Source organism: Commensalibacter nepenthis (assembly GCF_029953305.1).
Classification (GTDB): Bacteria; Pseudomonadota; Alphaproteobacteria; order Acetobacterales; family Acetobacteraceae; genus Commensalibacter; species Commensalibacter nepenthis.
Window position 1 is genome coordinate 1,520,172 of sequence record NZ_JASBAN010000001.1, and the last position, 55,854, is coordinate 1,576,025.

Below are 55,854 nucleotides of genomic sequence, written 5' to 3' on the forward strand. Positions count from 1 at the left end.
AATTATGATGAATCAGTCTGCACAACAGCGTCAACAACAACGCCCGCAACATCATAATAATAACGCTGGGTATTCTGAAAATTCTGATGAAAATACGCCTGTAGCTGCATTAGTTGAGGACGCACCACAACCCGAAGTTGTTGAGGAAACAGTGGAAGTGGTTGTAGAGCAACCCGCCGAAACTCCATCTGTGGCTGAAGAAAATGCTGAGCCAGCGCCAGTTCGTCCAGCCCGTCGTGGTAGACCAGCGCGCTCTGTTGCTGCTAAAAAGAAATTGCAGGAGGAAAGCAATTAAAAATAATTTTAAAGACGAGCGAAAAAGACTTGACTTTCTGTATGAAATAAGAGTAATTAGACCTCGTCTTTAGATTACATAAGGCGGCGTAGCTCAGTGGTAGAGCAGGGGAATCATAATCCCTTGGTCGGTGGTTCAAATCCGCCCGTCGCTACCATAATTTAATATATTAGTGAGATATTAAATTATTTATTCATTAGAAAATTTTATATTGCATGTTTTAATTAACAGAAATAATCCGCAAATTATAACTTAGTTTCGTTCATACGTAATTTTGTAAAAGCTGAATTACTTTTCGTATTGATTACTTAAAATAATTATTATTAAATCAGAAATAATAAAGCCGACACATCCCCATAAAATCAACTTCGTTTCGATAAATATACTCATAGTGATTCCTCTTATTGATCATAGAAAAATATCCTGTGCATATAATTAGGTATCACTTTTATTATAATGTATTTGCTCTTTAATCTTTTGCCAAAAAATGTTGTTTGGAATTTTTAAAGTTTGATTTAAGGATTCGTAGAGCATGATTATTTGCTTAAAATACGCTTCTGATTGTTCGTTAAGCTCTAACCCATTGGTACGGAGTAATATATTGAGAATATTTTTCGGATATCATTTGTTCAAAAAAATCGTAAAACTGTTCTAGTTTGTATCCAAAATACTGCAATTTTTTTATGTTTGCGTGGATTTTTCAGAGTGACTTTTTTGCTTATAATAAAATATGGATAGGTTTAAAGGGTAAGCGTAATTCGATAGATAAAAAGATTAGGCACCTGATCTATACTTTCCTAAGAGGATATAGAATCAGGTGTCTATGGAGTATTATATCAATGTAACAACAAGGCTTCAAAAGAATGAGTAAAGAGATTATATGTCTTTCTGATATTCATTGTTACAAGTTGGTTTTAGAAAGCAGCTTGGAATCTTGCGGCTACAACATCCATATTTCTGCCTCTGATATTCAAAGAATTATTCGGAGTAGAGCTTGTCATTACGTGGTCATAATTCAAAGAAACTCTGAAATGTGGATTTGGATACCAGTTGACACCACCGGTCCAGACGGTCTGTTTACCACCTTGCACACCGTCAGAAGAGTTTTTATGACTATTTAGATCTAGGACACTCCAACGGCCGCTGACCTCCAAAGCACCCCAATGATTTTGTTTGGGATCAAAATTATATTCCACTGCGGGCGCACGGAATGCCGCAGAACGAATATCGTAAGCTCTTGGTTTTCCTAAGATAGTATATGTTAAAGATGTATAATATCCATCGAAATTCAGGCTTCTTTCCCCGCCTGAACGATTAATCCCATATTGAATATATTCACCTTTGGCTAGGAATCGATTCCAACGGAATGCCAGTTCGGGACCTGCTTCCCAAACATTGCTTACCTTATCCAAAACGCCTGTTTTGATTAATGTTTCTTGGGTTAACCTGAAGCCAGGAGAGCCAGAAAAATTATATTGCTTACCCTTGTTGGTTTGTGCAACGTTGAAAGCACTCGATGCAGATAAACCTAAATGTAAATCCATATCTTTGCTGGCATAGGGGCGTCCTGCAACGCGTAACATGCCACCTGTTTGGTCTTTGATAATATCGGGATTATCTTTGGTTGCAGTGTAAGTATGCCCTGTGAAATAACTGCCGACATACCAGCGTTTTCCATAAGTCACACCACCAATACTAAAGCGAGAATCCCCCGCCGCGATACCACGGGCAAGTTCGACCGCAGCAGGGCGTTCCATTAATGCGCCTTCGTTTGAGCTTTCGGAGCCTTCTAAGGTCACGCGAGGTTCAAAGAAACCGAAAGTTAGGATTGTATTTTTTAAGCCACCATATTGCATGTTGCCTTCATACAATCCAGCACTTCCGCCACCAAAATCGGGTGTAATATTGACTGCGAAATCCGTATATCGGAAAGTGAGCGGAATACGAGCACGGCGTAAAGTTTCTCTAAACTGAGAGAATCGCCCTTTTGCTTCACCTCTTCTGGTACCAGAATTAATATAACTGCCAATATCTTCTTGTAATGCAAGACCAATAGAGAAGCTATATCGACCATCGTCTGTGGCGATTGTTGGTCTTCCACTTGGGAAGCCGATACGAATACCACCCACATATACGGTTTCATCATGCTTAGTGGCTGAGGAAAATAAAGGCATATTTGGTGACCAGAAAGAAGCACCACGATCGGGTGGGGGTAAACCATCATTATGTAATAATTCAATGACTGATTTTTCATTGCGACGTTCATCGTCAGATTGGTCTGCAACGTTGATCATTTTAGGATCTGGTTGTCCGGATGGTGTCGTTGTATGAGAAATTAGGGGGGTAGGCTCTGTTTCAGGAGCACGTTGGGCAACCATTCTTTTGCTTTTTGTGCTACGGCTAGCTGTTTGGCTTGCTTTTAGACTTTTTTGTTGAGAACGTAAGGTAACGACCTCTTTCTTAAGTGCCATGATCTGTTTATTCATTTCGATCATTTGTTTATTCATAGCTTTTAAAGTTGCTTCTTGACTTGTATCAGCATGTGCGGAAAAAGATGGGATTAATGCTGTACTGACAATCGTTGTCAGCAAAAGCGTAAGCTGCAATGGAGTATAGATAGCCATATTGAAACCCTAATTCATAAAGATATTTTAAGGGTTTTTTAAATGATTTGTATTGAATATGGGTTTCATTTTCATAATAGTTTTATGAACTTTATATGACAAATTTTAACGGTTATGATTTAATTTTCATAAAATATTCACACGTTTTTTGGGTTTTTTTATGTAAAGTTTTTGACAGGATAATTTATGTAACTAAGGAAATATTAATGTCTTTTTTCCAAAATAAAAATCTTCGTGTTGTTTCTGTTCTTGGGCTTTCTTTTGCTTTTTTTGCTGCAGTCTTACCAAATGTTAAAGCGCAAGATGTCGTAACCATAACAGGTGTAGGTTCCAGCTTTGCAGCACCTTTATATCAAAATTGGGCAGCAAGTGCTGTAAAAGATATTAACATTAAAGTTAATTATCAACCTTTGGGGTCGAGCGCAGGGAAGAATCAGATTATTGCAAAGACCGTTAATTTTGGTGCTTTGGATATGCCAACATCGATTGAACAATTAACACAGGAAAATTTAGTGCAATTTCCAACGGCAATCGGTGGTGTGGCTGTTGTTGTCAATGTACCTGGTGTGAAAGAAGGTCAATTACGTTTGACTGGGGATATTATCGCTGATATTTATGCTGGTAAAATCACCAAATGGAACGATCCCCGTATTGTTGCGATTAATAGTGGGGTTACTCTGCCGGCTACGGGTATTGCGGCTGTGTATCGTGCTGATGGTTCTGGAACAACACAAGTCTTTACGTCTTATTTATCAAAAGAATCCGCAAATTGGAAAAAGGCTTATGGATCCAATACCTCTATTGCTTGGGCTGTTGGTATGGGTGGACGCGGCAATGGAGCGGTTGCTTCTATGGTGAAGAATATTCAAGGTGGGATTGGCTATGTTGAATATGCTTATGCGTTACAGAATCATTTAAATACAGCTCAGTTAAAAAATGTTGCGGGTAATTTCGTAGCAATCAGCGAAGATTCCATTAAAGCTGCTGCAAAAGCTGCAGATTGGATTCATGCAAAAAATTATAGTGTTGATTTGATTGACACCAAAGGTGCAGATTCTTGGCCGATTGTTTCCACAACTTATGTATTGGTTCATGCGGAAAATAAAACTTCTCAAGAAGTTACAAAATTCTTTAGATGGGGATTCGAGCACGGGGATGCGATTGCGACCCAGCTGCATTATATTCCTTTGCCTGTTGTTGTTAAAGAAAAAATCGAAAAAACTTGGGAATATGCTGGTGTTGCTGGGAAAGAAGCAAAGGCAAAATAATGTTGCTGAAACAATCAGGATATAGAAAAGATAAAAAAATCATACCCTTTCTGTTTACGTCATCGATGTGGTGTGGGGGTGCGTTGATTTTTTTGATTTTTCTTGGTTTGATTTTTGAATTATTTTGGCAAGGGAAACAGGCGTTTTCTGTATTTGGTTTTCATTTTATAACCTCTACAGATTGGAATCCTGGGGAACAGCAATTCAGTGCTGGGGCTGCTTTGATTGGAACGTTGGTGAGTTCCTGTATCGGGGTTGTTCTGGCGCTACCCTTATCCTTTGGTTGTGCATATTGTCTAAATGAGTTAATGCCACAACGGTTTTCTAAATATATCACAGCAACCATACAATTATTGGCTGCTATTCCTTCGATTATTTTAGGAATGTGGGGATTTTTTATTTTAGTTCCATTGATGTCTCAATATGTTCAACCTTTTTTACAAAATCTTTTTGGTAATGTGCCTTATATAGAGCTTCTTTTTTCAGGGGGAACTTATGGTATTGGTATTTTAACAGCTGGATTAATTTTGGCTATTATGATTACGCCGTTTATTACCGCAATTATGCAAGAATCTTTTTCTAATACCCCTGTGATGCTTAAGGAAAGTGCCTATAGTTTAGGTGCGACAAGATGGGAAGTGATGCATCAAGTGATTGTGCCATGGGTACAAAAAGGTGTTGTCGGTGGGGTCGTTCTGGGATGGGGACGGGCTTTGGGGGAAACAATGGCGGTTACTTTTGTGATTGGAAATGCCCATCATGCCAGTTGGTCTTTGTTTATGCCAAGCAATACGATTGCATCTTTGATCGCATTGGAATTTTCGGAAAGTGCCGTAGGCAGCCTAAAGATGTCCTCTTTGATGGCATTAGGTGCGGTATTGATGGTGATTTCCTTTGTTGTTTTGTTTTGTTCTCAGCTCTTGTTAAAGCAAGTCTTAAAATCTCGATAGGATTGAGTGAAAATGGCACAAGATGTCAAAAAACTACAAGGGCGTAAAAATAATTTAATTACGTGGCGGTTTATAAAGAATCGTTTAATGACGGTTTTTGCTTTTGGCACGATTCTGGTTATGCTTTGTATTTTAATTTCAGTTTTAATTACATTATTTGTTAATGGCTTATCCGGTTTATCTTTTTTTACATTGACGCATATGACGGCACCTCAGGGTTTGCCTGGGGGGTTATTAAATCCTATTTTAGGCAGTATAATTCAAGTCGGAATTGCCATTATTATTGTTGTTCCAACAGGAATATTAGGGGGTATTTTTCTGGCTGAATGTAGCAATAAAAAGTTGAGTACGATCATCCGCTTTATTGCAGATATTATGATGTCAGTTCCGTCGATTTTAATTGGTTTATTTGTATATATTCTGTTGGTGATGACCATGGGATATTCAGCATTAGCAGGCTCTGTGGCGTTGGCATTATTGGCGTTGCCGGTGATTGCGCGTACGACTGAAGAATCATTGAATATGGTTCCGTCTGCTATCCATGAAGCCGGTTTTGCGCTGGGTGCACCGAAGTGGAAAGTGATTTTGTTTATCTGTTTGCCTGCTGCCAAAGGGGGTATTATTACAGGTATATTACTTTCTATATCAAGAATGGCTGGCGAAACGGCGCCGTTACTTTTTACCTCTTTAGGCAACTCGGATTGGAGTTGGAATATCTTAAAACCGATGGCAAGCCTGCCGTTAACAATTTATCAATATGCAGATTCTGCAGATGACACATGGATTAAACTTGCATGGACAGCGGCATTATTAATTACTCTTTTTGTCTTATGTTTAAATCTAATTGCACGAATATATGTGGATAGGCATCGGAAAAAGGATTAATTTGGAATGATAAGTAATATGGATAATATGGATAGCAATGTTGCTATTTCAATTCAAAAGGTGAATTTTTATTATGGTGCATATCATGCACTAAGAGATATTAACTTTGATATTGCCGCGAAAAAAGTCACAGCGATGATTGGACCTTCTGGCTGTGGGAAATCAACATTGTTAAGAATGTTGAACAGGATGTATGATTTATATCCAAACCAATATGCCAAAGGGGATATTTTGTTTGATGGTGTGAATATTTTGGACAAAGACATTGATTTGAATGTTTTGAGATCGCGCATTGGAATGGTTTTTCAAAAACCAACGCCTTTTAGTATGTCGGTTTATGAAAATATTGCGTTTGGGATTAAATTGTACGAACGTCCTTCGTCTGCGCGGATACAGGAAAAAATTGAGACTGCATTGCGCCAGGTTGCGTTGTGGGATGAAGTCAAAGACCGTTTACATCGTTCAGCTTTGGGATTATCAGGTGGGCAGCAACAAAGGTTATGTATTGCCAGAGCGTTGGCAGTTGAGCCAGAAGTGTTATTACTCGATGAGCCCACATCTGCACTAGATCCTATTTCAACGGCTAAGATCGAAGAGTTGTTGGATATTTTAAAAGAAAAATATACAATTGTTTTAGTGACTCATAATTTACAACAAGCAGCACGTTGTGCAGATAATGTTGCTTTTTTCTATTCTGGTGAACTCGTTGAAATTAACGATGCTGCAACATTATTTACAAAGCCAGCTCAGCCCAAAACGCATGATTATATTACTGGACGTTTTGGATAAAAAGGAATGATATAAAAATGGTAGATAAACTTCCAGAACATACAGTCAGCCGTTATGAGCAAGAGCTGGAACAATTACGCAGTATGATTTTACGCATGTTTGGTATGGTTGAAAATCAGCTGGCACAAACGTTGGTTGTCTTACGTGATCGAAAAATTGATACGGCGTATGAAATTGCGCTGCATGATATTGAAATTGATGCCTATGAGAAAATGGTCAGTGCCTTTTCTATTCAGATATTGGCATTACGATCACCGATGGCGATTGATTTACGTGAGATTGTTTCTGCGTTTAAGGTCAGTGTTGATTTGGAACGTATTGGTGATTTAATTGCGGGTATGTGTCGTCGTATCGTTCAAATTAAAACGATCAACGAGAATATTCCATTATCAGGGTTGTTGACAATGGGACGACAAGTGCAAGAAAATTTACGCCAAGTGGTGATTGCAATTTCTACGCAAGATCAAAAATTGATGTTACATCTATGGAGTGTGGATGACATTGTAGATGATTTATATTTGTCTGTTTTCACAGAATTAACCAACTTAATGGAAAAAGATTCTCAATATATTTGGGTATGCTCTCATTTGCTATTTATGGTAAAAAACCTAGAGAGAATAGGGGATCATATCATTAATATTATCGAGAGTTATTATTACGTCTTTACAGGAGATACGCTCCCTTATCAACGTGTGGGTCCTGTGGATGTTATAGAGGATACGATAGAATCGTGATGAATGCCTTGGTAAATATTTTGATTGTTGAAGATGATACGTCCATTGCCTTATTGCTACAGTATAATCTCGAGAAAAAAGGATATAAGGTGGATGTGGCTGGGAACTATGCTGATGCGTTGACTTATATTCAAAATAATAGCTATTCTGCATTAATATTAGATTGGAATTTGCCGGGCGGCACGGGGCTGGATATTTGTCGTTACATTCGTAGCAAAGAAGGGATCTCTGCTTTAGCGGTTATTATGTTAACGGCGCGAGGAGAAGAGCTGGATGAAATCTCAGCCTTTGATGTGGGTGTAGATGATTTTATTACTAAGCCTTTTAGTATTGATACATTATTATTAAGATTAAAAGCGGTGTTGAGGCGTTCAAGTTTTACTTCGAAGGTTAAAAATGAAGTTTTACGGTTCGAAGATATTGTCTTTAATATGTTAGAGCACCGCGTATATCGTAATGAACGTTTGCTTAATTTGGGTCCAACAGAATATAAAATGTTAGAATATTTTCTACGTAATCCTAAAAAAGTTTTTTCACGTGAAGAGCTATTAAATGCGGTTTGGGGTGAGAATATGAATGTTGAAATTAGAACGGTTGATGTTCATATCTTACGATTAAGAAAAGAGCTAAATGCAGGTGGAGAGCGGGATATCATTCGCACGATTCGATCTGCAGGATATGCTCTTGATGTTCAATAATATAGAATTTGACGTTTTATTTGTGTTTATATTGGGTGCTATTATCGGTTTAAGCATCCGTTTCATTTTTCAACAAATTTCGAGAAATATTATATCTGTTAAAGAGCATTCGATTGTTCAGGATTCTAGTAAAGGTTTTTTTACAACCTTAGATGATCTTAAAGTTATTATAGATCATATTTCCTTGCCTATTTTGGTAATCTCTCATCAAAAAACGCCCATTTCTGCATCATTAAGAAATGAATACAAAGAACATTTCAAGTATTTTACCAATAACATTGCTTATGATTTCAACATCTATGCGTATAATCATTATAATGATGTGTTTTTAGATATTTTTCGACATCCATTATTCATACAAACTTTGGAAACTCAATCAAAAGACTCTGTTGTTGAGATAGAGATACAGTTTGAACTTCCTAAATTTTATTATTTTAAACTTGTTTTTAATTCTTTTGATCGTCCAGTACATTTAGAGAATATTGTTCTTGTTAGTATTATCGATCAAAGCCAATCTATTTCTTTTAATCAAATGCGTACTGACTTTATCGCACACGCCAGTCACGAGTTACGCACCCCTTTGACATCGTTAGACGGGTTCGTGCAAACATTATTAAAAATGGATGATGCTGACCCTGAGATGCAAAAGAAGTTTTTGGATATTATGCAGATGCAAGTTGGGCGTATGATTCGTTTAACTAATGGATTATTGGCATTATCGAGAGTGGAACGCGACGAATATAAACTGATCAAAGAACATGTTAATTTAAAGGATGTGTTACAACAAATACTAGAAGAAGCACGATTTAAAATGAAAGATCGAGGAATTATTCTAGAATATAAAGATCATGCCGAAGCGCAGGAAATAGAAATCTATGCAGAAAAAGATCAACTTTTTCAAATTTTTCATAATCTTTTAGAAAATGCCATGCGATATGCACCTTTGGGCAATCATCAAGAGGCAACAGTGATTTGTGAACTTTCTTTTTCTGAGGATCGGATCAAGTGGCCTGGCTTAGGGTGGGTGGTTTCCATCAAGGATAATGGACCAGGAATAGAAAAAAATCATATTCCACGGTTAACGGAACGTTTTTACCGTGCTGATGATAAAAACGGTGGCACGGGGCTGGGGTTGGCTATTGTCAAACATCTTGTTACCCGCCACAAAGGGGCTTTGATTATAGAAAGTCAATTAGGGAAGGGAAGTTGTTTTTCAATATGGTTTCCCATGAATTATACATAATTTATAATAAATTAGGGAAATGGTGCTGTTAGAGAGCATTTTCAACCTATTGATTTTATTATATTTTATTAAATTTCAACTACTTATATGCCTTATTTTTTAGCAAAATCACCCTATTTTTCCCCATTTTATAATCTATTTTACACCAAACTACACCATGATATAATGACAAAATAGGCTCGTATTGAAAGATGTATCATGGCAACTATTATTAAAAGAAATGGATCGTTTCGGGTGCAGATAAATCGCAAAGGTAAACGTTTATCCGCAACCTTTGATACTAAAGCTCAAGCTGAAGTATGGGCTTATCAAATGGAAGCTATGATTTTAAATGACGAAAATCTTGAACAAGAAATAATTGTCAATGAGGCTTTAAGCGTTATTGATGTTTTTGAAAAGTATAAAAATACGGTTTCGCCTAAAAAAAGAGGGTTCGTTAAAGAAAAAATTCGAATCGAAAAACTCTGTCGAGATCCTGCTTTTGCAATCCCTATTGAAAGATTGACTAATAAGGCATTAGCTGTTTGGCGTGACAAAAGATTAACTCAAGTTCAACCATTGACTGTCAAGCGAGAGTTAATTCTAATATCAGCAATCTTAAATACGGCGATTAAAGAATGGGGAGTAGATTTATCTCACAACCCCGTCCAGATGATTCAACAACCCAAAAATCCTAGACCACGCAATCAACGAATATCAGAGGAAAATAAATTAAAGATTATTGAACAGCTCAATTGGGATATGAAAACACCACCTGTAACGACAAGCCAATGGGTAGCTTTTGCTTTTTGTTTGGCTTTGGCAACAGCAATGCGTAGGGGCGAGATATGTTCATTCACATGGGGAGATTTGTATCTTGAGGAATCCTATATTCATCTTGATATGACCAAGAACGGAGATGAAAGAAATGTTCCTTTGTCTACCAAAGCGAAATCTTTGTTAAAATTATTAATTCCTCAAAGCAAAAATGTCAGGGTCGTTGCGGTTACCCCAGATGTGCTAAGTTCTACATTCAGAAAGGCTAAGATTGCGGTGGGACTAGAAAATATAAGATTTCATGACGCAAGACGAGAGGCTACTACGCAATTTGCTGAGAAACTTTCTAATCCCTTAGAACTATCTGCTGTAACAGGTCACAAAGATATTAATCTGTTGCGTAGCACTTATTATAATCCGGACGCAAGTAAAATAGCAAAAAAATTAGATTAGAAGACATTATGTTCTTTCCTCTTCCGCCCTCTGGCTGGTTTGTTGTTTTTATCGTCTTTAAGCCAGTCATTCACGATATCCACATGCCATTTTGTTTTTGAAGTCCTAATTGGTGGTGGTAATCTTTCAGGATGTTTGCTTTTTAGTGTGGCTACATATTTTTTTGAATATCCTAACAAACATGCCAACCCTTCATAACCAACTACCTTCGATTGCGTTTTCATTCCCCACATCCATTTATAAAATCGTTAATTGCGTATCCCAGCCAAAAGCTGGAGATCATTATGAGTATTATTGCGATGAGCATGAGTTAAATACCTCGATATTGTTTGTATTTTTGTCTGAAACTATCATTAAGCGTTCGGCATCTTGAGGTAAAATATAAGAAATTTCTCCGTCTGCATTATAACCACACCAAGCATAGCTCTTGTTCAGGCTTGCGTTAAATAGCCACATTTCTGGTTGTTCTTGCCAACCGTGTCTATCTTCATCGTAGATTGATGTCGTTCCATAGATATTGACAATTTGGTCATGCCTTAGATTTTTTCCTCTTACCTCTTTCTCAACATTACAATCATAACGGTAAAGTGTATTTTCTTTGAGGTTACACATCTGCTTGTGCCTCCTCGTTATCAAATTCACGGAGCGCTTGTTCAATGAGGTCATCTATGATGCCAGCCCATATTGGCTCTTTTTCTACTAATTCTTTGCGAAGGTTGATGGTTGCTTTGTGACCCGTAATTTTCTCTAATTGAGTGCGATCTTTAACTTGTGATAACGTATTTGCAAGACGTTCATAGTTTTGCTCAAGTTGTGATTTCTTGGGTTCAATATCGCAACCGCTTTCAGACCACTCTTTCAATCTCTTTCCATGTTCAACGCTAATTAGCTGACCATTTTGGAAAATTACTTGCATATCTCTATTAAGTTTTTTGTCTAACTCATAATTAGGCTTTCCAGGGTTTGTTGGCTCTAAGGTTAAAGATGCTGTCATTTCAAACATAAAGCCTTTTTCGCAAATAGGTTGAAATCCTTGATTAACAACCTCAGTAAACCCTTTATGATTTTTAATAGGTTTAACTTTTTCTTCAGCACGTAAGCAAAAAATAATATGACTTCTAACTTGTGTTAGTTTAGCCATCATCTTCTTATGTTGTTTTTTAGGTTCAGCCCAAGAGAGCATTTTAACAGCTTCTAGTTTTTTAAAATTAATTTCGCCAGTTTGATTGTCTGTTGCTTTTCTTAGAGCTATTCCATCAGACATCTCAACAATACCACCTTCACCATTCCATTCATGAGATGCGCTGTCGATAACAATTACAGATGCGCCAGCTTGCTCACAGGTTTGAATTGCTTCTATATAACGTTCTGGTGTAAAAGGAGGAACAAAATCCAAATGAAGAAAATTAAATGTTCCTTTGTTATGGTCTGCTTGTTCACCGTTTTTTGGTGCATATTGCAAAGAGCGTCCAGCTTCGGTATCAATAACGGCAATCTTTCCGTTGTCACCAGCAATCCCTTGTGCCAATAAAAGGGCTGAATATGTTTTCCCAGAGCCAGAGGCTCCAGCAATAGCAAAAAGTAAATTGATTTTTTGACGAACAGCAGGTTGTAAAGTGAAACTCATAATTAAACCCCCATTGCTTCATAGTAATAATTTTGTTCTTCAATTTGACGAATTACCCAAGGTTTAGGTTCAACACACACGATTTGATCGGTATATCCATCAAGATCATCTTTTTGAATTGTTGCTTCCCATAGTTTAATGGCTCGTTCTATTTCTTGTTCAGCAAGTTCTTGTAGTTGATTATCAATCGTGAAAACGGAAACTTCAAAAGGTTCAAACATTTCTATAACGACAAAATGAGTAGGTGGTCTTTTTTGTCCTGTTAATTTTTTTAGACCTCTTTCATAAAAAACGCCTTGCGTTCTATATGTAGTCATGAGTTTATTTTGCCATTCAAAAGGCGACCCAGACCAGTTTGTTCCTTTGATATCAAAGATTGGATATGTAGGGTTCTTTGGTAGTTTATCGATCATGGATCGACACCAAATATTACCTTCCTGCCATGACATAACGACTTCATTATCACTTTTGGAAAAGAAAGCATCGCTGATGACATGAAGTTTTAACTTACTTAACGCCGTTTTTGCACATTCATAAATATTATCAAAGCATTTTTCTAAGATTGGTGTTTTGTTTGCAGAAAATGCTTCTTGCTTTAATTCCTTAGCTTTTGGATTTCTATAATCATCATAACGTATGATCCAAATATCGTTCCCTTTGTTTAAAATAAGATTATGAAGCACTGTTCCCATTATCATATCTTTAGTAGGTTCTTTTTCCTTCTTGTTAGGTGTGATGAACCTTGGATGTTTCCATGCTGCGTGATAAGGGCTTTTATCCAATAAATCCCGAATGAGGCTGTTGGACAGGCTGGGGGTAGGGCATGGATCATTATGATAGATTGACGCTGGCATATCGTAATAGATGTCAGGTTCAGTAATTTCAAAGTTTGAAGGGTAATTAACCATTGCCCCCTCCATTGTGTTGGGGGAACATATTTTCGTTTATATGAAATATTTGTGAATCGATATTGGTTAGGTGATCGGTTGAAAAAACAGTTTCCCATTCTCTTAATTGACTAAGAAGCATTTCGATTTTTTTGTCTTTAATGTCGTTATCGATATGTAGTTTTTTATTCTCTTCGATTAAGGCATTGATGAAATCTGAGAGTTTATTTTCCATGGCTCATTCTCCATGTGTTATTGTTGGCTAGTTTATCGAGTTTCCATTGTAGTTTTTGGGCTATTTGGCGGCATTCTTTGGCATGTTTGGGATGTCGTTGATTGTAAATATCAGCGTGACGATTGCGGTATTTGATTTGATCTTCTAATTCTTTTATTTTGAGCTCGTTAGCTTCTCGTCGTTGTTGTAAAAAATCTGGAATTAAGGTAAGTATTTTTTTGCATGATAGATGCATGTTAAACTCCTTTGGGGGTTGGATAAGGGGCTAGAGGGCAGAAGAGCTAGCCTCTTGTTTTAGTATGATTAATATTAAGTTTAACTAAATATATAAGTCAAGAAATATTATTAAGTTTAACTAAATTAAAAAATTATTTTAAGATGAGCTTAATTGAGTCTCTGATATTTTCAGGTGCTTCTCTGTATTTTTTAATAAGTTTGATCTCTTCATCAGATATTTTATCCTTGGATTCTTGACCAAAAGAAATTAGGTCAACAACCTTTATGTTAAAGTATTCTGCTAAAGCTATTAGCTTTGGAAATTCAGGGTAATATCTACCATTTTCCCAATGGCTAATGGTTGGAATTGACGTATCAACTATGGCAGCTATATCCGCTTGCCCTAAGTTTTTACTTTCTCTGAATTTTCTTAAACTTTGTCCTATGTTCATAAGAATAGTTAACATCAATATTCCATTCATTGATTTAGTTTAGCTAAATAATTAATTGACAATAAATTTAGTTTAAATTAATAATAAATCAACACCTGTTCTTTGACCCGTAAATAAGATTTAAGACCGTGGCTGTATCGATTCCGTCATGGTCTTCCCGCTGGGGATTATATTAAGCCATTAGGTTGTTAATATATTCTTGACCCTGAGGGGTTGGGGTGACGATAATTTTACGTCTATCTTCACGATCAACTTTTCGTTCGATTAATTGACATTCTTCCAATCGATCAAGCGCTCTGGTAACGGCTGGTTTCGACAGATTATATTTTTCGGCATAAACCATAACGCTTTCATGAATACCGTCTACATATATAGATGATAGGATAGCAAGTTGGCGAGGAATGAGTAGGAATGGATCCATTGCCGCCTTTTTGATAATTTTAAATTGGTCAATCATCACTTTCTCCTTTTAAAAAGGGGCAACGATTCGGATGAACCGTCTTTTTGATGGTGTCGATTTGGGCGATAACGATTCTAACACCAAAAACCCCATGACCATCGTGGCCATAGGGGTATAATTATACGTTATACGAATAATTGTCAATAATAAAATATACGTTTTACGAATATTATTTTTTATCTGTCAGCTTTTCACCTAACGATATCCATTGGAGTTTTGTTTCGTCGTCCATATTTTGTATTATTTTATTCATTTTAGATAAAAAATCTATAGTAGAGGCATCTTTAGGAGAAACCATTAGCTTGATTGGTTCAATTCCTAGTGTTTTTGCTATTTTTTCAAATGTTTCATCATCAATAGCCATTGTTCCACTCTCCCATCTCATTATTGTTGGTTGAGTGGAGTCCAGTTTTTCGGCAAGCTTTTCTTGAGAAAGTTTAAAGTGCTTTCTCCATTCTTTGAGGTGTTTGTATTTTTTTGTCGAAATAATGTCCATACTTTATTTTACATTATAGTCTTTATAAATTTTATATCATCAAAAGTATATTGCTTTCTCTATAAATATACGTTAAACGTATAAATATAGTATTAACATGAGATAGAAATATGCGATTAGCTGATTGGATGGATAAGAACAACTTATCACAAAAGGAAATAGGGGATTTGATAGATGTAAAACAATCTTCTGTTTCAAGATGGGTAAATGGTGTTATGCGTCCTTCTTTATCTAAAATTAAAGAAATAATTGTCTTAACTAATGGTGAAGTTAGTTTTGAAGATTTTTGTTAGTCCGACATATTTAAAGAAAGGGTAGAGGGATGAGTGAAGATTTTTTACAAAGGTTTGGACTTCAAACTATTACTGATAAGCATGGAATATTAGTTGGTTTTAAACAAACAGCCGAAAAGAAAGAGGATATAGATCATCTTTTTATACTTGGATATTTGCTGATGTTAATTTCGAACAATACTCCAACGGAATATATTAGGGGCTTTTTAGATGGTTATGCAGATTAAATCCATTTAAAAAAATAATTCCTTTACTGTTAATTCTATAGGTTCTTGTTGTTCTATTTTTACTTATATCAGATGGAATTTCTGCAATGTATCCCTCATCAATTAAAAAAGTTAAATGTGCAAATCGTTTATTATATTTATCAGTATTTTCATCATCATATTTTTCCTTCATTACGCCATTTGGAAAAAATCCTTCAAGTTCTTTCAAGAGTTCAATTGCATAATTCGGGTCTGTTTTCATAACAGTTTCCTCATGATTGTAATTGTGTCGGAACATTTATCATGAGGCAAATGGGAAAGGGAGTCAAATTCCTTTCCCGCCATACTCTGCCCTTTCTTTTCAATGTGTTGAGGGGAAAGGGGAAAGTATGAACCAGATGAATCTTTTGGATAGTATCATTGCTTTGATCCATTGGGTTCATGCTTTCCGTCCTCCATATAAGCAGTCTCTTCATGATTGTTAATATGGAGGTATAAAATTCTGTTATGAGAGAAAAATTTTCTGCGGAGAGAGAACGAATGAATGCAGCTGCGTTTTCAGATCAAGCGCAAGCCATGCTTAAAAATATGGCAGAGCTGGAAAAAGATCAGCCTTTGAAAGTTGTGTTCGGATCTTTAGCGCGTAAAACAGGACTAAATGAAGGTCAAGTCAAGCGTCTTTATTATTCTGAATGGAAAATCATTCCTGTGCATATTTATGCGCAAGTAACAAATGCATATCGCAAGTTTAATGAGTTAGCTATTCAAAATATGGAACATAGAGAAATGATCTTGCAACAAAGAATAGAACAAGTCAGTAAGGAAATCGAACATGTCTTTCATCAATTCCCTTAGGCACAAATATCATGAATGTATTGGTCATCGATTGTTAAACAAAGCTTTATCATTAAAAAATAAAGCAGAGCAGCATTTGAATATAGCCAAGAAAATCAAAGAACATTTGAAGAGTAAAAAGGAAATAACCCATGAGTGAACCAGAAGTAGGCGGCATTGCAGCGGATCGATTACGCAGCCTCATTGAACGGATCGAGCGTATCGAAGAAGAACGTAAAGGTTTGGCTGATGATATCAAGGATATTTACGCCGAGGCAAAATCAGCGGGTTTTGATGTGCCTGTCATTCGACGTATCATCAGCGCACGTAAAAAAAAGCCGTCCGAGATAGAAGAACAAGAGAATTTGTTTGATGTATATCGTCAAGCATTGGGGATGTAATGAATAGTCAAAACAATCAATTAAATCATTGTGAGGATGCAAAGTTTGGCGACGAGGCTCCTCACAATGGCTCACAATTCTAAAGGAAAGAGCAATGACAAAAATAGAGAACAACAGGCAAGTTGTAAAGAAAGAAGTTTTTAAACTCAATATCATTGATATTTTTTATCTCTCACATATAAATTGGGAAGTATCAAGAAAGACGCAAAAAGTTATCGATAAGCTGGACTTTTTAATTGGTTTAAAAGAAGTACAATCTAAATTTGCTTTTGCTTTGCCCATTACAAACGGACTTTCACGTTTAGATCAAATTAATTTCCAAGAGTTATCTGATTATGAATGTGATCCAGATGAGATTAAGAAAATTGATATAAAAATCATTCGCCAAGCAGCTCAAGAGTTAGAAGAAAAGGGTTATTTGATCCGTGATACAGATGGCAATCTTGAATTTCATCAAAGTGAGGCTGTGTAATGGCTCGTATTCCTTCAAATCAATATTATATCCAACTTGACTATAGGGCTGTCCTTTGTGATGGAACGTTAAACAGCATTGATGATGCAGCTCAAAATATTTGGACAACAATGTTTTACAAATCCCTATCTTATGAAGAGATGGGGCATTTTAAAGTCAATGGTAAACCATTATCAATTAGTGATCTTGCTAAGGTCTTAGGTAAAGATTTAAAGAAACTTAAAAGAGTTTTACCGATTTTAGTAGAAGTTGGTTTATGTGAGCAATTGGAAGATGGCACAATTATCATTCCCAGCTCTAAATTTGACCAATTTGCCTGCAATTTGCATTCAAAATGCGCGCAAAGTGACGGCAAAACGACGGCAAAACCGCGGCAAAATGCCGAGCAGAATGGCAGTTTAAAGCCAAAAACAACACCCCCTATAAAAGAAAAGAATATAAATAGAAAAGATATATCTAATAAATTAGATATACCCCCTAAAGATATAAATACCCCCCAAGCTAAATCAAAACATGGTTCAAGGCTTCCTGACGATTGGTTGCCGGATGAGGAGGATCGAGAATACGCCCGTAACCGTGGACTTGATGTTATTCGAACGATTGAGGATTTTTGTGGATATTGGCACGCCAAGGCTGGAAAAGATGCAATCAAAATGGATTGGTCTTTGACGTGGAAAACCTGGTGTCGAAAAGCAAGAGATTGGGGAAATGTCCATCATTTTCCTAAGCAAAACCAACAACACCCTGCCAAAAAACCACATAATCTTGATTGGATGATCGAAGAAGATAACCAACTTTGGGGGAACGTATAATGAACGAAATTATTGAAAAATCTTCCGTATCCTTGCCTGTTTGGTTGAATATTTCTGCACCGTCCTGGACAAAGCAATTTAAAGATCAAAAAAGCTACAATTGCTATTCTTGTGAGGGAATGACTGATTTAAAAATTGCGAGAACTTTTGGTAAAACAAAAATTAGTGAAGAACGCCATAACGAGGCTAAAGCAGCATTAGATCATTTCCTAAAATTATCTTCTGTTCCTGTTTCAATGGCAGTTTTTAGAGAAGTTTTTAAATTAGTTAATGGGAGTGTTTCGAATTCTCTATCTCAAGAAATTTTTAATTTCAAAGTGAAAGCCCTTTATAGCATTTTTGCTGATTATCCTGCTTGTATTTTCACACAAGAAACAACTCGTAAAATTGCAAATTTAAACAAATTTTTTCCATCAGGTAACGAGATTGAAACAGTTTTAGACCAAGCCAAACAAGACCTAGATAATGAAATTGAAAACTTAAAAGCTATTGTTGGGTATGGTTTTGAAACCAAAGAAGATCAACGCCGTGAACAACGAGAATTGCAAGAAAAACGCCGTCAATATTTGCAAGATAAGGCAAACCAAGAGCGACAGCATCGTATCAATTACCTGAACGCTATTACACAACCTTTGGATGAATTAAACAAAGCCATCAAAGAAGCTGTTGAGAGCTATGTTCCACAAAATGCAGCTAATATGAATAGTCAAGCCCTGATTCAACTATTCACAGAGCAAATGAACCAGATTGACGACCAACAAATTAAATTAATTCTTCAAGATAAAATCAATACCATTCGTTCAGCTGCAAGACAGATAGAGGAATTGCGTAAGCTGGGTGTTGTTGTGAAACCAATAAAGCGAGGAGCTTTCGCATGACCCAACAATTAATCGTTGCACAAACATTCATTCGTCAAGATAATCAAGGTCGTTATTGTTTAAATGATTGTCATCGTGCATCTGGAAGTGATTTGAATAAAAGACCTCAGATGTGGTTAAGGAACGATCAAACTAAGGAATTAGTTGAGGAATTGACCGATGCGCAAATTTGCGCATCGCCTATATCCATTGTAAAAGGTGGCCTTGAACAAGGCACTTATGTTGTTAAAGAACTTGTTTACGCCTATGCAATGTGGATCAGTCCATCTTTTAATTTACAAGTTATTCGTGCTTATGATGATCTTGTTTCACAACCACGATTTCAAATCCCCCAAACCTTATCAGATGCCCTGCGTTTAGCAGCAGATCAAGCAGAGGAAATCAGTATTTTAAAGCCAAAGGCTGATGGGCTAGATTTACTTACTGATGCTAATGGATCTATGTGTTTTACAGATGCTGCTAAAAGTTTAAAGGTGAAACGATCTGAACTCATAGAGTATCTCAACAATAACAAATGGATATATAAGCGTAAAGCAAAAGATAATTGGATTGCCTATCAAGATAAAATTGAACAAGGTTTGATGTGGCACCAAATAACAGAAGATACACGTTCAGGTAAACTAAAAATTTATACACAAGCTTTAATCACTCCTAAAGGTCTGGCAAAATTGGCAACCATTTTTGTAAGAGAGATTGCATAATGGCAGGCAGTGTAAACAAAGTCATCATTATCGGGCATCTTGGACAAAATCCAGAGGTTAGAACAACGCAGGCTGGGACTAAGGTTGTTAATCTCACATTGGCAACCAGCGAAAGTTGGAACGACAAGCAAACGGGTGAACGTAAAGAGGCTACTGAATGGCATCGAGTGGTCGTCTTCAAAGAACATCTGGCAAACTTCGCGGAAAAATACCTTACAAAAGGTCGCAAGGTTTACGTTGAGGGGCAATTAAAAACCCGTAAATGGACAGACCAACAAGGCGTAGAACGTTATACCACAGAGGTTGTTATCAGTCCTTATCGCGGGGATTTAGTGCCAATGGATAACAAAGATCAGGCACAAGCAGGATCAAATAATAATCTCGATGATGAAATACCGTTCTAGGGGATAATGAATGGCAAGAGTTAAAAGAAAATCACAAGCTCGTTATCCTCAAATTGTTAAAGAACATGGCTTGCAAGAGCCATGGAACTCTGGACGGCTGGAAGTCGTTCAAGAGCAAGACGAGGAAAATCCTAAGAAAACGGTTGAGCGGTTAAGGGTGAAAGCTGTTTATGATGAAATGTTATCCAGAGGAACTATTACTAAAGAGCAAAGAGACTGTGCAGAGAAATACGCCATTCTATTTGAAAAGGCAGAGGGTGCAGCCCAAGGTTTATATGCTCGGGTTAGTTTGTTACATTCAAATCATAATCGTTGGGAACCAAAGTATTCTCAATTAGAAGCAATTGAAATGATAAGGAATATCGAGGCAGAAGTTGGGAAGTATCACACAATAATTTTAAGAATGATAATTATATTTAATATGAATGCCTCAAAGATTGCCCCAGTAATTGGCAGGAATAATGATTTTGTGATGGGGCAAATTATGTCTACATTTATTCGATTAGAAGAGGCAATAGAAAATATTTAAAATATACTATTGTACGATTCAGAAAATAGTGTTAACGTAGTGTCATCATCAAAGAATTGCGTCGTGATTATGACAGTCACTTGATGCTTGTGGAAATATATCAACGTCCAAGTAAATACTAGGGGCGTTTTTTGTTGTGATGTAAAGTTAACAGTGAAATAAGAGCAATCCTTTTTAAAAATTGGTGATGTCGTCAAGCATAAAAAGAAAAAACCATATCCTACGATGAGAATTATAGAGATTGTACCTCCTGGATACTGTTTGTGTGAATGGTACAGCAAGCATTGGAAGAAATGGGAAAGAACTCTTTTTAAACCCGCCGAATTAGTTAAGAAATAATTTAAGTAAGTATAGAAATGGCTAGACCCTCTAAATATTCAGAAGAAATTGTGAATAAGATTTGTGAGCAAATAGCGAGCGGTGGAACTTTACTTAAGATATGTGAAAATGAAGATATGCCAGGCTATTCGACTGTTATGGCTTGGAAAAATGAAAGAAAAGAGTTTCAAGACAAATACGCGCGCGCGCGTGAAGATAGGGCTGATTTTCGATTTGATGAAATCGATCAAATTCTTTCAGAAGATATGCAAGATATGGTTGCTGTGCAACGAGCTAAATTGAAGATTGATGCAAAAAAATGGCAAATGTCTAAGGAAGCTCCTAAGAAGTATAGCGATAAAATAGATATGACCAGTTCTGATGGAACCATGTCGCCAGATAAAAGTATTACAGTTATTTTTGAAGAAGCCAAATTACCAAATTCCGAAAACTCATAACTAATAAATAATTTCCGTTTAATATCATATCTCTTGGTTTACGGACAAAATTAAGATTGTGCAATATATGAACGTTTTAAGGATTGACGAGCGACCAGATTTTGTATTTGGCTATTTAGGATCAGCTGGTAAAAAACCACGTTCTTTCATCTCGGCAAGTAGGTTAATTATCACAATTGTTTTTGGATCAACTTTACTTTCGCCTGATTTTTCACGATCTAGCGTGTTTCTTGCCCCTTTGTTAGTTCTGTAGTCTCCGTAGCTAGACATTACCCTGATAAATGCACTGTAGCTATACCCTAAATCTTTAATGGCTTTTTCTAAATCTTCTTTTGTTTCAATCTTGTATTTCATATCAAAACCTTTTATATTTAATTAAGAGAGATCGGGAAGGTTTCCCCTCCCAACCCCTCTTAGTGGTTTTTAAAAGGAATGCTGATCGTAATCTTTATTCCTTTTTCAGATAGCGAAAGTTCCAGTTTCACTATTTGAAGCAACCACCAGAGAAAAAGAATATAATCCATTCTTTTTTCTCCAATTATGTTGAGACCCCATTGTCTCAACACTTATAAAATTGCCCCATTATGGGGTATATGTAAAGTAATAAAGTGCATTTTTCCTCGGAATTTTGCACTTTTTTTATGTCTTTTTTGTAAAATTATTTATCGTAAAATATGCCAGATATTAAGTTTCCAAGATGGGCAAGAGATTTGTTTGTGCCAGCTCGGTATAAATTGCTTAACGGTGGCCGTGGAGGTGGTAAATCATGGGCTGTGGCATCTGCTTTAACCCTTCAGGGAGCGCAAAGACCATTACGTGTAATTTGTGGACGTGAATTTCAAAAATCAATTCAAGAATCAGTACATCAACTTCTGTGCGATTCAATTCATAGAAATGGTTTAAGTAACTTATATGACGTTAAAGATACTAAAATACTTGGTAAAAATAATACGGAATTTATTTTTACAGGTTTGGCTAGAAATATTGACTCTATAAAATCTATCGAAGGAATTGATATTGTTTGGATTGAAGAAGCTCAAACAATTAGTCAAAAGAGTTTGGATTTTTTAAGACCTACCATTCGTAAAAAGGATTCTGAATTATGGTTTACTTGGAATCCTGATGACGAAAATGATCCGATTCAGTTATTAAAAAATAGTTTAGTAATAGATCAAGAACAAAAAGCAATTATCAAAAAAATTACTTGGCGTGATAATCTTTGGTTTCCAGAAGAATTAAATAAAGAACGATTACATTGTTTAAGAACAAACCCAGCTCAATATAATCATATTTGGGAAGGCGATTTCATACAATCTCTTAGCGAGTTTTTTAAAGAAGAATGTTTTCTGGTTGATAATAAGCCAGTTGAAACGCCCCTTCATATCAATTTAGTTTTTGCCACCGTGGATACAACCTTGAAGGGTGGTGAAGGTAAAGATGGAACAGCTGTTTGTTATTGGGGATTAAACACTTTTGATGAAAATTATCCTCTTATTCTTCTCGACTGGGATCTGGTTGAGTTAGAAGGGTATTTACTTAAAGATTGGATGAATAGTGTCGTTTACCCAAATTTGGAAATTTTAGCCGTACAAACGCAAGCCATTAGAGGAAGTGCTGGGGCATACGTGGAAGATAAAGCCGTTGGGACGGTTCTCATTCAACAGGCAATGAGTCAAGGGTTAGATGTATATGCAATTGATTCAAAATTAACAGCGTTAGGAAAAGATCGGCGTTGCATTCTTATTTCTGATGTTGTTCGCGAGGGAAAAGTGAAGTTTACGTTTCATGCTTATTATAAAACAACTAAATTCAGAGGCATCACAAGAAATCATCTCGTGAAACAGGTTGTATCATTTTCTCCTGGGGACAAGGAAGCAGATAAAAGACAAGATGATTTATTAGATGCGTTTGCGTATGGCGTAGCAATAGGGTTAAAGGATTCATTGGTTGATGCAATCGAATAATGATATGTCAGGATTTGCTTGTTTAAATAGGGTATTCAATAAAACTTTTCACAACCCTAACTATATGAACCCAGATTATTTGTCTTATGATTTGTGTAAACAACTCTACGTTTACCATCCATTAGGAAAACGGATTGTTGATCTTCCTATTGATTTGACTTTGAATAAAGATAGGATTTTAAACGTCAAACATGAGTTAAGCCCTGAGCTATTAGAGCAATTTAATAAAAAATGGAAGGAATTAAACCTTACCAGAGTTATCCGTAATTTAGCGGTTACATCACGTTTATACGGGATTGCAGCTCTGTTTATTAAAGCTGATGGAGTAGAGGATAATAAAAAAATACCTGATGATAAAACTCTAAATAACTATAAGATCACACCGCTAGTTTATGATGCGCTGAATATTGCAGGAAGTGCTACAGGCAATCAGAATATTGATTCTGTAGATTTTTTAGAGTTAAAAGATGTTTATCGATCAGGCACAGCATTGGCAAAAGATCGGTCAATTATTCTCAGTAACGGTGACCCTATTTATATTGAGTATATTAACTCTGCTTATGGTTATGCGGGGCGTAGTGTATTTCAAAACTGTGCGGGACTGTTACAATCTTATCTTGATGTAATGGAAGCAGATAATACGGTGGCTCGTAAGGTTGCTTTGATTGTGGCTAAACTAAATCAAGGTGGGAGTGCTACTAGAGTTCAGGAAGCCGCTAATGATCAAAAAAGAAATTTACTACAAGAAGCCCGTAATGATAATGTTTTAAGTATTGGTACTAATGAAGATATCGATACGTTAAATATGACGAATGTAGATAACTCTTTAGATACGTCTCGTCGTCATATTATTGAGGATATTGCCAATGCTATTGATTTACCTGTAATCTTGCTTAATGGGCAAAAATTTACAGGTGGGTTTGGTGAAGGTTCCGAGGACACCAAAAATATCGGTCGTCATATTGATAATAAACGTCAATGGCTTGAACCGATATTTGATTTTTGTGACAATTTAGTCATGGAGTTGGCATGGGATTTTAATTTTATTGACTCTTTAAATTCTAAAAATTCTTCTTTTTATGATAAGAACTTAACATCATTTGAAGAAAAACAACGTCTTTATAAGGTTAAGTTCCAAGAGTTAAAGAATAGTTTTTCCTATAGTTTCCCTTCATTTCTGACTGAAACTGAAGCTGAAATACTAGATGGTGACGTTAAGAAAATTAATTCTATGAAGACCATCTTTGAAAGTGTTTACGACAAAGTTGATCCACAAACAAAAAGCCAGCTGATTTGCTGGATGATGGATAATTTTAACGATTTGCGAAGTGTCAACAAAGTTAAAATTGATTACAATCCTGATGAAATTAAAGAGTTTATAGAGATCAATGGGGCTGATGATTTAATAAATCGCTTAACAAATGGTAATAAGCAGGAGCAATCTAATGACACTGCTTAAACGTGTTTTACTTTTTTTAAAAAAAGTTCAAGATAGCGCAGAAAAAATAGACGTAATTACGTATGAAATGATGCAATCTTGGCAACAAGAGCTTTCAGGCCTTTTAAAAAATGAAAATAAAGTCGTCAATCCTGATCCTATCTATAAATATTTAAAAGGGATTGTTAAAAAGCAATTAACCAGAAAAAGCCTTCAAAAAAACTTTAAAGGAAATACACTTAATTTCACAAGAGCAAGGTTAACTGAAAATTCTCAGAAATATCTGGATGAAAGGGTAATGTTCTCTGTTTCTTTAATACAACATAATCGAGAGCAACAAGTTAATGCCACTTTAAAACGTTTTGCAGGATGGCTTTCTGCTATTCCAACAAACAGTGTTTCAGAGGCAAAAGAAAAACCAAAAGAGGCTGTAAAGGATATTATTAAACCACTGATTCGGCAGACCTTTGAGGAAAGGAGAGTATTAATTGACCAAGGTCATAAATTAAGTGCTGCGGTGAATGAGGCGATTGCTCAAGATCAAGGGGCAATATGTGTTGAATGGCATAGTCATTGGCAAGAGGTTAATTATAATTATCGTAAAACTCACAAGGAGCGGGATAGAAAGTTATTTTTTTATAAAGATAATTATTTTGTCCAAAATGGTTATATTAAAAAAGATGGTATTCAATACATCAATGATATTGATGGATTTGGACAGGAACCGTTTTGCAGGTGCTACGGCACCTATTTTTTTACCCTTTACGATATCCCAGAGAGTTATTTAACTAAAAAAGGGAAAGACTATATCAATGGTTAACCTTGTTGCATGTGCCATGATTAAGGTTGGGAAATCTATCCTTTTAGTGAAAAGAAAAGATAATGATCTTTGGAGTTTTCCTGGAGGGCATACTGAGGGTAATGAAAATCCTTTTGAGACCGCTATACGTGAAACGTATGAAGAAACAGGGATTGAATTAACTAAACCTGTTGAGGATAGTTTTTGTAATCTATGGTCTGAGGATAAGTTTATTTCTTTTATTCCGTTTCGATTAAAGGAATTAAAAGAAGTTTCTTTAGATACAGATGAGTTGATAGATGCTCATTTATTTCCAATTGATAAATTGCCTTCCGATTGTATGGATACAGTCTATACCGCCATAAAATGGGGTGGCTATGATGAACATGATGTATCCCAGGCTATTGCAAAAGGTGAACTAGCTTCACCTCAATATTTTGATGGTAATTATCTATTTGATATGCGTTTAACAGGCACAGGAACTGCGAAGCGCAATTTAGAAGATAATCAGACAGAAATTACTTACAGAGACCCAAAAGAATTTCTATCAAAGAAATTTTTAAACCTTTGTAATGGGGTAAGGGTAGTTTTCGACCATCCTGAAAAAGATAATGTTGATACTGAATATTTAAGAAACAGGCAAGTTGGAACCGTCATTTTACCTTATGTGTTCGGTCAAGAGGTTTGGGCGATTGTTAAGGTTGCTAGTGCTTTATTTTCAGAAATGCTTATGCAAACACCGTATTCAACAAGCCCATGTGTAAGTAATCGTTCACAAAATCAGCCTGTTTATTTCGAAAAGAATAAACGAGCTTTGTATGAAAACAGCCCCTATGTAGTGGATCATTTGGCAATTGTTTTACATGGGGTCTGGGATAAAGATGGGGAAGTGCCACCAGGGATATCAACCCCTATTAATTATATTAATAAAATTGGAGCTAAAATTATTATGCCTAATGATTTAGATGATCGCTATAAAAGTTTAATGGAAAAAGTTAGTAGTAAAAGGAGTGATTCAAGCAGAAGAGATGCCGATAATGCTTTTTTAGAAGAAAGCAAACGCAAATTTGAATTACAGCTTGAGCTTGCCAAAGAACGTATTGAAAATGGTGATTTTACTGATAAAGATCAAGAGTATCTCGATCGTGCTCGTGAACAATATGAAAAAGCAAAAGAGGCAACAAGTAAAACACAAGAAGGGGCTGATGCGGGTCGTCAAGATAGCGCTGAATCAATGCTTGCTAATGCAGCTAATGCCAGTCAGCCCATTACACGTGATGAAATAAAGGGGATGTTCCAAGAGTTGGGAACGCAGATTGTTGGTGCATTATCTAAACAAGATTCTTCCGAACCTCCAGCAGAACCACCCCCACCGCCAGAAGACAAAAAAAAAGACGAGTTGCAGTCTGAAAAAAAAAATGATGGTGACAACGGTAACGGAACCCAAAGGGAAGGTGAGGATGTGGATCAGAAAGCGGTTGATGCTATCTTAGCAAGTAAAGATCAGGGTAAAGAGTTGACTGACGAAGAACGAACAACGATTAGTGACTGTCAACAGCGGTTTGAAATGGCATATAAAATGCATAATAAACGTGTTCCTACTCCTTTAGCTTATGAAAGTCCTGCCCAATATGGTGCCCGTGTTTTAAGTGGAGTTATTCAACATTCGCCTCGCTGGAGCGCAATTGGTTTAGAGGCAGTTCGTAAAGATTCAAATCTTATGAAAATAGCTCTTGAGGAAGTTCCACAAGCAGCAGAGAAAGCAGCATGTGTTGAGTTGACTGGCAAAGGTGAAATGCGTGTGACTGAAACACACGATGGCTCAAGAACAATTCGCACCCCAACAGGAAGCCCTAGCGCGTTTTTACGCCCTTTCTCTACTCGTGATCGAGTTGTTGCTTTTAATTAATACATTAAGGATTTAAATATATGGCTATTACTGGTTTAAACCCATTGGGCACTTCGTTTGCTAGTGGGTCTTTTTCTACCGATAGTTCGGGATATACCCATGGTATAATGGAGGCGGATCCAGCTGCACGCTATGCTATCACGGCGGGAAAAATTAAGCAGACAGACAAAAATATTTACTTTGGTGGCATGCCAATTGTAGAAAATGTTTCAGAAATGCGGGGAAATCCACTGCCTTATATTCAATTAGCAACAGCAAGTGACACGCCAATTGGATTTACAGTATTTAATCAGGCAAATAACCTGTTTATATTAGGGGCTAACCAAGTGCCGACAACGACTGGTGGAGGAACCATTAATTATGTTCGTTTTGGCAGTAACGCACGCGTGGCTCTAACGTGTGATCCAGCGTTGAGATTTTCGTTAAACCAACCTGTAAGCACTTTAAAAGTCGCATGGGATTTCGATAAAAATCAATTGGTTGCAGCAGGTTCAGGAACGGCTTTGCCTGTAAAAGTGCTGAGCCTTTCTTTGCAAAATTCTAAAACTGTTCAATTTAATCAAGATACGCAGATTATTAGTTGGAACCCAAATGGTTCATGTGCGTTAGTATTGTTATAAGGAATAATAAATGTCAACTTTAGCACCCGCATCGTTTCGACTTAATCCAAGTTTTTCATCTCCAAATGTCTTAGTTGACAGAAATCAACCTTCTGGTGCGTTTTATTTGCTGCAAAATGGCGAATTTAGAGTACAATTGGGCTTGGCAGATAAAATGGTTTATATGAACCGCCTTGGAATTAAAACCCGCAATTCAATTGCTCAAGATTCACAAAATGAATTGGCATCTGTTGATATTGCCATGGGTCAGGTTCAGACACCAACTTATTTACTGCAAGCTCGTGCCATTTATAATCGCCACGAGGTTGCGGCAGCATCGGCTTACAATGTAGCTTTGCCTATGGCATTTTCATTGGCGTTGAGGCAAGCACATTACAACCAGTTACGTGATTTATTGCTGTATGGTTTCCAACCTGAATACGGTGAGGGAATATTGAATGCAGTCGGTGCAAAGCGCACTGTTATTCCAGCAGATAGTAATGGGACAAAAGATGTTTTAAATATGATTTCTGGTGAGATTTCAGAGTTTTTATTGAAAGAAATCACCGATATTATTAATCGAACACAACAAGCGGGTTTAAAAAATATCATTACAATTCTTGCACCTCAACGGGTATTAAATCAATTCGCCATTAGTAAAATTGTTAGTCTATCAACCTATCAGATGGCTGGCGGTGGTGTTGCAACCATCAAAGGACAGCTTGATGCAATCTTAAAAGATAACGATACAGTTCTTTTATGGCAGTATGATGATACGTTACAAGGCAAAGGCGATAATGGCTCTGATGTTATTATTATATCATTGGTTGAGCTTGATATGGGGGGCTTTGATAGAGCCATAAATACTAATATTTTTGCTCAAAATATAAGCCCTCAAGAGAATGCATGTAATTTAATGTTTACTGATGTTCCAGCACCAGTTGAATTTATTACGCCACTTGCTGGAACAGCGACGCATATTCAAGCCGAAATGCGTGCAACGCCAGGATGGGCTGTCCGTCCAACTGCCACAACGATTATTTCTGCTGCCATTGAGGTTGACGACGTAAATGAGAATGATCGTAGTTTTAATTTTGCTTCAAATACAGCAACAGACGGTAAAGGTGAAACTCAAACTACTGATGGAACAGTAGCAGGGAATAACACTAATACAGGGTCAACAAAGTCTACTTCAAATACTGCAACAGACGGTAAAAATAAATAGAACCTAAGCCTGTGTCATTACAGGATTTTACAATAAGGAAATGATATGGCTGTTTTATTTTTAGCTAATTTTAAACCACAAATATTTTGCTTTACGTTTAATATCCCTGGGGCAGGGAAAGGGGCAACATGGCAACTGAATTTGCATCCTTATACTCAACAGCGTATTTATAAGGATACCAATGTTGATTTATTAAAAGAACTTTTAAGTCAAGTTCATCATTATGGGTTTCAAACTTATGAAGAAGCATTGCTTAATCCCAAATATGATGGGTATGGTTTTTCTTTTGGCAAGCCTTTTTCTGATGATGAAATTATTGAATTAAAGGCACAATATTTTCGTTGTTCTCAGAAAATAGGGGCAAAAAGACGAAATCAATCCTTATTAGAAACAGGCAATCATTTACTTAATGCAGCCTTAAATATGGATAATAAAATAAATATGGATGATATGTATTCTGATCCTAAGAACTTTGGATTAAAAGTTGTTCAGCAAGGCGACCAATATGAACGTGGGCGGTTAAATGAAAACTATGGGTTGCTTTGAGGATGATAAGGCTACGTTTGAAGGGTTTCTTGAGTTTGTAACAATTCTTAACCTTGGTATTGATAATCTTGATGATCCCTCATCGGCAGAATATCGATTACTATATCTAAATTATCGTTTAGCAGTCCGATTGGTTCCTTGTGCATTATTATGTATTGACCCATATTTATACAAGCAAGCTATTTATAACTATGCCATTCATGTATTTATAACGCTTTGTTTTGATATTAATCTTGATTATCTTGATAAGACAAAATTAATAAATATGGGTTTTTCCAAAGGAACGGGGTGGCGTAATGGTATTGTGCAGGCGGCATCTGACCAAGCCACCTCAGTGAGTTACATGACCCCTGAATTTTATAAAAACATGTCCTTAAATGACTTTGAGTTATTAAGAACTCCTTTTGGTCGAGAATATGAAAAGCTGATTCAGCAAGTAGGTACGATATGGGGGCTGACTTCTTATTAAAAGAAATAAATCTTGGCGTGATTGATTACCCATATTCTAATAATGGTGGTCAATCAACAGGCTCGGTAGCAAAGATTTTAGAAGATAAATATGAAATTCTTACCAATTTTGCTGCAAGACATGAAGACGACATAGCGCAAGCATTAACGGACGCTATGACGAATGCTGTTAGAAATCAAATCCAAACTGGGAAATTGAATAGAAGTGCATTTAATACAGCATTTAGTCAAATTTCTTCTGACATGAAACAATTTCTTAGTTCTCAAGAGGTTGAAAAAATAGGCATTAAAGGGGTGCCGACACAAGCTGCTTTAAAAGGGGTTTCCCATCGTTTTAAAAGAAAGAGAAAAAGAATTGTTCATGGGAAAAGAACACTAGGCGCAAGACGACCATCATTTATTGATACAGGGCAAATGGAAAGTTCCTATATTGTCTGGGGAAGTTTTAAATGAATGATTATGCAGATGCTTTGCAAGATGGTTTAAACACCATCCGTCAAGGTCAAGTAATTATTATTACTTATTATCAAAAAGCAATCTTACCATATGATGGTTTCGTTTACTGGGTTAAAAGTAGAAAGAAAGATTCAGTTGAAGCATCAATGATTCATTATTCTGATGAATTAAGACATGAAGATCAAAGCTATTACGATGATGCTTCTTTAATTATTACTACGACCGAACCATTATTTGATTTTTCTCAGGAAGATATAGAAACATTACCTGTATTTAATTATGCAGGGAAACAATATGTTATCAAAAAAACTGGTAATAATACAGATAATGCAGGATTATATCATAACTTTGCCAAAGTTATTGAGCCAAGATTAAAAAGTATTTTCTTAAATACTAAAAAAGATTTTTTAGAGAAAACTGTTCAATTTAGTAATTCAATTTCACGGTTTATTTTATTGGCCAATGGATATTTTGATTTAGTAAAAATACCTTATATTATTTACCCTGAATGGCTGGTCCCATTAAATAAAACGCCTCCTTATATTACAATAGGAATAACAGAAACAGAGGCTTTGAGTGTCGGGCATAAGCAGGTCTATATTAACGAACAACCCACATTTGTTAATCCAGCCAAAGATTATATAGAGCTTAATTTATATGGGTTAGACAATCACGAAGCGATTAATTTTTTGGCAACCTTAGAAAAGTGGTCTTTGATATACCAGCAAATGGGTTTTTTAAATATCCCAAGGATTAAAGACTTACCAAGCTCCCAAAATGAAATTGGTTCTCTTTCTCAAAAGAAAATTATTGAGATCGAAGTTTTTTATTATCAAAGTGCCAATATAGATGAAGCTCTATTAGACCGCATGATTGATGAAATTTTAACAAATATGAATTATAACGATAGGGAAAAAGATGTTCTCAGATGTGAGCGGTAATGATGTCGTAAGCATTTCTGTCACCCGAAATACCATTGGGTTAAATGAAAATGTACAACAACAAGCGATGATTTTTGGTTACAAAGCACTTAAACTTGGCTGTGACACTCAAAATAATGAAGTAACAATATACAGTCTTAGTGATTTACAACAATATCTGATTGATGAAGATACTGATGCACGTCAGCAATTAATCAATACGGTAACAGGGTGGTTTTCACAAGGTAATCGTAGCGTTAAACTATGTGATCTTGGCAATGTAACGGCTGATACCATTAATGATTTAGATCAATATTGTTATATTGCTATTGCAGGTTATAACTGGGAAAATATTGCTACACAAAAAAATATTTTATTAAATACTGCCACTCAACAGCTCAATACTGCGAATAAAGCTTGTTATATAGTAGGGTCATTGGCATTTGACCAATTTAATACCAATACTAAAGAAAAGCTGGTTGGATATAAGTCACTATTTACTATTGGAAACAAATCCTTATCAAGCAATAGCCAAATGGCAGCTGGTGCGGTGGGATATGAATTAAGTAATTATAGCCCTTCATCATATAACAAGGTCAATCCGATGACCTATCGTTATCTTTACAGTGCATTATCATTAAGTGACGAGGATAAACGTTTAAATCAACAATTGATTAATGATTATTATACTAATTTTTTGGTCTCGCCACCGCGTAATACGACGAATGCTAAGAGTTTACTTTTCCCTGGTTGTTTGGCAGATGGGAATGATTTTACCTATTGGTATGGGATTGATTATATTCGGTATACCGTAATTGATACAATTACTAATTTATTAATCTCGGCATCAAATAACAGCATTAATCCTTTGTATTATAACCAACAAGGGATCAATCGCATTAAAGATGCTGTCAATAATATTTTAGCCAATTGTGCTGCTTACGGTATTATAGAAAATAATTATATCGTAACAACTATTGATTTTCCTAGCTATGTCAGTCAAAACTCTGGCGACTATAAGGCAGGAATTTATGGTGGGATTACCTTTGAAGTGCAGCCTTTAAAAGCAATGAAAAAAATTAAATTCAATATGAACGTTTCAGATTTAATCAATTAACACGGAGAAAAACAATGGCTGTAACGCCTGTTGAATTAAATGGCATTAATCGCTTACTTGCCACGATGAATTTCTTGTCTAATAGCAATTTAAATATTTCTCCTACTGATTTATCAGAAGAAGGTATTGATATTAAGGCTGAGGAAGAGGCTGTAACCCCTTTGCGTGGAATGACGGGTTTTGTAAATTCTCCAAAACCATATTGGGGGTTAAGATCAACCGTTCATATTTTGAAAAGCTCTCCTGCTGTCAGCTCTTGGCTAGACGCAATTAAGCAAAATGCTACCATTGGCAGGGTGGTTGTATATCCTGATAGTAACATGATGGGGACATTCGAACTCCATCAATGCTCTATTCAGACGATTGGAACGGTTAATTTTAATGGAAGCACTGCTTTTATTCCATTTGAATTATTTGGTTCACAAGTGATTAACAAAGTTATATGGGATGAAGCATAATGTTTTTTGATAAAAATTTCAATTTAATTGAACATATTACAGATGATATTGAAGTATGCTTTAAGCCCATTACAAGGGCTTTTTTTAAACGCTATTACAAACCGTTTTCTGATTTGGCTGGTCGTCTAAATGTCCAAATTGCCGAGAATGGTGGGGCTTTAATTCAGCAAACCGCCATTCTTGATTTGGAAGATGTGATGCATAAGCAGTTTGGGGATGACTATCAAACCCATTTTAACGGGATCATCTCTGAAATAGAACGCACAATTCTGGTCAGTATTGCGTCAAGAGATAAAGAGGCAATCCCTTTTTCAGTAGCTAGAAAAGAAAAGTTCATTGATGAAGATGATTGTGATCTTATTCTAAATACCATAATTTTTTTTTCGTGTCTCTTACTCGGAATACTCCCGAAAAACGATGCAGGCTTGAAGTTTTTGCTGGAGCAGTCATCGATACATTCGACATCATTAAGCTATACGGAATGGCGGAAATCATCCGCGACATCGAAAACCGCAGAGACTACAGAAAAGAAGAAGAAAACTTCTATACCTACGTAATGAATAGAATTACTGAAGATGATTTTGAAATCTTTGACTTTTATTTATCAAAGTATGGAGGAATGAAAAACAAATATGATTGTGCCGAGCATTTCAGGCAACGTTATAATATAATGTTTTAAGGTAAGTTGGTTGCTTTATAAGAATGTTTAATTAATAATAAGCAATTATTTTATATTTAAAAAGGTTCTTATGAAATGAAACTGTTTAAATGTTCACTATTGTTAATTGTTGGGTTTGCTCTTTTTACACCCAAAGTATTTGCCGACAATCTCGATAACGTGCCTCTTGCAACGCTAAAGCAGAGGATGAATCATGGTGATACAGATGCTGAAACTAAATATTACACGATCACAGGAAAAAAATATAAAAACAAATCATTAACTCAACTAGAAGAAATGGCTAACCAAGGTGATGGGGGTGCGGCGGCTCAACTTGCGTCTAAATACGAATTTGGTATTGATGGAGCGTCTAAAGATCCAGAAAAAGCATTAGAATGGTATAAGAAATCTGTTAATCTAGGGTTTGAAGAGTCTTTGATGAATGTAGCTAGTTTTTATCTTGATGGTAAGGTTGTTTCACAAGATGTAAATAAAGCGATTAAATTATATGAGCAGGCTGCTAATAAAGGTAGTTTACGCGCCTATAACAATCTAGGTGTACTTTATATGCAAAATAAATATGGTAACCAAGATTATTTTAAATCAAAGGAATGGTTCGAAAAAGCAGCGGATCAGTCGCCAAACGTTCCCACTGCTTCTCTTGAAAACAACAATTGCCTAGAAGGACAATCATTATGAATAATCAGAATATATCTAATTTAAATAGCATTATACCGTTTACTTTTGAAAATACAAGTGTTCGTGTTGTCAATCGCGATGGTGAAGCATGGTTTGTAGGGGCAGATGTTGCAAAAGCTCTAGGGTATGCTAATGCGCAAAAAGCAATACAAACTCATTGTAAAGCAGCAGAAAACTGCAAATCTCCCGTTTTGGGAGATTTAGGAATAGAAGCACTTTCTCCTAGAGGGTTAATTTTAATTCCAGAACGTGATGTATATCGTTTAGTGATGAGATCGAAATTACCATCAGCGGAACAGTTTGAGGAGAAAGTTGTTGGCGAAATATTACCATCTATTCGTAAGACTGGTGGCTATATGGCGACCATTCCTGATGAAACACCAGAACAAACGCTTTCTCGTGCTTTGTTGCTTGCTAAAAATACTATGGACAGGCAAACACAGGAAATCGCCCAATTAAAACCTAAAGCGGACGGTTATGACTTGATTGCAACCTCTGATGGTTCGATGTGTATTACCAATGCTGCCAAATATTTACAGATCAAGCCAAAGGCATTGTTTGATTACCTAAAGATGAATGGTTGGATTTACAGACGTGCAGGCGGGAAAAACTGGATTGCGTATCAAGATAAATTACAACAAGTTGTTTTGGAACATAAAGTTTCTCAACTATTTACCAATGATGGGGAAAGTAGAATCAGAGAGCAAGTCTTGGTAACACCCAAAGGAATTGCCAAACTTGCCCAAATCTTTTCCACAGAAAAAGCATAGGAGGATGCTATGTCCAATCCTGCTTTTGTTGATTTGGATCAGGTTCGTGAAAAGAAAATGGCAACGAACGAGCTGATTGACAATGCTGCTTATGTTGCAAGGAATATTCCTGTTGCATGTGGGATCATTTATTCTCTAATTGAAAAATTAGAAGCAGATCGTCGCAAGGAAGAGCTATTTGACGGGGAAACAGAAGATTTTTTGTTTCAACTAAAATATCTCATCCATGCAATGCAAGAAAACACAAACAAAATACACAAATGCTTGATCGATACAGGACATAAAGACAAGCTATACTATCAGGATTAATAACAACGAAGCCACCCAATGCGGTGGCTTTTTTATTGGAAAAATCATGGCAAATATACCTATCGTAAAAATTGGAACAGATTTCACAAGCTTTTCTAAATTTACGAAAAACTTTTCTAATTTTAAAAAGCAAACTGCAAAACCTCAAAATATTGGCTTTAACGTTGATAAAAGTTCAATGGCGGTATTAAAAAGTATCGCTAGTGATTTGCGTGTAATCTCTCAAATACAAATGGGGATTATTTCCAAATCAAAGCGTTTTCGGGATGTTTTCGAGTCCGTCAAGCTACAAAATCCCGTGATTGATGGAACAGCCACGGATAAAACAGATCAAAAGAAAATATCGAATTTTTCAAATGCCGTTTCAAAGATTGCTCAATTTTTAAAATCCGTAAGTGCATCAGGCGTTAAACGCAGTCTCGCATTTGGTGCAAGGGCAATACCACAACCCGTAAAGGACAAATGGGGAGTATTTTCCAATAGAGTTTCTGATGTTTCCAAAAGAATAAAAGAAAATCCCCTTGTTGCCAAAAGCTCGGCTGTATTTGTTGATGCAATTAAAAAGTTGACATCCGTAATGGCGAAGTTAACCGCTTTTTCCATTAGAACAGGTGGAACCGTCTTAGGAAGTGGTATTGGAAAACTATTCGGCGCATTAAAAGCCATTCCTATTGTGGGGGGATTGGCTTTAGGAGCGGTTACAGGGTCTTTGTTTGGCATCGGTGGTGCAACAAATAGGGCAACGGGTTTACGCACTCAGGCACGCAATACGGGGCTTACTACTGGGCAAGTATTAGCTGGCAAGAATGTATTAGACCCTTACATTGATTTTAATGGTTGGGCGCAGCAAATTGCACAAGAGAAAACCTCGATCAATAGTGCGAATATCTTTCAACAATTAGGTGTAGGGCAAAATGCGTCCACGTCTGATATTCTTGTGGCCAAGATGCGTAAAGCTGCTGAGATTGCTAGGGGATTAATGGCTCAAGGAAAAGGTAATCTTTTGGATAGTGACCCGTTTTTAAAGCAATGGGGTATTCCTGCTGTTGATGCCCAAGCTCTGGGGAGGTTATCTCCAAAAGAATTAGAACAAGATGTAATAGGAGGATTCGAAAAACAAAGTAAAAACCTTAATCAGGACGATAGTACAAGCAAGAAGCTACAAGATTTAAATACCAATCTTGGGATTACCTCTGATTTAATCAAGAATAAATTTGCTGCAGCGATCGCTACCATTGCCCCTCAAATCGAGAAATTGGCAAGTTTTTTCCAAAACTTACTGAATAATATATTTGATCCAAAAACTTTTAAGAATATTAGCGATTTATTTCAAGGAGGTGCAAAAAAACTAGGCGAGTTTCTAAAGGATTTTAATGGGATTGGTTCTCTATTTGGGATTTTAAAAGGAATATTTGGTGATTATTTAATTAAACCTTTAGCAAAATTAATCAAAGACAGCCTCATTGATCCATTAATAAAAGCACTCAGCGAGAAAATAATCACTCCTTTAACCAATCTTTTTAGAAATTTAAATCCATTTGGTAATGGGGGTAATCCATCCATTCAAAAAACAGCTTATGAAACTCGAGATTTTGGACCATTACTTCAACAGCCAGAATGGAAGACTTTGCCTGGCGGAATAGCCAACGACAATAAATCTTCTAGTGAGTGGAAAAAGAATCAATATTTAGATAACCTTAATCAAAAAATTGGATTGCCTCCGAAGTTCTTTCAAGCCCTGCGTCAACTTGAGTCAAGTAATAATGATTTAGCAAAAAATCCAGGAAGCTCTGCTGCTGGTGCTTTTCAATTAACAAAAGCAACCCAAAAAGATTATGGGGTCAAAAATCCATATAATTTTTATGAAAGTGCAACGGGTGCGGGGCGGTATATCGATGATGCACAGCATATGTTCGATAATTATCGTAAATCGATTGTTTCTTATCATATGGGGAAAAATGGTGCTGATAAATTCTTTAAACGCTATGGCGCGAATTGGGAAGCAAATTTGAAACCACAAGATAAAGAGTATTTAAGGAAATTTGAGCAAATATTAATTCAATTACAACGCCAACAACCTCAACAGGTTGATATTAATATTAATAACAATACAGCCACATCCCCTGTTGTGAATGCAGGTATGGCTTCAAAAAGAACGACTCAATTATAATGTTTTATGATTTATATAAGCTGGCATTTGAAACATCTCCTATCTTATTGACGGGTGGGGTTGCTGAATTGGCTGGTGGGGTTTTGCCAATTATTGCGATAAGTGAAGGGTTAAATCTTGGTATTAACGCTTTATTGGGAAATTTTGAAGGATTAATGGAAAGCACACGGTTTTTTAGTTTCAAACCAAGTGCTGGGGGAACGGTTATTCAAAATACGGTCGGCATGTATCCATTTTTAAACCAAGCCACCGCTGCGAATACGATTATAACAGAGCCTTTACATTTTTCCCTAACAGCTTATTGCCCTGTTGATAGTAATAAAAAGCCTTTTGATAGGCTGGTAAAGTTTGAAACCATTGTGAATGCGTTAACCTATCATAATAATAATGGGGGATTATATACCGTATTAACGCCGTCTTATATTTATAGGGACTGTTTCTTAACCAATGTTGTTGACTTGCAATCGGGTGTTGATGATAGTGGTCAATCACAAGTAACGTGGCGGTTTGATTTCGTAAAACCGCTGATTTCTGAAGAAAAAACGGAACAAGTATTAACCAGCTTTCTAAACAAGACCAAAGGTGGTAATGTGACACAAGCCAGTTGGGGTTCCTTTGGAAATAGTTTAAAGTTTTGGGAGTAAAAAATGGCAGATGTAAAATATGCGTTTTTACCAACCAATAATAATTCGCCTCCTTTCCAAGCGACGATCTATATGGATGGCAGCGGATATATCTTGAAAGTATGGTTTAATATTTATTCGCAACGATGGTATTTTTCTTTGTATGATTTCAATCAAACGATTATTAAAACAGCCCCATTGATCTCTTCAACAGCTACTCATGACATTAATTTAACTTTCAATCTTTTTACACGAAATAGCTTAGTTTTTAGGGAAGATATAGGGTTTATTCTGGTCCGAGATATTGTGGATCTTCTACAATTTTAAATGAATGCAACATTTGTTGTCCACCGAAACGATTGACAAATATTTTTGGTTCTATTCCTTTAACATGTATTGTAAAAGTTAATTTAGTTGGATCATCAAAATTTTCTTCGATGGGTTTGTCACTTGTTATATAATAGGTTGTATCACTATTACCATATACAACGTGTATTATAACTTCCTTGGGTGATAACCATTGTGCTTTTGGTTCGTAAAGATTTAATCGATAACAATTTCCGACTACATTGTTAGGATTCCCTAGTTTACGATTGGCGAGAATAGGCTCAATTTCTTCAAACGATTTACATTGCTGATCTATATTTTTTGCATATCCCGACGTAGGAAGGATTAATATTGAGAATATTGATCCACAAACAAGTAATAATTTCTTCATAACAACACTCCTTTTCCGTAACGATAGGGGAGTTGGGAGGCGTTGGCAAGGGGTTATTTGTCGTGGTGTGTGGTTAGTTAAGTAGATTGTTTGTTTATTTAAAATTGTATATAATAAAAGGTAGAATCTTGCATTTTAGTCAGATTAAATATTATATAAAAATTATATTAACTGTTTTATTATTCATATGGTTATGTACTAACAAGGTAAATAAAGTTCGTGGACTATTCTACTTATTTGTCAATTACATTGACGGCTTTATCAGTCATATTAACTGCGATGACTATTGGTATAGGCATAGTAGCTTGGGTAACGATAGGGTCAATTCAAAAAAAAGCAAAAAAAATTGCTATAATTACGGTTGAAGCGAAGCTAAAAGAGTTGGAAGATGAAAGAATTTTACCTTTTATTAAAGAAACGATTTTGACTAAGACAAATGAACAAATTGAGATTATGATTAAAAATGGTGAATTAAGAGAATATACCTTTCAGAATGAGAGATCTGTTCTTAATCCTGAAACAGAAAAAGAATTAGAAGAGAAGGAGGAGTAAAAATGGCAAAACAATTACTGGAAACTCTTCCAGATCAAACCAAAAAATTAATAACACGTTATTTGGATATGCGCCCTGTTCCATTAGGAAAAATAGCAAAAGAGTTCGGAGTGAAAGTGTTTACCTCACCTTTGGAGCAAGGGATATCAGGACAAATAGCTAAAGAGAATGGCGATTTTGTTATTAGAATTAATAAATATGAATCTCGTCAACGACAACGTTTTACTCTTGCCCACGAGTTAGCGCATTATTTTCTTCATAAAGACATTATAGAAAATGAAGGCCCGATAAAAGATAATATTCTTTATAGATCTGGCAAATCTGATACTGTAGAGGCTCAAGCTAATAGACTTGCAGCTGAAATAATTATGCCAGATGAAAAAATAAAATCTGATTTAAATCAACTAAGGAAAAATATGGATGAAGAAACATTTGATATGATTGCTTCTAAATGGGAAGTATCTAATCAAGCGTTACGTATAAAACTTTCAACAGTTGGTGGGTAAAGTAATATGCATCTATCAGGCAAAAACTATGTACCAATTCTTTCATTAAGACCTAGTGAAATGAATGCATTGGAATATTTGCTTGATCCTGCTAAAGATCAAATGACTCCTGTGATATTGTTGGCTCCTTGGGCTAATTCGAAAACATTAAATCAAGCCGTTGAACGTGTTCAAAGAGCTTTTCCTGGTAGGTCATTTATCTTAGATATTGATCGTAATTATGAGATTCCATCTTCGTCTAATATAAATGAAGCCAAACAAAAGTGGTTGGATTTATCAAAAGCTAGTGGTGATTGTAAAATATGGTACGATTTTTGTGACGAATTTATGAATGTTGTGCCTTGCTTGCGCATTAATGGCGATATAGACCAACAACTTAAAAATATACAAACAATAGGTAAAGAATTTTCTGTAAGATTAACTCCTGATATTTATCAATCACCAAGTCGGATGAGTGTTTTAATTTCTTCGCTGAAACAAGTTGATATCCCTTATTCTATCATTATCGATGGTGAATGGACAAATGATCCGCTTTCACTTGCAGGATCACATGAAAGGGTAGTAACAAACTACATTAATCAATTAGGGGATAATTTAACTATTGTTTCATCATGTACTTCCATGTTGAAGAATTTTCAGGATATATCTGGCATAAAAGAATTTCCTTTTTCTAATCATAATTTGGTTGAACAGGTAGCCAGATCAACCAATAGGAAAATCATCTATAGTGATTGGGGAAGTGCACGACCAAGGGAGCCAGCTAAAATAGCTAGAACGCCTTTACCTAGAATTGATTATCCAACAACTAGTAACAGTTGGCTAATAGCTCGTAAAAATGATTGGACATACGAAGATGCAGCTAAACAAATAGTTTCAAGTGCAAACAGGGATCTTAACTTGGATTTATGGGGAATGAATTTAATTAGGGCAACAGCCAATGGCAAAAAAGGCATAGATAACCCTAGGGCAAATACTGCAGCAAGAATTAATATTCATCTCTATCGCCAAGCTATGCTTGGTATTCAAAATGATGGTTTCGTTGCAGATGCCCCTTGGATAGATTAACGTTTAGTTTTAAATATAAAGAAAGTGTTATTCAATAATCTTAACACACACAAGCCACCCAATGCGGTGGCTTTTTTATTGGGGAAATCATGCGTTATTATCGAATTGAAATTGCGAACACGCCTACCGTAGATGCGGGATTGGATGATAATGGCAATCCTATTACTTATAAAGATGTAGGCAATACCTCATTATATGTCTACACCAGTCATTTACCGAATGGGCAAATGAACCCTGGGGCATTAAATGTGACGTTTAATATTGCTATTTCTTTTTTGCATAACAGCGCCAATGTGGGGTCATTTGTTCAAATCCAAGGGCTACCTTTATCTTTTCTTTCCCAATCTTATGATTTAAGAAAAAAACATATTCGTATTTTCGGTGGGATGACAAAGAATTATGGTATGGATAAAGATAATATAGGGCTGTTATTGAACGGTATTATTGTTGCCCCTTATGGAAACTGGGAAGGTACCAATCAAACATTATCTTTTTATATCATTCCATCTACATTTGTGGATCAAAAGGAAATAGTTTTTTATTGGGCTAAGGATCAATTATTAAGCGCTGCATTGAAATCATCATTGTCGGTAACTTTCCCTAAACATAAGGTTGTTGTAGATATAAACTCTACCAACGATCGAAAAGCGTTAAAAAAAGAAGGTGGAATATATAAAAACATAGAGAATTTTGCAGAAATCCTAAATAGACAAAAGGACGTATATAAATTTTCCAGTGCCATTAATATGTATGTTCATGATAATACGATCTATGTGACGGATCATACATTGGGTAAAAAAATACAACTTAAAACGAAAGACATGGTTGGACAACCAACATGGTCAGATAATAATGATATTACTGTTTCTTTGGTTTTGCGACCAGACATTAATATCAATGATATTGTGGTTTTTCCAAAGGAAAGTGCTATATTAGGGGTAATTAAGCCATCAAATAATATTAGAGATTCCTACTTTAATCGTGGTTTGAATGCCGATATTAAAAACAAACCAATTTTTCAAGGGGAATATATGGTTTTATCGGTTCAGCATGTTGCAAATTATAAATCCCCATCTCCTCAAGATTGGATTACATTTTTAACCTTGTCTACGATTAACGCGGAAGACAATGTGCTGGTTGAAGGCAATCTAATATAGAAATGGGAGGCGTTTATTAATGCGTATTATGTTGAAGATAGAAGCGCTGTTAATGCAGTCATAATTACGGTAGAGAAGGCTGCATACATAAGAAAAATATAATATGTAATACAAAAAGCAAAAAACAGTATTATAGATTGGATAAGGCAGACAAAGAATTCACCTATAATCGTCATACGATCAAAAGGTGTTAAAAGATAATAATCTGTGCGTTGGTTAGGTTGACCACAATGAGGACAGTATCTCGCTGCGTTGGCGTGCCTTTCGCTACAAGCAGGGCATGTAACCATTTTATAATTGTTACAGTTTCTATTAGGTAAGAATTCTAAAATAATAAGTAAAGGATTAAATGCAAAAGTAAATAATGACCACAAAGGTGCATTTCTGCCTTTTCTTTTGGCTGCGATATAAGAAGTGATTGCAGTTATTAAACTTAAAATGATAGGGATGAGGAGTAAATAAACGGCATTGTGACTGTTTTGCATAGTATAACTATTTCATATGAGGGCAATTTGTAACGTTATTAATGATAACTCTTGTTGAATCATTAAAATATTGCATAGCATTTTGAACGCTGCCAAAATATGGATTAAAGTAAATTTTAGTACGTTCTTCTACGGCAGGGTCAGATAAAAAACCATCTGTTGGTAAATCTGCTCCTGTTTGAGATTTAAATAAACTGCTCATGTAATATGATTAAAGCTGTGTCTTCAAGCATGCATTTCTCTTTGTTGTTACTGGTAAGATAGCAATTAGAGACATGTTTTATTAAACCACTCTCTCCATTATTACAAAATACTGGTTTAAGTTCTTTTATAACTTGCTTCATGGTAGATATCGGAACAGTTTTTTCTAGATTAGCCAAAGCAACACTTGGCAGTCCAAGAGCCAGAATATTAGCGAGTAATAATTTCTTCATAACAACACTCCTTTTCCGTAACGATAGGAGAGTTGGGAGGTGTTGGCAAGATAAAGATATTTAAAAATCATAATTAAAGTGTTATAATCTCACTCAAGATAACGAAAATACAATAGATAAATTTATAAAAATGTTTTTAAATAGCATGATTAAAAGAGTTGATTAAGTAGGTAATTAAACCTAAATGAATGGTTATGGTTTACATAAAAAGTTATTCCCTTTTTAAGCGTCAGAAACTATTGCTTGCAATATTGCAAGTATTTGGGGGGCGTTTATCTAGTTTGGATTTGCAAAAATATTTATTTTTATATACGCAGAACTACCAAGAAATAAAAAGTTATGATTTTGTTCCTTATAAGTATGGTTGCTTTTCTTTCCAGTCTTATGCTGATCGTAGACGTTTAATTGAATTAGGTAAGATTGATAGTAGTAATGAGTGGTGTTTAACAAGTGATTGTGACCATATCAGTGCATTAGATAAGGTTGAGCAAAAAAAACTCTCTTTATTTTCTAATCGCTACGCAAATCTTCATGGTAATAGTTTAATTCATTATATATATAAAAATTATCCTTATTATGCGATTAATAGTGAAATTGCTTGTAACATTATGAATAAAGACGAGTTGCTTGCAATTCAAAATGCACGACCAAAACAACAAGATTTTGGATTTTTTACAATTGGTTATGAAGGGGCAAGTATTGAAAATTATCTAAATCGTTTAATTCAAAACAATATTCATGTGGTATGTGATGTAAGAAATAATCCAGTAAGCAGGAAATATGGTTTTTCTAAAACTGCTTTGTCTCAATTATTGTCGTTATTAGGCATTCAATATATCCATATACCACAGTTGGGTATTATTTCTGAAAATCGTCAAGAGTTAAACACTCAACAAGATTATGATCGATTGTTCGATCAATATGAAAAGTCAATTTTGTTAAAACAGCAAGAATCTTTAAATAAATTGAAGTTGATAACAGATAATAACAAAAGAGTTGCAATAACTTGTTTCGAAGCCGTATATTCGATGTGTCATAGGAGTAGAATTGCGAAAGTTTTGACCAATAGGTCAGACTGGCATTATCCAATAAAACATATTTAAGGAGTATAGTTTGGAAACTATTAAGATTTTAATTGCCGTTAAAACTTATCCTTGTCGTTCTGATAAATATGTTGAAACAGTTTGCACTGCTGGATTTCGTGAAGATGGTTCTTGGATTAGATTATATCCAATTCCTTTTCGATTACATGACAATCAATATGCAAAATATCAGTGGATTGAAGCAAAGATAGAAAAAAATACCACAGATATGCGCCCAGAAAGTTATCGTATCGTTGATATAGATAATATTAAATTATTAGACAAAGTTGATACAAAAAACAATTGGCAAGAGCGGCGTAATTTTATTTTTAGTAACAATAAAATCTATAAAAATTTAACTGAAGTGATTGACCTAGCACGTAATAATGATCTTTCATTAGCGATTTTTAAACCAACCAAAATAATAGACTTTGTCGTTGAAAATGTTGAATTAAAAGAACGAGATGAAAATTATAAATATGTATTAGCTCAAAGTAATTTATTTGAAATTGAAGAATATAAAAAAGTTTGGTTAATGCCTCTTTTATCTAAAAAATTCTTTTATATTTTTGAAGATGAACAAGGAAAAAAAAGCAAGTTATTGATCGAAGACTGGGAAATATGTCAATTATATCTTAATTGTAAACGTAGAGAGCCAACTGAAGAGATGGCAATTCAAAAGGTCAAAGAAAAATATTGGGATAATTTTGCGTTTAAGAAGGATTTACATTTTTTTCTAGGAACGACTTTACAATGGCATAGAAGAAGAGCAAAAAATCCTTTTGTAATCACAGGGGTTTTTTATCCACCTTTGCCAAAATAATTCAATTATTAATAATAGAAGAAATACGAGCCACCCATGCGGTGGCTTTTTTATTGGGAAAAATCATGTATGAAAATCCATTAAAAGCGCCACTCTTCAAATCTCTTATTGATATTTCGCAAAATACTGTCAATAGCAATAATGATTTGCAGGGAAAAATATGGCCTGCAACAGTCGAAAATTATGATGGATTTATAGCGATTGTTAATATCGAAATATCCTCGGTTAATAATTACCCGCAAATAGAAGTGCCTGTTTTAAGATCAGAATATATAAGATTGCCTATTCAAAAAGGTTGTCGGGGTCTTTTAATACCCTTGGCTGTTAATATAGATCACATTATAGGGATGGGGCAGACTGCGCCTACGGATATAGCTGGTTTTAATTTGGGTAATATGGCTTTTCTACCCATTTCCAGCCAGTTAGATCCAAAAACTGATAAAGATATTTTGGTTATTTACGGCGAGGATCAAGGTGTAAAAATCCAGTCTAAAGATGGAAAGACTTTCGTTTATATCACAAAAAATTCCATAGAGATTGACGGGGATGTTACTCTTAAAAAGAATATTACTATTAATGGGGATGTGGATATTAAAGGCACCCTGACAGTTGGTAATATTGAATTCAAATCTCACCAACATGAGAATGGTAACCAAGGTCAGCCAACAGGCGGGGTGATTGGATGAGGATTTATCATAAAGTCAGGAATGAGGACACAGGAAAAGAAGAATGGTTGGTTCTTACCAGTGACGATGATGTTTATGTTTACTGGTTGATACAAGTTTTAAGATTAGTATTAGGGGAAAGTCCGTTTTATTCTACTTATGGCATTCCTGCGGTTGAGACGATAGCAACCAATATTTATCCTGATTACTATGTTGCTTTAGTAAGGGATCAATTTTCCCCTTACTTCGCATCTTTGACTATTACGCGTGTTACTCAAGAACGTGACCCGATTTACAATGTTAATGTTCTTACGAATAACGGCAGACAAATTAACCAAATAATTCAAGGCATAAGAAATAATGGCTAATAATTTAGTTATTACGCAAGAAGGGGTGGTTCCAACTCCTCCTCAGGTCATTCGGGAGCAAATTCAATCTGAAATTGAAAATACGGTTCCTGATTATACCGCATCTTTACCAGGAACATTGATTGAAGATTTACTTAGCACTTGTTGTGGATGTGCAGTTTTTATTGAGCAAGCAAAAGTAGATTTAATTAATTCCATCTCTCCATCAACAGCAAATGAAGCATTATTGGATCAGCTGGGTGTTGTATATGGTATTATACGGAAATCGGGATCAAGTGGTAGTGCTTATGTAGTTTTTACGGGGACAGCTGGTTTTATTGTGCCACGTGGCTTTATTATTTCGGATGGAATACATCGTTTTATTGTGCAGAATGATACGGTCATTAATCAAGAAGGGTCATCTGGGCAAGTATATGTATTAGCACAAGATACGTCTGTTTTCGATATTCCAGCAAACACAATCACTAAGATTGAATCATCTGTTCGTAACGATATAAAATTAACGGTTACTAACCCACAAATTGGCATTATTGGTTCAAAAGCTGAATCTTACGCAGATTATAGAGCCAGGATTATGAATGCGGGTATTGTAACCTCAACAGCTACGCCTACCATGATACGCACTAAATTACTTGCTATTCCTAATGTTCAACAAAGATTATTATCAATTATTGCAAATGGAGATGGCTACTCTGTTATCTGTGGGGGTGGAGATCCTTATGATGTGGCGAATGCTATTTTTCAATCGATCCCAACGACTGGAATTTTGAAGCCATCTGTTATTGATGTGTCAAGGTTTGACAAAGGTAATCCAACAGTTATGTATACTAATTTAATCCATGGATTAAAAGATGGAGACTTGGTCACATTCTCAGGTCTAGGGTTTAACGACCTTCAGAATAAACGATTTAAGGCAAAAATTTTAACAGCAAATAGTTTCTCAATTCCAGTAGATACTACGAATTTTTCTGATTATACAGGTGGTTTGATCTTAAATCAAAACATCAGAAACCGTTCAATTATTTTACGCGATGGCGTAGATAGTTATACAATCCCTTTTGTTGTTCCTTTGCAGCAACAAGTTGAAGTTCAATTAATTTGGAATACGGATGTTGAGAGCAGTCTGTATGTAGGCGCTATTTCCAACACAACCATACCGTTAATTGTTCAGTATATAAACGGTATAAGTATCGGGGACTCAATTAATTTATACGAAGTTGAAAAAATATTTCTTGAAGGCGTAAACCAAGTTGTTAATCAAAATTTAGTTACCAATATCGAAATTTTGATCTTTATTGATGGGGTTCAGCAAGAACCATTACCAAAAGAAAATATAATCCGTGGTGACCCTCAATCATATTTTTATACCACTGAAGAAAAAATAGTAGTGACAGATGGAAAATAATAACCAAGAAGTAGTCGCACCCTATACGCATAATTTACAAGCTTATTTATATTGGCAGTGGGAGGGGGATGAATATATTAAAGCTTTTTTTGATAGTTATAATAAGCTCGCAAATCAACAAGTAGATGATTTTAATAGTTTAAATTTACCTAATTATTTTACCAAGACAGGATTATGGCTCGATTATGTTGCTAAAAACATATATGGCATGGATAGAAAGCAAGTGCTTTATGCCAATAACCTTGTTCGAAGTGGATTAAATACGGTTGATCCAAATGAAATTGAGCCTAATGCTGCAAAAGTCATCAAAGTTTCTAAAGCACACAGTATGACCGATGAAGAATTTAAAAAAATTATTCAATGGAACTTTTATAAAGCAGATGGTTTTACTTTTACAATACCTTATTTAAAAAGAAGAGTAATTCGGTTTTTGAATATATGCCCAAATAATGATATAGATATAAACAATATCTCCATTATTCCCAAAGATAGAATCTTTTATATTAAAGTTCTGAATGGTCTTTCAAACTCTACTTTTATGCAGCTTTTACAAGATGCCATTATTAATAATTTAATTAACCTTCCTTTTATGTATAAATTTATTTTGGAGAGTGAATAATGGATAAATTCTTATTTGGAAATAATTTAAATACGCTGTTAAGCAGCAATATCGATGAAAATGCTACAGTTATTACGGTTTCAACTGGTGCTGGCGTTTCTTTTCCAAACCCAAATAAACATAACAAAGAATGTTTCGCCATTACTCTAGCTAGATATGATAATGATGATAATACGGAGATATGCTTTGTTACCGCAAAAGATGGTGATAAATTTACTGTTTTAAGGGGACAAGAAGGGACTCTTCCACAAAAATGGAGCCAAGGAACTAAAGTTTCAAATAAGATCACAGCAGAACCTTTGAATCAGATCAAAGACAAAGCCAATCAATCTGATGTCGATAACGCGTTAGGAAATATTGATTTTACGCCCTATTATCGAAAGTCAGGTGATACCTTAACTGGTGTGATGCATACTAATGGTAATTATTTTTGGGCTGGAGGTAACAAGACATATTGGGTCGGTCAAGATAATACCTGGTATATTAAAAACGCTAACCATGTTGCATTAATTTCTTTTGAAAATGGTAGTATCACTCTTAATGGTTCATATTCGGCTTTTATCGGAAACAAACTTCAAGCAAATATGATAACTAACAACGGTGCTGGTAAGGTAACTTTTGATACAGAGGTTTATTTTTCACAGCCGTTTGTTGCACAAGGTTCATTCAGGCTGAATTATAATGATCTCCAGTTAATATCGAATATAGACCGACCTGATACTGGAAACTTTAGGAATACAAGTTCTATAATCTGGCAATTTGGTGAGGATACCAGTATGCGGGGGCTTGCATATTTCCAGGAACATGTTGGTATTTCAAATAATTTGATATTTTATGTTTCTGGTGGAAACAGTAATTATAATTATGTTTTTGATAATTTTGGCAAATTTTCATGTAAAAATATTTCGGCTGAAACAGCTATAAGTTCAAACTCTATTATGGTTAATCAAGCGATTATACAGGATGGTAATGTCACTATTCAAAGTAGTAACACTGCTGCTGATGGTAATGGGTATATACATGGGAACGGTATAAATTTTAATTTGCAAAATCGTGGTGTTAGTGGAAATATTTACTTACAAGAACATCCAGGGGTCGAAACTTCTTTGATATTCCAAGCGTCGGGCGGTGGTGTAACAAAAAGTATGAGTTTCAACACAACTGGTAAGTTGACCACTGATGCGGTGCAAACAAATACAATAACTAACAATAATGGTGATAAAGTTACTTTTGATACCTCAGTTTATTTTCCACAATCAGTAGTTACAGCTAATAGTGTTCAAGTTAAAAATAATGATATATTATTATCCTCGGATTCTGGATCAGTTGATACCGGAAAATATAGAAATACAAGTAGCCTTAAATTTCAATTTAATAATGGCAGTAATATGAATGCTGCTTTGTATTTTCAAGAACACGCTGGAACTTCAAATAATTTGATATTTTATGTTTCTGGTGGAAGCAATAATTATAATTACGTTTTTGATAATTTTGGCAATATGTATGCCGAAAACTTTCAAGGAACAGCGTTACAAGCGAAATATGCAGATTTAGCAGAATATTATATTGCGGATCAAAATTATGACCCAGGAACGATCGTGAAGATCGGAGGAATAAATGAGATTACAACCGCCTCAAAGGGCGGTTTTTTTATAGGCATTATCTCTACAAAACCTGGGCTTGAAATGAATGAAAGTATTAAAGATCATCCGCTTGCGCTTCCTGTGGCATTGGCTGGTCGGGTTCCCGTCAAAGTTATTGGAGTTATTTCAAAAGGGGATCCTATTACTTTATCGGATATTAATGGGATCGCAACAAAGTTAAAAAATACAGAAGATATCATTGGTTTTGCTTTAGAGGCTAGTGATGATCCTTCGATAAAACTAGTTGAGTGTAGCGTTAAATCTATAGGGAGATGTTGATGGCGTTTGGATATTTAAATAACTCGTTACTCTTAGGTGGATTAATGCAGGTTGACGATTATAACGAAGTCATCAGGTTTTATGGTCAAATATCAGCATTTCAATATCAGAATTATAAAAATGTTGGTGATTTAATTACCGCAAGTGATTGGCAAGATTTATCTAATCATATCCAAGCATTGAGAAATCAAAATTATACTATCCCATGGGTTCCAACAGGTTTTGTTAAAGGCAGATTGATAAGAGCGACAAGCTGGTCAAACGCTATTTACAGAGAAGTATCGAGCCCAGGAGATTATACATTTCAAGCTCCAAATGAGTCACGTAAAATTCAATTTGAATGGTTAATGGCTGGTGGTGGCTCTGGTGGTGGTGGGGATGAAACGGGATATGGTGCTAGTGGAGGAGGAGGCGGTTCTGGTGGTTATCAACAAAATATAAGTTTCTCGCTATCTGGTGGTGAAACAATCACCGTTCATATCGGCGCAGGTGGCTCTCCTACTGATAAGTATCAAACAGACGGAGGGAATGGATCAGACAGTTATATCATGATTAATAATCAAGAGAAGCTTCGTGTGACAGGTGGACAAGGCGGTCAAAACGCACTGGCAGTGAATTATTCAGGAGCAAACCCCAAAGGTGGCGTAGGTGGTTCTCCGAATGGTGTTGCTGGTGGCGATGGATTGCGAGGGAATAACAACGATAAAATCGGTGGTGCAGGTGGGAATACCCCCCTAGGCGTGGGTGGGCAGCCAACTTGGGCAGATCATGGTGAAAGTGCATCTGGCTATGGTGCAGGTGGTGGTGGTGGATGCACCAGAGACAGACAAAGACCAGGCTATTGGATTGGTGGTTTTGGATCTGGTGGTTATTGCTTGTTTAATCTGACGAATTAATAATTATTTTAAATTTAAAGGTATAGAATGGTTCATTTTCCAGAAAATGCTCTGAGTTGTAGTTCAGAAACAACGACAGATACAAAAAATGACAATGTTATTTATCAAAAAAACAGAGATATTTTAACCTTACCTGCAGGGTGCTTAGCAACTACAGTGCTGAGACTAAGTTGTAAAGGTATTCAAGAAAAAAAGCATTATTCATTTGATCTTAAAAATCGAATGCTTAATGGTGATGAAATCGTTCGTGTTGAGATGTATCCAAATAACGATACAGTGACGAATGAGAAAGTGTCTTATGATAAACAGACATTCACCATTCTTATTTCTGGTGGTGAAATGATTGCTGACGTTGGTATCAATTTTGTTATCAAAACTCTTGAAGGTGAAGACTTAGAGTTTATTTGTATTTTACCCATTAGACCAGAGGGTATTCTTGAAGCTGGTAGTAATTACAATGTTATTATGGGGGCGCAAGGACCAGCAGGGAAAGCTTCATATACTCTTTCTATCGGAACCGTCACAACACTTGAACCAGATCAACAAGCAACAGCCGAAATTATTCAAGGTGAGAATGGTGCTAATACGCTTAACCTTGCACTCGTAAAGGGCGATCAAGGCAAAACGGGTGAGGCTGGTAAAGATGGGGCAAGCTATGTCAATGATGGAACGGTTGATTTAAATGTTCAGTCTTTGATTTTAGGGAACGTAAATAGCGTTCCATTTGAAGATGTAAAAGATGGTGCAATAATGTTCAACCCTTCTACCCAACAACTTGTAATCAAAAAAAACAAACAATGGATACCTTTAAATATGAATAATTTTACACTTCAAACATCTTATAAAAACAACAGTGGAACCACGCCCGTTAATTTTGCCCCTGACCAAATAACCCTCAGCAAAGACGGCGTTTCTGGAAATGATGGGGTGACAGCAGGCTATTTGCAATTTACGGGAAGTTCAGTGGCAACCCCTACGCTTTTAGAAGTAAGGACCAGCTTTAAATTAACAACCACGACGGATATGGATTATTATATTGCTGGCTATAATGGAAATATTAATATTCGTGTTAATCCAAACAAGAAAACAATCGCGGTATATAGTAACAATACAACTAAAGCCTATGAGGTTGATTATACGAATTTAGGACTTAATTTAACGGATAATAACTTTCATGTTTTGTCCTTGTGCTTAAATGCTGGTTATCGTGGTTTTATGTCTTTTGCGATTGATGGGGTGTTTTTTAACAGAAACTATCCACCCGCTAATTTCTATTTTTCAGATTTACGCATCCGAGGAACAGAAAATATGATTGTTCCTGCCAATGAGTTAACGGTAAAAGATATTGCTTTATCGAGCCAACTTCCAACTCGGGTGAATAAAACAGCTGTGCAATCGTCTTTTGCGAGCTATGATGGTTGGTATGTATGTATTAATAATAACGTGACTAACCAGCAATTAACTAATGGTTTACTCTTAAAACCGAACAGCTTATTGGATTCATTTAAATCGATTTGCCCTTATTACTTAAATAATTCGATTGTTGCTAATCAGTCTTTGTTTAATGAAGAGGGTTTGTATAGCGGGATTATGTCGCTTCATTCGACGATGGATATTCCAATCTTTACGATGGAATTGGCTTTTAAATTTAAAAGCGAGTATAATATTCCAAAATTACGTCGCACCATTGTGGGGAACATAAACAATATGTACAGTATTGGGTTAACTGCGAATAGTATCAATCGATTAACGATTAAATACCATACCGCGCCTGATGCAGAATTTACTTTAGTGGATGCACTCACATTGGATGAATGGCATATATTGGCGGTTTCTAGTAACAATAATTTAATGCATGTTTTTGTTGATGGGAAGTTAGTTCATGTAAGAAATTTTGCAACCAATTTTCAAAATCTGTATTTTAGGGCATTGGACTGGAACCAATATATTGTTGATCCAAATTGCCTGAGCATTAAGCATCTTTCTTTGTTAATTGGCACAGCAAAATATTACAAAGATTATGATGTTACGCAAACACCAGACACGCCAACGGATTACAATTTAAACGGGTTCTTTTATCCTTTGGTTGATGGTCGTCTTGCTAATGAAAATGCCACTTCGCCGCTTGTCAATGTGATTTTGGACGAAAATAGCAGCTTTAAAGCCAAAACTGTGCCTTATAATGAAGCGATGACTACCTTTCCATCGTTACCATTCGCATCCTATGGCACGAATAATCCCCCATCTGTTTTTGATACAAAGGGTGCCAATATTTATATAACTTCTATTTCTGGGAACGCTCTAAAGGAAACCGTCTAATGTTTGTCTATGCAGATCACGAGAATATTCATTTTTCCAAAGGGACATGGTTGTTACAAGAGCAACAAGCAACTTGTTATGCAAGTGGGGCTAATGTTGTGTTTACGACCGATGCTTTGACGAAGGGAAATAAAACCATCACCCTTCATTTAAATTTGCCTAATGTAGAGGCTGGTTATGAACCTGTGATTGCTTATAATATTAACGGGGTTTATTGGGGGTACGCACGGGCATTGTCCGAGGTCGTGATTACTTTGCCCTCTGGCGTTCCAAATTGTACAGAAACACCCTTCATGTCCAATCTTCCCTTTCATTATATCGAAATTTGGGTAAGGACAACCTCTAATCAAAAGCCAAGATGGACGAACAATCAAGTCAAAAACAATAATGTTATGATTTTACAATCAATTGAGGTGGATGATGCATCGATCTTTTACGAAACTCGCCTAAATAACCTTACGATGCTGGCAGTAGGCTCATCATCGAGCGAAGGTTTCGGCACAGTAGGTAAAGAGTTTGATGATATCACGTCCAATGATGCAACCTGTTCTTTTGGTGCGTTGCTTGGTGAGAGCTTGGGGATAACTGTTTCTACGGTTGGATATGGTGGGACAGGGCTAGCCAAGATGGGGGACGGTTGGGCACCAGATGCCTTGACATATTATAAATATATGGATGAGGGTATTGTAAGAGATTGGACGGGAATTGATATTGCGGTTTTTAATGTTGGCGCAAATGATAATGTCAATTCAGCCGATTTTATCAATCTGAATTATGAACTGGTTGATGAGTTAAGCGGGTCCTATCCCAATCTAACGATTATTATGACCAGCCCATTTTACGGAACACGTCTAAGTGAATATGCGGTGATGCGCAATAAATATGCCGCTAACAACCATATTCACTTTATAGATGCAAATTACCAAAATATCCTTAGCAACCATCATCCCACGATCAGTAATTACAAACGGTATATAATGCCAGACCTACGCGACAAAGTAAGACCACTCATCTTTAGTGAAGTATCAGTAAGTATAAAAACGGTTAGCAATAATAGTAATTACTATACTTTCCAAAGTATTTCACATTCTTAAATTAAATATTTATAGGCATAAAACGGGGCGCGAAAGCGTCTTTTTTTATGTCTTTTTTACAAGGGAAAAAAGCAAGATGGACAATTTGGATTTAATGATGCAGGTTTTTCAATATTTACTGGGGGTTATTCCTGGGGATATTGCGGGGAACATTGTGGCTGTGGTGACGACGATTGTGACGATTTGTACGTTGATTATTCGGTTTTGGAAAATGCCAGAGCCGAGCAGTAAGCTCTATAAATTATGGAAATTGCTGCATGTCTTAGCATCGTTTAAAGCACCGCCTGTCTCAAAAACGGAGAGCAAAGATGGTCAAAAGATTACTTAATTCGATGAAAACGCACGATCATTGGTTTGCCGAGTGGTGGAACTCTATTTTACTGGTGGTTGTTGGAGTGTATGGATTATGTGTGCCAAACAGTTTTATCATTCAACAATCTTTTATTGATGGGTTTTTACAGTTTTTTCCATTTGATGTATGGCAGTGGCTGTTTATTGTATTTGGGTTGTTTCAATTTACTGCTTTGCGTCGTGAAAGCATGATTGGCAGAGGGGTTGCAGCGTTCTTTTCCTCCTCTTTGTTAATTTGGGGAACATTAAATATCCTTGTTTATGGTCAATGGCATTTCAGCTTGGTCGCGTGGGGTGTTTTTGCATCCATCAATCTCTATGCCCTATACAGAATTGCAAAGGGGATAGAGAAATATCATGAACTTCTTTGAAATCCTGAAATGGTGGTGGGAAAGCAACGCCGAATGGATCAAAATCCACGACCCTTGGGTCATCCCAATCATGGCTGTCTGTGTTCCAGCCTCTCTCATCATCCGCGCAATCTGCGCACTCATTAAGGTCTGGCGGGGGAAGTAAAATAAAATATGGTAATTATATACATTTATACACAAAAATATTGACATTGTGTTAAGTTATACTAAGATATTAGTAGAGGTAGCAGAATGATTAAAAAGTTTAACACTATCATAGATCTTATTAATACTTTCCCAGATGAAGAAGCGTGTATCAAACACCTTGAGAATTTAAAATGGGGTGGCAATATTATCTCTCCTTTTGATCCAGCTTCAAAAGTTTATGTATGTAAGGGTAATCGATACCGTTGTAGGAATACTAGTAAATATTTCAATGTTAAAACAAACACCTTATTTGATAATTCAAAAATACCACTTCAAAAATGGTTTTTAGCAATATGGATTATTACTTGTCATACTAAAGGAATCTCATCAGTGC

Annotated in this window: 71 protein-coding genes, 1 tRNA gene and 1 pseudogene (2 of these 73 running past the window's edge); 57 read left to right on the plus strand and 16 right to left on the minus strand. The window is 35.9% G+C overall.

What is annotated here, in order from left to right; genetic code table 11:
• Together QJV33_RS06995 and QJV33_RS07000 are read left to right on the plus strand one after the other, a co-directional pair.
• On the plus strand, positions 1-295 hold the 3' portion of the coding sequence (locus tag QJV33_RS06995) for a DUF4167 domain-containing protein (protein WP_281462648.1). 248 nt of this gene lie to the left of the window's left edge; 295 of the gene's 543 nt are visible here — the last part of the coding sequence; its start codon lies off the left edge, out of view; it ends in the stop codon at positions 293-295.
• A gap of 82 nt (positions 296-377) precedes the next feature.
• A tRNA-Met gene (locus QJV33_RS07000) sits at positions 378-452 on the plus strand.
• A 757-nt stretch (positions 453-1,209) separates the two neighbouring features.
• On the opposite strand, the gene QJV33_RS07005 is transcribed toward QJV33_RS07000, so the two are convergent.
• Positions 1,210-2,919 (minus strand): OprO/OprP family phosphate-selective porin, encoded by a 1,710-nt coding sequence (locus tag QJV33_RS07005; protein WP_281462649.1) that lies wholly within the window; start codon positions 2,917-2,919, stop codon positions 1,210-1,212.
• 206 nt (positions 2,920-3,125) lie between these two features.
• Here QJV33_RS07005 and pstS point away from each other — a divergent pair, with 206 nt between their 5' ends.
• The 8 genes from pstS to QJV33_RS07045 all read left to right on the plus strand — a co-directional run bounded on the left by pstS (position 3,126) and on the right by QJV33_RS07045 (position 10,695).
• Entirely contained in the window at positions 3,126-4,187 is a 1,062-nt protein-coding gene (gene pstS, locus QJV33_RS07010) for a phosphate ABC transporter substrate-binding protein PstS (protein WP_281462650.1), read from the plus strand.
• Entirely contained in the window at positions 4,187-5,137 is a 951-nt protein-coding gene (gene pstC, locus QJV33_RS07015) for a phosphate ABC transporter permease subunit PstC (RefSeq protein WP_281462651.1), read from the plus strand. The genes pstS and pstC overlap by 1 nt, the downstream gene beginning before the upstream one ends.
• A 12-nt stretch (positions 5,138-5,149) precedes the next feature.
• The gene (gene pstA, locus QJV33_RS07020; RefSeq protein ID WP_281462652.1) at positions 5,150-6,022 is read left to right on the plus strand and encodes a phosphate ABC transporter permease PstA; all 873 of its coding nucleotides are present in this window, start codon (positions 5,150-5,152) and stop codon (positions 6,020-6,022) included.
• Between the two features lie 6 nt (positions 6,023-6,028).
• Positions 6,029-6,811: a phosphate ABC transporter ATP-binding protein PstB gene (gene pstB, locus QJV33_RS07025; RefSeq protein WP_281462653.1), complete on the plus strand. Its 783-nt coding sequence runs from the start codon at positions 6,029-6,031 to the stop codon at positions 6,809-6,811.
• Between the two features lie 17 nt (positions 6,812-6,828).
• A complete protein-coding gene (gene phoU, locus QJV33_RS07030; protein WP_281462654.1) occupies positions 6,829-7,545 on the plus strand; it encodes a phosphate signaling complex protein PhoU in 717 nt (238 codons plus the stop codon).
• Positions 7,545-8,243, plus strand: a complete 699-nt coding sequence (locus QJV33_RS07035; RefSeq protein WP_281463400.1) for a response regulator — start codon at positions 7,545-7,547, stop codon at positions 8,241-8,243. Before phoU ends, QJV33_RS07035 begins: the two co-directional genes overlap by 1 nt.
• The gene (locus QJV33_RS07040; protein ID WP_281462655.1) at positions 8,233-9,486 is read left to right on the plus strand and encodes a sensor histidine kinase; all 1,254 of its coding nucleotides are present in this window, start codon (positions 8,233-8,235) and stop codon (positions 9,484-9,486) included. Before QJV33_RS07035 ends, QJV33_RS07040 begins: the two co-directional genes overlap by 11 nt.
• A gap of 198 nt (positions 9,487-9,684) precedes the next feature.
• Positions 9,685-10,695 carry a site-specific integrase gene (locus QJV33_RS07045; protein WP_281462656.1) on the plus strand — a complete coding sequence of 337 codons (1,011 nt, stop codon included), beginning with the start codon at positions 9,685-9,687 and terminating at the stop codon, positions 10,693-10,695.
• Here the strand turns inward: QJV33_RS07045 and QJV33_RS07050 are convergent.
• The 9 genes from QJV33_RS07050 to QJV33_RS07090 all read right to left on the minus strand — a co-directional run bounded on the left by QJV33_RS07050 (position 10,692) and on the right by QJV33_RS07090 (position 15,068).
• Positions 10,692-10,919, minus strand: coding sequence for a hypothetical protein (locus QJV33_RS07050; protein ID WP_281462657.1), 228 nt, complete (start codon positions 10,917-10,919; stop codon positions 10,692-10,694). The genes QJV33_RS07045 and QJV33_RS07050 overlap by 4 nt on opposite strands.
• A gap of 67 nt (positions 10,920-10,986) precedes the next feature.
• Positions 10,987-11,307, minus strand: a complete 321-nt coding sequence (locus QJV33_RS07055; RefSeq protein WP_281462658.1) for a hypothetical protein — start codon at positions 11,305-11,307, stop codon at positions 10,987-10,989.
• Positions 11,300-12,322, minus strand: a complete 1,023-nt coding sequence (locus QJV33_RS07060; protein ID WP_281462659.1) for an AAA family ATPase — start codon at positions 12,320-12,322, stop codon at positions 11,300-11,302. The genes QJV33_RS07055 and QJV33_RS07060 overlap by 8 nt, the downstream gene beginning before the upstream one ends.
• A 2-nt stretch (positions 12,323-12,324) precedes the next feature.
• Entirely contained in the window at positions 12,325-13,230 is a 906-nt protein-coding gene (locus QJV33_RS07065) for a PD-(D/E)XK nuclease-like domain-containing protein (RefSeq protein WP_281462660.1), read from the minus strand.
• Entirely contained in the window at positions 13,223-13,444 is a 222-nt protein-coding gene (locus QJV33_RS07070) for a hypothetical protein (RefSeq protein ID WP_281462661.1), read from the minus strand. Before QJV33_RS07070 ends, QJV33_RS07065 begins: the two co-directional genes overlap by 8 nt.
• Positions 13,434-13,679, minus strand: coding sequence for a hypothetical protein (locus QJV33_RS07075; protein WP_281462662.1), 246 nt, complete (start codon positions 13,677-13,679; stop codon positions 13,434-13,436). Before QJV33_RS07075 ends, QJV33_RS07070 begins: the two co-directional genes overlap by 11 nt.
• A 133-nt stretch (positions 13,680-13,812) precedes the next feature.
• Positions 13,813-14,127 carry a helix-turn-helix domain-containing protein gene (locus tag QJV33_RS07080; protein WP_281462663.1) on the minus strand — a complete coding sequence of 105 codons (315 nt, stop codon included), beginning with the start codon at positions 14,125-14,127 and terminating at the stop codon, positions 13,813-13,815.
• Between the two features lie 157 nt (positions 14,128-14,284).
• Positions 14,285-14,569 (minus strand): MarR family transcriptional regulator, encoded by a 285-nt coding sequence (locus QJV33_RS07085; RefSeq protein WP_281462664.1) that lies wholly within the window; start codon positions 14,567-14,569, stop codon positions 14,285-14,287.
• Positions 14,570-14,741: 172 nt separating this feature from the next.
• On the minus strand, positions 14,742-15,068 hold the full coding sequence (locus QJV33_RS07090) for a helix-turn-helix domain-containing protein (protein WP_281462665.1): 327 nt from the start codon (positions 15,066-15,068) through the stop codon (positions 14,742-14,744).
• A gap of 110 nt (positions 15,069-15,178) precedes the next feature.
• On the opposite strand from QJV33_RS07090, the gene QJV33_RS07095 reads away from it, so the two are divergent.
• A complete protein-coding gene (locus QJV33_RS07095) occupies positions 15,179-15,361 on the plus strand; it encodes a helix-turn-helix domain-containing protein (protein ID WP_281462666.1) in 183 nt (60 codons plus the stop codon).
• Positions 15,362-15,390: 29 nt separating this feature from the next.
• Complete coding sequence (locus QJV33_RS07100; RefSeq protein WP_281462667.1) at positions 15,391-15,588, plus strand: hypothetical protein; 198 nt, start codon at positions 15,391-15,393, stop codon at positions 15,586-15,588.
• Here QJV33_RS07100 and QJV33_RS07105 read toward each other — a convergent pair.
• On the minus strand, positions 15,557-15,829 hold the full coding sequence (locus QJV33_RS07105) for a hypothetical protein (RefSeq protein WP_281462668.1): 273 nt from the start codon (positions 15,827-15,829) through the stop codon (positions 15,557-15,559). The genes QJV33_RS07100 and QJV33_RS07105 overlap by 32 nt on opposite strands.
• Positions 15,830-16,074: 245 nt before the next feature.
• On the opposite strand from QJV33_RS07105, the gene QJV33_RS07110 reads away from it, so the two are divergent.
• The 9 genes and pseudogenes from QJV33_RS07110 to QJV33_RS07150 all read left to right on the plus strand — a co-directional run bounded on the left by QJV33_RS07110 (position 16,075) and on the right by QJV33_RS07150 (position 21,374).
• Entirely contained in the window at positions 16,075-16,422 is a 348-nt protein-coding gene (locus QJV33_RS07110) for a hypothetical protein (protein WP_281462669.1), read from the plus strand.
• Positions 16,423-16,553: 131 nt separating this feature from the next.
• The gene (locus QJV33_RS07115) at positions 16,554-16,802 is read left to right on the plus strand and encodes a DUF2312 domain-containing protein (RefSeq protein WP_281462670.1); all 249 of its coding nucleotides are present in this window, start codon (positions 16,554-16,556) and stop codon (positions 16,800-16,802) included.
• A gap of 94 nt (positions 16,803-16,896) precedes the next feature.
• Positions 16,897-17,274: a hypothetical protein gene (locus tag QJV33_RS07120; RefSeq protein WP_281462671.1), complete on the plus strand. Its 378-nt coding sequence runs from the start codon at positions 16,897-16,899 to the stop codon at positions 17,272-17,274.
• Positions 17,274-18,086: a hypothetical protein gene (locus QJV33_RS07125; RefSeq protein WP_281462672.1), complete on the plus strand. Its 813-nt coding sequence runs from the start codon at positions 17,274-17,276 to the stop codon at positions 18,084-18,086. The genes QJV33_RS07120 and QJV33_RS07125 overlap by 1 nt, the downstream gene beginning before the upstream one ends.
• Positions 18,086-18,964: a hypothetical protein gene (locus QJV33_RS07130; RefSeq protein WP_281462673.1), complete on the plus strand. Its 879-nt coding sequence runs from the start codon at positions 18,086-18,088 to the stop codon at positions 18,962-18,964. The genes QJV33_RS07125 and QJV33_RS07130 overlap by 1 nt, the downstream gene beginning before the upstream one ends.
• Positions 18,961-19,665: a phage antirepressor KilAC domain-containing protein gene (locus QJV33_RS07135; RefSeq protein ID WP_281462674.1), complete on the plus strand. Its 705-nt coding sequence runs from the start codon at positions 18,961-18,963 to the stop codon at positions 19,663-19,665. The genes QJV33_RS07130 and QJV33_RS07135 overlap by 4 nt, the downstream gene beginning before the upstream one ends.
• A pseudogene (gene ssb, locus QJV33_RS07140) lies at positions 19,665-20,048 on the plus strand (single-stranded DNA-binding protein); the annotation flags it as partial. The gene QJV33_RS07135 and the pseudogene ssb, both read left to right, overlap by 1 nt.
• A gap of 31 nt (positions 20,049-20,079) precedes the next feature.
• Positions 20,080-20,598, plus strand: coding sequence for a hypothetical protein (locus QJV33_RS07145; RefSeq protein ID WP_281462676.1), 519 nt, complete (start codon positions 20,080-20,082; stop codon positions 20,596-20,598).
• A 356-nt stretch (positions 20,599-20,954) separates the two neighbouring features.
• Positions 20,955-21,374 (plus strand): terminase small subunit-like protein, encoded by a 420-nt coding sequence (locus tag QJV33_RS07150; protein ID WP_281462677.1) that lies wholly within the window; start codon positions 20,955-20,957, stop codon positions 21,372-21,374.
• A gap of 111 nt (positions 21,375-21,485) precedes the next feature.
• Here the strand turns inward: QJV33_RS07150 and QJV33_RS07155 are convergent, their stop codons facing one another.
• Positions 21,486-21,728, minus strand: a complete 243-nt coding sequence (locus tag QJV33_RS07155) for a hypothetical protein (RefSeq protein WP_281462678.1) — start codon at positions 21,726-21,728, stop codon at positions 21,486-21,488.
• Between the two features lie 320 nt (positions 21,729-22,048).
• Between QJV33_RS07155 and QJV33_RS07160 the strand changes: the two genes are divergently transcribed.
• The 19 genes from QJV33_RS07160 (at position 22,049) to QJV33_RS07250 (ending at position 38,829) form a co-directional block, all read left to right on the plus strand.
• Complete coding sequence (locus QJV33_RS07160) at positions 22,049-23,338, plus strand: PBSX family phage terminase large subunit (protein ID WP_281462679.1); 1,290 nt, start codon at positions 22,049-22,051, stop codon at positions 23,336-23,338.
• Positions 23,325-24,797, plus strand: coding sequence for an anti-CBASS protein Acb1 family protein (locus QJV33_RS07165; RefSeq protein WP_281462680.1), 1,473 nt, complete (start codon positions 23,325-23,327; stop codon positions 24,795-24,797). The genes QJV33_RS07160 and QJV33_RS07165 overlap by 14 nt, the downstream gene beginning before the upstream one ends.
• A complete protein-coding gene (locus QJV33_RS07170; protein ID WP_281462681.1) occupies positions 24,784-25,596 on the plus strand; it encodes a hypothetical protein in 813 nt (270 codons plus the stop codon). The genes QJV33_RS07165 and QJV33_RS07170 overlap by 14 nt, the downstream gene beginning before the upstream one ends.
• Positions 25,589-27,484 (plus strand): NUDIX domain-containing protein, encoded by a 1,896-nt coding sequence (locus QJV33_RS07175; protein WP_281462682.1) that lies wholly within the window; start codon positions 25,589-25,591, stop codon positions 27,482-27,484. Before QJV33_RS07170 ends, QJV33_RS07175 begins: the two co-directional genes overlap by 8 nt.
• 20 nt (positions 27,485-27,504) lie before the next feature.
• Positions 27,505-28,104, plus strand: a complete 600-nt coding sequence (locus QJV33_RS07180; protein WP_281462683.1) for a hypothetical protein — start codon at positions 27,505-27,507, stop codon at positions 28,102-28,104.
• Between the two features lie 10 nt (positions 28,105-28,114).
• A complete protein-coding gene (locus tag QJV33_RS07185; RefSeq protein ID WP_281462684.1) occupies positions 28,115-29,308 on the plus strand; it encodes a major capsid family protein in 1,194 nt (397 codons plus the stop codon).
• A 45-nt stretch (positions 29,309-29,353) separates the two neighbouring features.
• Entirely contained in the window at positions 29,354-29,854 is a 501-nt protein-coding gene (locus QJV33_RS07190; protein WP_281462685.1) for a hypothetical protein, read from the plus strand.
• Positions 29,832-30,323: a hypothetical protein gene (locus tag QJV33_RS07195; protein ID WP_281462686.1), complete on the plus strand. Its 492-nt coding sequence runs from the start codon at positions 29,832-29,834 to the stop codon at positions 30,321-30,323. The genes QJV33_RS07190 and QJV33_RS07195 overlap by 23 nt, the downstream gene beginning before the upstream one ends.
• Positions 30,302-30,775, plus strand: coding sequence for a hypothetical protein (locus tag QJV33_RS07200; RefSeq protein ID WP_281462687.1), 474 nt, complete (start codon positions 30,302-30,304; stop codon positions 30,773-30,775). Before QJV33_RS07195 ends, QJV33_RS07200 begins: the two co-directional genes overlap by 22 nt.
• A complete protein-coding gene (locus tag QJV33_RS07205; RefSeq protein ID WP_281462688.1) occupies positions 30,772-31,719 on the plus strand; it encodes a hypothetical protein in 948 nt (315 codons plus the stop codon). Before QJV33_RS07200 ends, QJV33_RS07205 begins: the two co-directional genes overlap by 4 nt.
• Positions 31,697-32,815 carry a hypothetical protein gene (locus QJV33_RS07210; protein ID WP_281462689.1) on the plus strand — a complete coding sequence of 373 codons (1,119 nt, stop codon included), beginning with the start codon at positions 31,697-31,699 and terminating at the stop codon, positions 32,813-32,815. Before QJV33_RS07205 ends, QJV33_RS07210 begins: the two co-directional genes overlap by 23 nt.
• Positions 32,816-32,829: 14 nt before the next feature.
• Complete coding sequence (locus QJV33_RS07215; protein WP_281462690.1) at positions 32,830-33,273, plus strand: hypothetical protein; 444 nt, start codon at positions 32,830-32,832, stop codon at positions 33,271-33,273.
• On the plus strand, positions 33,273-33,830 hold the full coding sequence (locus tag QJV33_RS07220; protein ID WP_281462691.1) for a hypothetical protein: 558 nt from the start codon (positions 33,273-33,275) through the stop codon (positions 33,828-33,830). Before QJV33_RS07215 ends, QJV33_RS07220 begins: the two co-directional genes overlap by 1 nt.
• A gap of 197 nt (positions 33,831-34,027) precedes the next feature.
• Positions 34,028-34,630 (plus strand): tetratricopeptide repeat protein, encoded by a 603-nt coding sequence (locus tag QJV33_RS07225; RefSeq protein WP_281462692.1) that lies wholly within the window; start codon positions 34,028-34,030, stop codon positions 34,628-34,630.
• A complete protein-coding gene (locus QJV33_RS07230; RefSeq protein WP_281462693.1) occupies positions 34,627-35,400 on the plus strand; it encodes a phage antirepressor in 774 nt (257 codons plus the stop codon). The genes QJV33_RS07225 and QJV33_RS07230 overlap by 4 nt, the downstream gene beginning before the upstream one ends.
• A 9-nt stretch (positions 35,401-35,409) precedes the next feature.
• Positions 35,410-35,709, plus strand: a complete 300-nt coding sequence (locus tag QJV33_RS07235) for a hypothetical protein (protein WP_281462694.1) — start codon at positions 35,410-35,412, stop codon at positions 35,707-35,709.
• A 46-nt stretch (positions 35,710-35,755) separates the two neighbouring features.
• On the plus strand, positions 35,756-37,879 hold the full coding sequence (locus QJV33_RS07240) for a transglycosylase SLT domain-containing protein (protein WP_281462695.1): 2,124 nt from the start codon (positions 35,756-35,758) through the stop codon (positions 37,877-37,879).
• The gene (locus QJV33_RS07245) at positions 37,879-38,523 is read left to right on the plus strand and encodes a hypothetical protein (protein ID WP_281462696.1); all 645 of its coding nucleotides are present in this window, start codon (positions 37,879-37,881) and stop codon (positions 38,521-38,523) included. Before QJV33_RS07240 ends, QJV33_RS07245 begins: the two co-directional genes overlap by 1 nt.
• A gap of 3 nt (positions 38,524-38,526) precedes the next feature.
• Positions 38,527-38,829: a phage baseplate plug family protein gene (locus tag QJV33_RS07250; RefSeq protein WP_281462697.1), complete on the plus strand. Its 303-nt coding sequence runs from the start codon at positions 38,527-38,529 to the stop codon at positions 38,827-38,829.
• On the opposite strand, the gene QJV33_RS07255 is transcribed toward QJV33_RS07250, so the two are convergent.
• Positions 38,789-39,220, minus strand: coding sequence for a hypothetical protein (locus QJV33_RS07255; RefSeq protein WP_281462698.1), 432 nt, complete (start codon positions 39,218-39,220; stop codon positions 38,789-38,791). The genes QJV33_RS07250 and QJV33_RS07255 overlap by 41 nt on opposite strands.
• 219 nt (positions 39,221-39,439) lie before the next feature.
• On the opposite strand from QJV33_RS07255, the gene QJV33_RS07260 reads away from it, so the two are divergent.
• The 4 genes from QJV33_RS07260 (at position 39,440) to QJV33_RS07275 (ending at position 42,500) form a co-directional block, all read left to right on the plus strand.
• Positions 39,440-39,772, plus strand: a complete 333-nt coding sequence (locus tag QJV33_RS07260; protein ID WP_281462699.1) for a hypothetical protein — start codon at positions 39,440-39,442, stop codon at positions 39,770-39,772.
• A gap of 2 nt (positions 39,773-39,774) precedes the next feature.
• Positions 39,775-40,278 carry an ImmA/IrrE family metallo-endopeptidase gene (locus QJV33_RS07265; RefSeq protein ID WP_281462700.1) on the plus strand — a complete coding sequence of 168 codons (504 nt, stop codon included), beginning with the start codon at positions 39,775-39,777 and terminating at the stop codon, positions 40,276-40,278.
• A 6-nt stretch (positions 40,279-40,284) separates the two neighbouring features.
• Complete coding sequence (locus QJV33_RS07270; protein ID WP_281462701.1) at positions 40,285-41,343, plus strand: beta family protein; 1,059 nt, start codon at positions 40,285-40,287, stop codon at positions 41,341-41,343.
• Between the two features lie 89 nt (positions 41,344-41,432).
• Positions 41,433-42,500, plus strand: a complete 1,068-nt coding sequence (locus QJV33_RS07275) for a hypothetical protein (protein ID WP_281462702.1) — start codon at positions 41,433-41,435, stop codon at positions 42,498-42,500.
• Between the two features lie 26 nt (positions 42,501-42,526).
• Here the strand turns inward: QJV33_RS07275 and QJV33_RS07280 are convergent, their stop codons facing one another.
• Genes QJV33_RS07280 through QJV33_RS07290 form a run of 3 tightly spaced genes read right to left on the minus strand, consistent with a single transcriptional unit; the run spans position 42,527 to position 43,419 of the window.
• Positions 42,527-42,985, minus strand: coding sequence for a hypothetical protein (locus QJV33_RS07280; RefSeq protein WP_281462703.1), 459 nt, complete (start codon positions 42,983-42,985; stop codon positions 42,527-42,529).
• Between the two features lie 7 nt (positions 42,986-42,992).
• A complete protein-coding gene (locus QJV33_RS07285; protein WP_281462704.1) occupies positions 42,993-43,187 on the minus strand; it encodes a hypothetical protein in 195 nt (64 codons plus the stop codon).
• Positions 43,171-43,419: a hypothetical protein gene (locus tag QJV33_RS07290; protein ID WP_281462705.1), complete on the minus strand. Its 249-nt coding sequence runs from the start codon at positions 43,417-43,419 to the stop codon at positions 43,171-43,173. The genes QJV33_RS07285 and QJV33_RS07290 overlap by 17 nt, the downstream gene beginning before the upstream one ends.
• A gap of 194 nt (positions 43,420-43,613) precedes the next feature.
• Here QJV33_RS07290 and QJV33_RS07295 point away from each other — a divergent pair, with 194 nt between their 5' ends.
• The 13 genes from QJV33_RS07295 to QJV33_RS07355 form a co-directional block, all read left to right on the plus strand.
• Positions 43,614-44,522, plus strand: coding sequence for a DUF488 domain-containing protein (locus QJV33_RS07295; protein WP_281462706.1), 909 nt, complete (start codon positions 43,614-43,616; stop codon positions 44,520-44,522).
• A gap of 10 nt (positions 44,523-44,532) precedes the next feature.
• A complete protein-coding gene (locus tag QJV33_RS07300; RefSeq protein ID WP_281462707.1) occupies positions 44,533-45,324 on the plus strand; it encodes a hypothetical protein in 792 nt (263 codons plus the stop codon).
• 65 nt (positions 45,325-45,389) lie between these two features.
• Positions 45,390-46,010 carry a hypothetical protein gene (locus QJV33_RS07305; protein WP_281462708.1) on the plus strand — a complete coding sequence of 207 codons (621 nt, stop codon included), beginning with the start codon at positions 45,390-45,392 and terminating at the stop codon, positions 46,008-46,010.
• Positions 46,007-46,357 (plus strand): hypothetical protein, encoded by a 351-nt coding sequence (locus QJV33_RS07310; protein ID WP_281462709.1) that lies wholly within the window; start codon positions 46,007-46,009, stop codon positions 46,355-46,357. Before QJV33_RS07305 ends, QJV33_RS07310 begins: the two co-directional genes overlap by 4 nt.
• Entirely contained in the window at positions 46,350-47,762 is a 1,413-nt protein-coding gene (locus tag QJV33_RS07315) for a baseplate J/gp47 family protein (protein WP_281462710.1), read from the plus strand. The genes QJV33_RS07310 and QJV33_RS07315 overlap by 8 nt, the downstream gene beginning before the upstream one ends.
• Positions 47,752-48,381: a hypothetical protein gene (locus QJV33_RS07320; RefSeq protein ID WP_281462711.1), complete on the plus strand. Its 630-nt coding sequence runs from the start codon at positions 47,752-47,754 to the stop codon at positions 48,379-48,381. The genes QJV33_RS07315 and QJV33_RS07320 overlap by 11 nt, the downstream gene beginning before the upstream one ends.
• Entirely contained in the window at positions 48,381-50,303 is a 1,923-nt protein-coding gene (locus tag QJV33_RS07325) for a hypothetical protein (RefSeq protein ID WP_281462712.1), read from the plus strand. Before QJV33_RS07320 ends, QJV33_RS07325 begins: the two co-directional genes overlap by 1 nt.
• Positions 50,303-51,199: a glycine-rich domain-containing protein gene (locus QJV33_RS07330; protein ID WP_281462713.1), complete on the plus strand. Its 897-nt coding sequence runs from the start codon at positions 50,303-50,305 to the stop codon at positions 51,197-51,199. Before QJV33_RS07325 ends, QJV33_RS07330 begins: the two co-directional genes overlap by 1 nt.
• 27 nt (positions 51,200-51,226) lie before the next feature.
• Entirely contained in the window at positions 51,227-53,518 is a 2,292-nt protein-coding gene (locus QJV33_RS07335) for a phage fiber-tail adaptor protein (RefSeq protein ID WP_281462714.1), read from the plus strand.
• Positions 53,518-54,612: an SGNH/GDSL hydrolase family protein gene (locus tag QJV33_RS07340; protein ID WP_281462715.1), complete on the plus strand. Its 1,095-nt coding sequence runs from the start codon at positions 53,518-53,520 to the stop codon at positions 54,610-54,612. Before QJV33_RS07335 ends, QJV33_RS07340 begins: the two co-directional genes overlap by 1 nt.
• Positions 54,613-54,688: 76 nt before the next feature.
• Positions 54,689-54,940: a hypothetical protein gene (locus tag QJV33_RS07345; protein ID WP_281462716.1), complete on the plus strand. Its 252-nt coding sequence runs from the start codon at positions 54,689-54,691 to the stop codon at positions 54,938-54,940.
• A complete protein-coding gene (locus QJV33_RS07350) occupies positions 54,921-55,334 on the plus strand; it encodes a hypothetical protein (RefSeq protein WP_281462718.1) in 414 nt (137 codons plus the stop codon). The genes QJV33_RS07345 and QJV33_RS07350 overlap by 20 nt, the downstream gene beginning before the upstream one ends.
• A 231-nt stretch (positions 55,335-55,565) precedes the next feature.
• Positions 55,566-55,854: the 5' end (the start) of an IS1595 family transposase gene (locus tag QJV33_RS07355; RefSeq protein WP_281461738.1), read on the plus strand. 623 nt of this gene lie beyond the right edge of the window; the window shows 289 of its 912 coding nt (coding positions 1-289); it begins with the start codon at positions 55,566-55,568; the stop codon falls past the right edge of the window.

Coding starts and splice junctions, on each gene's coding strand:
- QJV33_RS07005 (WP_281462649.1), bottom strand. CDS start 2,919: ATGGCTATCTATACTCCATTGCAGCTTACGCTTTTGCTGACAACGATT.
- pstS (WP_281462650.1), top strand. CDS start 3,126: ATGTCTTTTTTCCAAAATAAAAATCTTCGTGTTGTTTCTGTTCTTGGG.
- pstC (WP_281462651.1), top strand. CDS start 4,187: ATGTTGCTGAAACAATCAGGATATAGAAAAGATAAAAAAATCATACCC.
- pstA (WP_281462652.1), top strand. CDS start 5,150: ATGGCACAAGATGTCAAAAAACTACAAGGGCGTAAAAATAATTTAATT.
- pstB (WP_281462653.1), top strand. CDS start 6,029: ATGATAAGTAATATGGATAATATGGATAGCAATGTTGCTATTTCAATT.
- phoU (WP_281462654.1), top strand. CDS start 6,829: ATGGTAGATAAACTTCCAGAACATACAGTCAGCCGTTATGAGCAAGAG.
- QJV33_RS07035 (WP_281463400.1), top strand. CDS start 7,545: ATGAATGCCTTGGTAAATATTTTGATTGTTGAAGATGATACGTCCATT.
- QJV33_RS07040 (WP_281462655.1), top strand. CDS start 8,233: ATGTTCAATAATATAGAATTTGACGTTTTATTTGTGTTTATATTGGGT.
- QJV33_RS07045 (WP_281462656.1), top strand. CDS start 9,685: ATGGCAACTATTATTAAAAGAAATGGATCGTTTCGGGTGCAGATAAAT.
- QJV33_RS07050 (WP_281462657.1), bottom strand. CDS start 10,919: ATGAAAACGCAATCGAAGGTAGTTGGTTATGAAGGGTTGGCATGTTTG.
- QJV33_RS07055 (WP_281462658.1), bottom strand. CDS start 11,307: ATGTGTAACCTCAAAGAAAATACACTTTACCGTTATGATTGTAATGTT.
- QJV33_RS07060 (WP_281462659.1), bottom strand. CDS start 12,322: ATGAGTTTCACTTTACAACCTGCTGTTCGTCAAAAAATCAATTTACTT.
- QJV33_RS07065 (WP_281462660.1), bottom strand. CDS start 13,230: ATGGTTAATTACCCTTCAAACTTTGAAATTACTGAACCTGACATCTAT.
- QJV33_RS07070 (WP_281462661.1), bottom strand. CDS start 13,444: ATGGAAAATAAACTCTCAGATTTCATCAATGCCTTAATCGAAGAGAAT.
- QJV33_RS07075 (WP_281462662.1), bottom strand. CDS start 13,679: ATGCATCTATCATGCAAAAAAATACTTACCTTAATTCCAGATTTTTTA.
- QJV33_RS07080 (WP_281462663.1), bottom strand. CDS start 14,127: ATGTTAACTATTCTTATGAACATAGGACAAAGTTTAAGAAAATTCAGA.
- QJV33_RS07085 (WP_281462664.1), bottom strand. CDS start 14,569: ATGATTGACCAATTTAAAATTATCAAAAAGGCGGCAATGGATCCATTC.
- QJV33_RS07090 (WP_281462665.1), bottom strand. CDS start 15,068: ATGGACATTATTTCGACAAAAAAATACAAACACCTCAAAGAATGGAGA.
- QJV33_RS07095 (WP_281462666.1), top strand. CDS start 15,179: ATGCGATTAGCTGATTGGATGGATAAGAACAACTTATCACAAAAGGAA.
- QJV33_RS07100 (WP_281462667.1), top strand. CDS start 15,391: ATGAGTGAAGATTTTTTACAAAGGTTTGGACTTCAAACTATTACTGAT.
- QJV33_RS07105 (WP_281462668.1), bottom strand. CDS start 15,829: ATGAAAACAGACCCGAATTATGCAATTGAACTCTTGAAAGAACTTGAA.
- QJV33_RS07110 (WP_281462669.1), top strand. CDS start 16,075: ATGAGAGAAAAATTTTCTGCGGAGAGAGAACGAATGAATGCAGCTGCG.
- QJV33_RS07115 (WP_281462670.1), top strand. CDS start 16,554: ATGAGTGAACCAGAAGTAGGCGGCATTGCAGCGGATCGATTACGCAGC.
- QJV33_RS07120 (WP_281462671.1), top strand. CDS start 16,897: ATGACAAAAATAGAGAACAACAGGCAAGTTGTAAAGAAAGAAGTTTTT.
- QJV33_RS07125 (WP_281462672.1), top strand. CDS start 17,274: ATGGCTCGTATTCCTTCAAATCAATATTATATCCAACTTGACTATAGG.
- QJV33_RS07130 (WP_281462673.1), top strand. CDS start 18,086: ATGAACGAAATTATTGAAAAATCTTCCGTATCCTTGCCTGTTTGGTTG.
- QJV33_RS07135 (WP_281462674.1), top strand. CDS start 18,961: ATGACCCAACAATTAATCGTTGCACAAACATTCATTCGTCAAGATAAT.
- QJV33_RS07145 (WP_281462676.1), top strand. CDS start 20,080: ATGGCAAGAGTTAAAAGAAAATCACAAGCTCGTTATCCTCAAATTGTT.
- QJV33_RS07150 (WP_281462677.1), top strand. CDS start 20,955: ATGGCTAGACCCTCTAAATATTCAGAAGAAATTGTGAATAAGATTTGT.
- QJV33_RS07155 (WP_281462678.1), bottom strand. CDS start 21,728: ATGAAATACAAGATTGAAACAAAAGAAGATTTAGAAAAAGCCATTAAA.
- QJV33_RS07160 (WP_281462679.1), top strand. CDS start 22,049: ATGCCAGATATTAAGTTTCCAAGATGGGCAAGAGATTTGTTTGTGCCA.
- QJV33_RS07165 (WP_281462680.1), top strand. CDS start 23,325: ATGCAATCGAATAATGATATGTCAGGATTTGCTTGTTTAAATAGGGTA.
- QJV33_RS07170 (WP_281462681.1), top strand. CDS start 24,784: ATGACACTGCTTAAACGTGTTTTACTTTTTTTAAAAAAAGTTCAAGAT.
- QJV33_RS07175 (WP_281462682.1), top strand. CDS start 25,589: ATGGTTAACCTTGTTGCATGTGCCATGATTAAGGTTGGGAAATCTATC.
- QJV33_RS07180 (WP_281462683.1), top strand. CDS start 27,505: ATGGCTATTACTGGTTTAAACCCATTGGGCACTTCGTTTGCTAGTGGG.
- QJV33_RS07185 (WP_281462684.1), top strand. CDS start 28,115: ATGTCAACTTTAGCACCCGCATCGTTTCGACTTAATCCAAGTTTTTCA.
- QJV33_RS07190 (WP_281462685.1), top strand. CDS start 29,354: ATGGCTGTTTTATTTTTAGCTAATTTTAAACCACAAATATTTTGCTTT.
- QJV33_RS07195 (WP_281462686.1), top strand. CDS start 29,832: ATGAAAACTATGGGTTGCTTTGAGGATGATAAGGCTACGTTTGAAGGG.
- QJV33_RS07200 (WP_281462687.1), top strand. CDS start 30,302: ATGGGGGCTGACTTCTTATTAAAAGAAATAAATCTTGGCGTGATTGAT.
- QJV33_RS07205 (WP_281462688.1), top strand. CDS start 30,772: ATGAATGATTATGCAGATGCTTTGCAAGATGGTTTAAACACCATCCGT.
- QJV33_RS07210 (WP_281462689.1), top strand. CDS start 31,697: ATGTTCTCAGATGTGAGCGGTAATGATGTCGTAAGCATTTCTGTCACC.
- QJV33_RS07215 (WP_281462690.1), top strand. CDS start 32,830: ATGGCTGTAACGCCTGTTGAATTAAATGGCATTAATCGCTTACTTGCC.
- QJV33_RS07220 (WP_281462691.1), top strand. CDS start 33,273: ATGTTTTTTGATAAAAATTTCAATTTAATTGAACATATTACAGATGAT.
- QJV33_RS07225 (WP_281462692.1), top strand. CDS start 34,028: ATGAAACTGTTTAAATGTTCACTATTGTTAATTGTTGGGTTTGCTCTT.
- QJV33_RS07230 (WP_281462693.1), top strand. CDS start 34,627: ATGAATAATCAGAATATATCTAATTTAAATAGCATTATACCGTTTACT.
- QJV33_RS07235 (WP_281462694.1), top strand. CDS start 35,410: ATGTCCAATCCTGCTTTTGTTGATTTGGATCAGGTTCGTGAAAAGAAA.
- QJV33_RS07240 (WP_281462695.1), top strand. CDS start 35,756: ATGGCAAATATACCTATCGTAAAAATTGGAACAGATTTCACAAGCTTT.
- QJV33_RS07245 (WP_281462696.1), top strand. CDS start 37,879: ATGTTTTATGATTTATATAAGCTGGCATTTGAAACATCTCCTATCTTA.
- QJV33_RS07250 (WP_281462697.1), top strand. CDS start 38,527: ATGGCAGATGTAAAATATGCGTTTTTACCAACCAATAATAATTCGCCT.
- QJV33_RS07255 (WP_281462698.1), bottom strand. CDS start 39,220: ATGAAGAAATTATTACTTGTTTGTGGATCAATATTCTCAATATTAATC.
- QJV33_RS07265 (WP_281462700.1), top strand. CDS start 39,775: ATGGCAAAACAATTACTGGAAACTCTTCCAGATCAAACCAAAAAATTA.
- QJV33_RS07270 (WP_281462701.1), top strand. CDS start 40,285: ATGCATCTATCAGGCAAAAACTATGTACCAATTCTTTCATTAAGACCT.
- QJV33_RS07275 (WP_281462702.1), top strand. CDS start 41,433: ATGCGTTATTATCGAATTGAAATTGCGAACACGCCTACCGTAGATGCG.
- QJV33_RS07280 (WP_281462703.1), bottom strand. CDS start 42,985: ATGCAAAACAGTCACAATGCCGTTTATTTACTCCTCATCCCTATCATT.
- QJV33_RS07285 (WP_281462704.1), bottom strand. CDS start 43,187: ATGAGCAGTTTATTTAAATCTCAAACAGGAGCAGATTTACCAACAGAT.
- QJV33_RS07290 (WP_281462705.1), bottom strand. CDS start 43,419: ATGAAGAAATTATTACTCGCTAATATTCTGGCTCTTGGACTGCCAAGT.
- QJV33_RS07295 (WP_281462706.1), top strand. CDS start 43,614: ATGGTTTACATAAAAAGTTATTCCCTTTTTAAGCGTCAGAAACTATTG.
- QJV33_RS07305 (WP_281462708.1), top strand. CDS start 45,390: ATGTATGAAAATCCATTAAAAGCGCCACTCTTCAAATCTCTTATTGAT.
- QJV33_RS07310 (WP_281462709.1), top strand. CDS start 46,007: ATGAGGATTTATCATAAAGTCAGGAATGAGGACACAGGAAAAGAAGAA.
- QJV33_RS07315 (WP_281462710.1), top strand. CDS start 46,350: ATGGCTAATAATTTAGTTATTACGCAAGAAGGGGTGGTTCCAACTCCT.
- QJV33_RS07320 (WP_281462711.1), top strand. CDS start 47,752: ATGGAAAATAATAACCAAGAAGTAGTCGCACCCTATACGCATAATTTA.
- QJV33_RS07325 (WP_281462712.1), top strand. CDS start 48,381: ATGGATAAATTCTTATTTGGAAATAATTTAAATACGCTGTTAAGCAGC.
- QJV33_RS07330 (WP_281462713.1), top strand. CDS start 50,303: ATGGCGTTTGGATATTTAAATAACTCGTTACTCTTAGGTGGATTAATG.
- QJV33_RS07335 (WP_281462714.1), top strand. CDS start 51,227: ATGGTTCATTTTCCAGAAAATGCTCTGAGTTGTAGTTCAGAAACAACG.
- QJV33_RS07340 (WP_281462715.1), top strand. CDS start 53,518: ATGTTTGTCTATGCAGATCACGAGAATATTCATTTTTCCAAAGGGACA.
- QJV33_RS07345 (WP_281462716.1), top strand. CDS start 54,689: ATGGACAATTTGGATTTAATGATGCAGGTTTTTCAATATTTACTGGGG.
- QJV33_RS07350 (WP_281462718.1), top strand. CDS start 54,921: ATGGTCAAAAGATTACTTAATTCGATGAAAACGCACGATCATTGGTTT.